The 57,367-nt window shown below is 54.4% G+C and carries 54 protein-coding genes and 1 tRNA gene (2 of these 55 cut by a window edge); 27 read left to right on the top strand and 28 right to left on the bottom strand.

Translation table 11 applies throughout. The annotated features are described in order from the left end of the window. Positions 1-348 carry the 5' portion of a DUF4363 family protein gene (locus B5F35_RS01090; protein WP_087237191.1) on the bottom strand. It extends 33 nt beyond the left edge of the window, so only the first 348 of its 381 coding nucleotides appear in the window; it begins with the start codon at positions 346-348; its stop codon lies off the left edge, out of view. 2 nt (positions 349-350) lie between these two features. Next, complete coding sequence (locus B5F35_RS01085) at positions 351-1,028, bottom strand: DUF421 domain-containing protein (protein ID WP_087237189.1); 678 nt, start codon at positions 1,026-1,028, stop codon at positions 351-353. A gap of 148 nt (positions 1,029-1,176) precedes the next feature. Between B5F35_RS01085 and B5F35_RS01080 the strand changes: the two genes are divergently transcribed. Both B5F35_RS01080 and B5F35_RS01075 read left to right on the top strand, forming a co-directional pair. After that, complete coding sequence (locus B5F35_RS01080) at positions 1,177-2,628, top strand: spore germination protein (RefSeq protein WP_087237187.1); 1,452 nt, start codon at positions 1,177-1,179, stop codon at positions 2,626-2,628. Positions 2,629-2,667: 39 nt separating this feature from the next. Beyond that, entirely contained in the window at positions 2,668-4,866 is a 2,199-nt protein-coding gene (locus B5F35_RS01075; protein ID WP_162611284.1) for a Ger(x)C family spore germination protein, read from the top strand. 23 nt (positions 4,867-4,889) lie between these two features. Here B5F35_RS01075 and B5F35_RS01070 read toward each other — a convergent pair whose 3' ends face one another. Then, positions 4,890-5,438, bottom strand: coding sequence for a DUF1836 domain-containing protein (locus tag B5F35_RS01070; RefSeq protein WP_087237184.1), 549 nt, complete (start codon positions 5,436-5,438; stop codon positions 4,890-4,892). 47 nt (positions 5,439-5,485) lie between these two features. Then, positions 5,486-6,346, bottom strand: coding sequence for an AraC family transcriptional regulator (locus B5F35_RS01065; RefSeq protein ID WP_087237264.1), 861 nt, complete (start codon positions 6,344-6,346; stop codon positions 5,486-5,488). Positions 6,347-6,650: 304 nt separating this feature from the next. Here B5F35_RS01065 and B5F35_RS01060 point away from each other — a divergent pair, with 304 nt between their 5' ends. The 4 genes from B5F35_RS01060 (at position 6,651) to mscL (ending at position 11,260) form a co-directional block, all read left to right on the top strand. After that, the gene (locus B5F35_RS01060) at positions 6,651-7,058 is read left to right on the top strand and encodes an OadG family transporter subunit (RefSeq protein ID WP_087237182.1); all 408 of its coding nucleotides are present in this window, start codon (positions 6,651-6,653) and stop codon (positions 7,056-7,058) included. Between the two features lie 54 nt (positions 7,059-7,112). Next, positions 7,113-8,357 carry a sodium ion-translocating decarboxylase subunit beta gene (locus B5F35_RS01055; protein WP_442856404.1) on the top strand — a complete coding sequence of 415 codons (1,245 nt, stop codon included), beginning with the start codon at positions 7,113-7,115 and terminating at the stop codon, positions 8,355-8,357. A 75-nt stretch (positions 8,358-8,432) separates the two neighbouring features. Then, complete coding sequence (locus B5F35_RS01050) at positions 8,433-10,799, top strand: ATP-dependent helicase (RefSeq protein WP_330396258.1); 2,367 nt, start codon at positions 8,433-8,435, stop codon at positions 10,797-10,799. 17 nt (positions 10,800-10,816) lie between these two features. Further along, complete coding sequence (gene mscL / locus B5F35_RS01045) at positions 10,817-11,260, top strand: large conductance mechanosensitive channel protein MscL (RefSeq protein ID WP_087237180.1); 444 nt, start codon at positions 10,817-10,819, stop codon at positions 11,258-11,260. A gap of 93 nt (positions 11,261-11,353) precedes the next feature. On the opposite strand, the gene B5F35_RS01040 is transcribed toward mscL, so the two are convergent. The 5 genes from B5F35_RS01040 to B5F35_RS01020 form a co-directional block, all read right to left on the bottom strand. Beyond that, entirely contained in the window at positions 11,354-12,130 is a 777-nt protein-coding gene (locus B5F35_RS01040; RefSeq protein WP_087237178.1) for an ABC transporter permease, read from the bottom strand. A gap of 3 nt (positions 12,131-12,133) precedes the next feature. Continuing rightward, positions 12,134-12,937, bottom strand: coding sequence for an ABC transporter permease (locus B5F35_RS01035; protein ID WP_087237176.1), 804 nt, complete (start codon positions 12,935-12,937; stop codon positions 12,134-12,136). Next, entirely contained in the window at positions 12,934-13,908 is a 975-nt protein-coding gene (locus B5F35_RS01030) for an ABC transporter ATP-binding protein (protein WP_087237174.1), read from the bottom strand. Before B5F35_RS01030 ends, B5F35_RS01035 begins: the two co-directional genes overlap by 4 nt. Before the next feature lie 102 nt (positions 13,909-14,010). Continuing rightward, positions 14,011-14,095, bottom strand: a tRNA-Leu gene (locus tag B5F35_RS01025). 125 nt (positions 14,096-14,220) lie between these two features. Continuing rightward, positions 14,221-14,925: an MgtC/SapB family protein gene (locus B5F35_RS01020; RefSeq protein ID WP_087237173.1), complete on the bottom strand. Its 705-nt coding sequence runs from the start codon at positions 14,923-14,925 to the stop codon at positions 14,221-14,223. A 184-nt stretch (positions 14,926-15,109) separates the two neighbouring features. Here B5F35_RS01020 and miaB point away from each other — a divergent pair, with 184 nt between their 5' ends. The 15 genes from miaB to B5F35_RS00945 all read left to right on the top strand — a co-directional run bounded on the left by miaB (position 15,110) and on the right by B5F35_RS00945 (position 32,495). Continuing rightward, positions 15,110-16,528: a tRNA (N6-isopentenyl adenosine(37)-C2)-methylthiotransferase MiaB gene (miaB, locus tag B5F35_RS01015; RefSeq protein WP_242969343.1), complete on the top strand. Its 1,419-nt coding sequence runs from the start codon at positions 15,110-15,112 to the stop codon at positions 16,526-16,528. An 81-nt stretch (positions 16,529-16,609) separates the two neighbouring features. Further along, the gene (locus tag B5F35_RS01010; protein WP_087237171.1) at positions 16,610-17,017 is read left to right on the top strand and encodes a YlbF/YmcA family competence regulator; all 408 of its coding nucleotides are present in this window, start codon (positions 16,610-16,612) and stop codon (positions 17,015-17,017) included. Between the two features lie 110 nt (positions 17,018-17,127). Beyond that, the gene (gene mutS, locus B5F35_RS01005; RefSeq protein WP_087237169.1) at positions 17,128-19,749 is read left to right on the top strand and encodes a DNA mismatch repair protein MutS; all 2,622 of its coding nucleotides are present in this window, start codon (positions 17,128-17,130) and stop codon (positions 19,747-19,749) included. 6 nt (positions 19,750-19,755) lie between these two features. Further along, a complete protein-coding gene (gene mutL, locus B5F35_RS01000) occupies positions 19,756-21,837 on the top strand; it encodes a DNA mismatch repair endonuclease MutL (RefSeq protein ID WP_242969342.1) in 2,082 nt (693 codons plus the stop codon). Between the two features lie 86 nt (positions 21,838-21,923). After that, on the top strand, positions 21,924-22,949 hold the full coding sequence (miaA, locus tag B5F35_RS00995; protein ID WP_087237167.1) for a tRNA (adenosine(37)-N6)-dimethylallyltransferase MiaA: 1,026 nt from the start codon (positions 21,924-21,926) through the stop codon (positions 22,947-22,949). Beyond that, a complete protein-coding gene (locus B5F35_RS00990; protein WP_087237166.1) occupies positions 22,946-24,244 on the top strand; it encodes a biotin/lipoyl attachment domain-containing protein in 1,299 nt (432 codons plus the stop codon). Before miaA ends, B5F35_RS00990 begins: the two co-directional genes overlap by 4 nt. Beyond that, a complete protein-coding gene (locus tag B5F35_RS00985; RefSeq protein WP_087237164.1) occupies positions 24,222-24,950 on the top strand; it encodes a YggS family pyridoxal phosphate-dependent enzyme in 729 nt (242 codons plus the stop codon). The genes B5F35_RS00990 and B5F35_RS00985 overlap by 23 nt, the downstream gene beginning before the upstream one ends. Positions 24,951-24,994: 44 nt before the next feature. Then, a complete protein-coding gene (locus tag B5F35_RS00980) occupies positions 24,995-25,465 on the top strand; it encodes a cell division protein SepF (RefSeq protein WP_087237162.1) in 471 nt (156 codons plus the stop codon). 1 nt (position 25,466) lies between these two features. Continuing rightward, on the top strand, positions 25,467-26,219 hold the full coding sequence (locus B5F35_RS00975) for a YlmH/Sll1252 family protein (protein ID WP_242969341.1): 753 nt from the start codon (positions 25,467-25,469) through the stop codon (positions 26,217-26,219). A gap of 45 nt (positions 26,220-26,264) precedes the next feature. After that, on the top strand, positions 26,265-26,939 hold the full coding sequence (locus B5F35_RS00970; RefSeq protein ID WP_087237160.1) for a DivIVA domain-containing protein: 675 nt from the start codon (positions 26,265-26,267) through the stop codon (positions 26,937-26,939). Positions 26,940-26,975: 36 nt separating this feature from the next. Further along, positions 26,976-29,768: an isoleucine--tRNA ligase gene (gene ileS / locus B5F35_RS00965; RefSeq protein ID WP_087237158.1), complete on the top strand. Its 2,793-nt coding sequence runs from the start codon at positions 26,976-26,978 to the stop codon at positions 29,766-29,768. A gap of 109 nt (positions 29,769-29,877) precedes the next feature. Next, positions 29,878-30,360: a signal peptidase II gene (lspA, locus tag B5F35_RS00960; RefSeq protein ID WP_087237156.1), complete on the top strand. Its 483-nt coding sequence runs from the start codon at positions 29,878-29,880 to the stop codon at positions 30,358-30,360. 1 nt (position 30,361) lies between these two features. After that, positions 30,362-31,309, top strand: a complete 948-nt coding sequence (locus B5F35_RS00955; protein WP_087237154.1) for an RluA family pseudouridine synthase — start codon at positions 30,362-30,364, stop codon at positions 31,307-31,309. Further along, positions 31,306-32,124, top strand: coding sequence for a Cof-type HAD-IIB family hydrolase (locus B5F35_RS00950; RefSeq protein WP_087237152.1), 819 nt, complete (start codon positions 31,306-31,308; stop codon positions 32,122-32,124). The genes B5F35_RS00955 and B5F35_RS00950 overlap by 4 nt, the downstream gene beginning before the upstream one ends. 23 nt (positions 32,125-32,147) lie before the next feature. Continuing rightward, on the top strand, positions 32,148-32,495 hold the full coding sequence (locus B5F35_RS00945; RefSeq protein ID WP_087237151.1) for a ComEA family DNA-binding protein: 348 nt from the start codon (positions 32,148-32,150) through the stop codon (positions 32,493-32,495). Between the two features lie 49 nt (positions 32,496-32,544). On the opposite strand, the gene B5F35_RS00940 is transcribed toward B5F35_RS00945, so the two are convergent. The 4 genes from B5F35_RS00940 to B5F35_RS00925 all read right to left on the bottom strand — a co-directional run bounded on the left by B5F35_RS00940 (position 32,545) and on the right by B5F35_RS00925 (position 35,628). Beyond that, positions 32,545-34,413 (bottom strand): heavy metal translocating P-type ATPase, encoded by a 1,869-nt coding sequence (locus B5F35_RS00940; RefSeq protein WP_087237149.1) that lies wholly within the window; start codon positions 34,411-34,413, stop codon positions 32,545-32,547. 58 nt (positions 34,414-34,471) lie between these two features. Then, positions 34,472-34,687, bottom strand: coding sequence for a cation transporter (locus B5F35_RS00935; protein WP_087237147.1), 216 nt, complete (start codon positions 34,685-34,687; stop codon positions 34,472-34,474). A 23-nt stretch (positions 34,688-34,710) separates the two neighbouring features. Continuing rightward, positions 34,711-35,082: an ArsR/SmtB family transcription factor gene (locus B5F35_RS00930; RefSeq protein WP_087237145.1), complete on the bottom strand. Its 372-nt coding sequence runs from the start codon at positions 35,080-35,082 to the stop codon at positions 34,711-34,713. A gap of 177 nt (positions 35,083-35,259) precedes the next feature. Then, positions 35,260-35,628: a metal-dependent transcriptional regulator gene (locus tag B5F35_RS00925; RefSeq protein WP_087237143.1), complete on the bottom strand. Its 369-nt coding sequence runs from the start codon at positions 35,626-35,628 to the stop codon at positions 35,260-35,262. Positions 35,629-35,822: 194 nt separating this feature from the next. Here B5F35_RS00925 and B5F35_RS00920 point away from each other — a divergent pair, with 194 nt between their 5' ends. Further along, entirely contained in the window at positions 35,823-36,929 is a 1,107-nt protein-coding gene (locus tag B5F35_RS00920) for an alpha/beta hydrolase (RefSeq protein ID WP_087237141.1), read from the top strand. Between the two features lie 171 nt (positions 36,930-37,100). Beyond that, on the top strand, positions 37,101-37,823 hold the full coding sequence (locus tag B5F35_RS00915) for a DUF554 domain-containing protein (RefSeq protein ID WP_087237139.1): 723 nt from the start codon (positions 37,101-37,103) through the stop codon (positions 37,821-37,823). Between the two features lie 97 nt (positions 37,824-37,920). Here B5F35_RS00915 and B5F35_RS00910 read toward each other — a convergent pair whose 3' ends face one another. From B5F35_RS00910 to B5F35_RS00870, 9 genes are all read right to left on the bottom strand, one after another. Then, positions 37,921-38,241 carry an SCP2 sterol-binding domain-containing protein gene (locus B5F35_RS00910; RefSeq protein ID WP_087237137.1) on the bottom strand — a complete coding sequence of 107 codons (321 nt, stop codon included), beginning with the start codon at positions 38,239-38,241 and terminating at the stop codon, positions 37,921-37,923. Beyond that, complete coding sequence (locus B5F35_RS00905) at positions 38,238-38,843, bottom strand: GNAT family N-acetyltransferase (protein WP_087237135.1); 606 nt, start codon at positions 38,841-38,843, stop codon at positions 38,238-38,240. Before B5F35_RS00905 ends, B5F35_RS00910 begins: the two co-directional genes overlap by 4 nt. Continuing rightward, complete coding sequence (locus tag B5F35_RS00900; RefSeq protein WP_087237133.1) at positions 38,840-39,640, bottom strand: ABC transporter ATP-binding protein; 801 nt, start codon at positions 39,638-39,640, stop codon at positions 38,840-38,842. Before B5F35_RS00900 ends, B5F35_RS00905 begins: the two co-directional genes overlap by 4 nt. Next, a complete protein-coding gene (locus tag B5F35_RS00895; RefSeq protein WP_087237131.1) occupies positions 39,637-40,593 on the bottom strand; it encodes an ABC transporter permease in 957 nt (318 codons plus the stop codon). Before B5F35_RS00895 ends, B5F35_RS00900 begins: the two co-directional genes overlap by 4 nt. Before the next feature lie 15 nt (positions 40,594-40,608). Further along, the gene (locus B5F35_RS00890; RefSeq protein WP_087237130.1) at positions 40,609-41,607 is read right to left on the bottom strand and encodes an ABC transporter substrate-binding protein; all 999 of its coding nucleotides are present in this window, start codon (positions 41,605-41,607) and stop codon (positions 40,609-40,611) included. A gap of 25 nt (positions 41,608-41,632) precedes the next feature. Further along, positions 41,633-42,571 (bottom strand): L-lactate dehydrogenase, encoded by a 939-nt coding sequence (locus tag B5F35_RS00885; RefSeq protein WP_087237128.1) that lies wholly within the window; start codon positions 42,569-42,571, stop codon positions 41,633-41,635. A gap of 367 nt (positions 42,572-42,938) precedes the next feature. After that, positions 42,939-44,018 (bottom strand): M24 family metallopeptidase, encoded by a 1,080-nt coding sequence (locus tag B5F35_RS00880; RefSeq protein ID WP_087237127.1) that lies wholly within the window; start codon positions 44,016-44,018, stop codon positions 42,939-42,941. Positions 44,019-44,040: 22 nt separating this feature from the next. Continuing rightward, on the bottom strand, positions 44,041-45,777 hold the full coding sequence (locus tag B5F35_RS00875; protein WP_087237125.1) for an ABC transporter ATP-binding protein: 1,737 nt from the start codon (positions 45,775-45,777) through the stop codon (positions 44,041-44,043). A 1-nt stretch (position 45,778) separates the two neighbouring features. Next, entirely contained in the window at positions 45,779-46,294 is a 516-nt protein-coding gene (locus B5F35_RS00870) for a peptidylprolyl isomerase (protein WP_087237124.1), read from the bottom strand. Positions 46,295-46,569: 275 nt separating this feature from the next. On the opposite strand from B5F35_RS00870, the gene B5F35_RS00865 reads away from it, so the two are divergent. After that, a complete protein-coding gene (locus B5F35_RS00865) occupies positions 46,570-47,895 on the top strand; it encodes a VanW family protein (RefSeq protein WP_162611283.1) in 1,326 nt (441 codons plus the stop codon). Further along, positions 47,892-48,650, top strand: coding sequence for an exodeoxyribonuclease III (locus tag B5F35_RS00860; protein WP_087237120.1), 759 nt, complete (start codon positions 47,892-47,894; stop codon positions 48,648-48,650). Before B5F35_RS00865 ends, B5F35_RS00860 begins: the two co-directional genes overlap by 4 nt. A 78-nt stretch (positions 48,651-48,728) precedes the next feature. On the opposite strand, the gene B5F35_RS00855 is transcribed toward B5F35_RS00860, so the two are convergent. Next, entirely contained in the window at positions 48,729-50,018 is a 1,290-nt protein-coding gene (locus B5F35_RS00855; protein ID WP_087237118.1) for a 2-hydroxyacyl-CoA dehydratase, read from the bottom strand. A 1-nt stretch (position 50,019) separates the two neighbouring features. Continuing rightward, positions 50,020-52,935: an acyl-CoA dehydratase activase gene (locus B5F35_RS00850; RefSeq protein ID WP_087237114.1), complete on the bottom strand. Its 2,916-nt coding sequence runs from the start codon at positions 52,933-52,935 to the stop codon at positions 50,020-50,022. A 370-nt stretch (positions 52,936-53,305) separates the two neighbouring features. Here B5F35_RS00850 and B5F35_RS00845 point away from each other — a divergent pair, with 370 nt between their 5' ends. Both B5F35_RS00845 and B5F35_RS00840 read left to right on the top strand, forming a co-directional pair. Further along, positions 53,306-54,052 (top strand): YebC/PmpR family DNA-binding transcriptional regulator, encoded by a 747-nt coding sequence (locus tag B5F35_RS00845; RefSeq protein ID WP_087237112.1) that lies wholly within the window; start codon positions 53,306-53,308, stop codon positions 54,050-54,052. Positions 54,053-54,145: 93 nt separating this feature from the next. After that, the gene (locus B5F35_RS00840; protein ID WP_087237110.1) at positions 54,146-55,903 is read left to right on the top strand and encodes a PASTA domain-containing protein; all 1,758 of its coding nucleotides are present in this window, start codon (positions 54,146-54,148) and stop codon (positions 55,901-55,903) included. Positions 55,904-56,025: 122 nt separating this feature from the next. On the opposite strand, the gene rpsR is transcribed toward B5F35_RS00840, so the two are convergent. The 4 genes from rpsR to B5F35_RS00820 all read right to left on the bottom strand — a co-directional run. Continuing rightward, positions 56,026-56,280: a 30S ribosomal protein S18 gene (rpsR, locus tag B5F35_RS00835; RefSeq protein WP_087237108.1), complete on the bottom strand. Its 255-nt coding sequence runs from the start codon at positions 56,278-56,280 to the stop codon at positions 56,026-56,028. Between the two features lie 40 nt (positions 56,281-56,320). Then, positions 56,321-56,806: a single-stranded DNA-binding protein gene (locus B5F35_RS00830; RefSeq protein WP_087237106.1), complete on the bottom strand. Its 486-nt coding sequence runs from the start codon at positions 56,804-56,806 to the stop codon at positions 56,321-56,323. Positions 56,807-56,828: 22 nt separating this feature from the next. Beyond that, a complete protein-coding gene (gene rpsF, locus B5F35_RS00825) occupies positions 56,829-57,125 on the bottom strand; it encodes a 30S ribosomal protein S6 (RefSeq protein WP_087237104.1) in 297 nt (98 codons plus the stop codon). 143 nt (positions 57,126-57,268) lie between these two features. After that, positions 57,269-57,367 carry the end of a UTP--glucose-1-phosphate uridylyltransferase gene (locus B5F35_RS00820; RefSeq protein WP_087237253.1) on the bottom strand. 777 nt of this gene lie beyond the right edge of the window, so only the last 99 of its 876 coding nucleotides appear in the window; its start codon lies off the right edge, out of view — the gene reads right to left on this strand; the stop codon is at positions 57,269-57,271.

Genomic DNA, 57,367 nt, shown 5'->3' with positions numbered 1-57,367 from the left:
CCAGCGAAGGGAATCGATTTGTGCCAGTGCGCGCTCACATTCGGAAGCCAGCTGGTCGAAGGTTCCGTACCGGGCCAGCGGGGGAAGGGCGCTGAGGGTGCGTCCCAGTTCCTCAACCCGCGTGTGCGCGGTATACACACAAAGCGGGCCGCGCGCAGACTCCCATTCCTGTATGGCGGCAAGTGTATGCGATTCCGCGAGAGAAGCATTCCCCTGTTCGCTTGCTTTGACGGCGGCCCGGACCTCCTGCTCCAAAAGATCCGTCGTGCGTCCGGTATGCCAGCCCTGCCAAAAGCAGAGTGCTGCGGCGCAGAAAAAAAGGATTGCTGCAGCCCAGAGACGTTTCATTCCTAATTCCTCCCTTCCTTTTTTACAATATGGAACTGACCGGCTGTGTTTGCTGTCATCAAAAAAATATCTTTTGCGGAAAGATTTTTACCGCGCAGAATGCCTTCCAGCCATCCGTGACTTTTGCGAATCAGCTGCAATGAAAAATCAGAGACAACCCCATCGCTGACCACAACGGCTTCTATTCCGTTATCAGGCGGGATCAATCCACAGAGTTCCGCGGAAGGAACATCCTTACCCGGCTTTTTGACAATGCTCATCCGTCCGTTGGTTTCCACGATTGCATAGGCGACATCCTCCAGGCAGAAAATATCCTTCTGCCGAAGCTCTTCGCAGAGATCCTCCGTTGTCATGCGCAGCCGGCGAAGCTCGCTCTGGACGATGGAGCCGTCGTTGATGACCACAATGGGCCGGCCGCAGATCAGACTGCGCAGGCGGGTGCTTTTCAGCATGATGACGGAAGTGACAATCTCGCAAAAAACCAGAATGGCAATGGGGAGCAAGCCGCTCAAAAGCGGTTGTCCCGTGTCCTGCATGGGAATTGCGGCGATATCGGAGATTAAAAGCGTTACCACCAGCTCGCTGGTTTGCAGTTCGCTGATCTGCCGTTTTCCCATCAGGCGCACCGCTCCCAGAATGACAGCGTAGAGCAGAAGCGTACGAATCAGGGAGATTGTCATGGCAAGTCCTCCTTTGCATAGTGCAGAGCCAATTTCTGAGGATATTCTTTCCCGCGAAATTGTGCTTATTCCGCATAAAACAGCGCTCCCCGGCGAACATTACCAAAAAGCTTCGTTCTCATGTCCGGGATAAGGAGGAGGTTGGAGGATGTTTGCCGTTTCCCTGAAAGAGAATCTGGAACGCTTTCAGTCTGATTTTGACGGAAGCATTGACTTTATTACGCGCCGTCTGCGAATCGCGGGGGTGGAGGCAGCCTTTCTGAGCATGGAAGGCATGGTAAACAAACAGATTGCGGCGCAGAGCGTGCTCACGCCGGTTATGAACGCAGAGTTTCCCAGCGGGGATCCTCCAGAGAAATTTGCTTATTTGCGGGATTGTGTGCTGTCCGCTGTGGATCAGAAGGAGGTGTTTGAGTATACAGAATCGCTGAACCTTCTCATGAGCGGGTTTGCGGTCCTGCTGATGGATGGCTGCCGCAGTGTGCTGGCCATCGGCCTTCAGGGATTTTCCTTCCGCAGTGTGGGCGAGCCGCAGAACGAAAGTATGCAGCATGGCGCGCGGGAAGGGTTTGTGGAGCCGGTGCAGATCAACATGACGCTGCTTCGCCGCCGTCTGAAAACACCGCAGCTGAAATTTGAAAAGCTGATGGCAGGCAGGGAGAGCAGCACATTTCTCTGTCTCTGCTACCTGCGCGATCGTGCATCGCCGGAGCTTGTGCGGGCTGTCCGCAGGCAGGTGGCGCAGATGGATCTGGACGCCGTGCTGGCAGCGGGATATGTCACGCCCTTTTTCCGCAGGCCGGGTGCATTTTCCCTGTTCAATACAGTCGGTGTATCGGAACGTCCTGATACGGTGTGCGGCAAAATAGAGGAAGGCCGCGTAGCTTTACTGATTGACGGCACACCAAATGTAGTTATCCTTCCGCATCTGTTTCTGGAAAATTTTCAGAGCTTTGACGATTACGCCAACCGTCCGTTTTACGCGGCTTTTACCCGGATTCTGAAACTGATTGCTTTTTTCCTTGCCATGTTTTTCCCCGGGTTTTATGTGGCGGCTTCCACGTTTCATCCGGAGCTGATCCCGGAGCCGCTTCTTTTGAAAATCGCCCAATCGGAGCTGAATACCCCATTTTCCATTATGCTGGAAGCCATCGTGATCCATATCATTTATGAAATCATGAGGGAAGCCGGTTTGCGCGCCCCAAAGGTGCTGGGGCACGCGGTCAGCATCGTCGGCGCGCTTGTCATTGGGGACGCGGCGGTCAATTCCGGTCTGGTGGGAGCCCCCACACTGATGGTGATCGCGGTGACAGCTATTTCCTCTTATCTGGTACCGTCCCTGTATGAGCCGGTGGCAATCTGCCGGCTGATCCTTATTTTGATCGGGGGAACCATCGGGTTTTGGGGATTGATGACGGCCATGTTTTTGATGACGGCGAATCTCTGTTCCGAGGCTTCGTTTGGGGTTCCGTTCGGCGCGCCGGTATCACCATTTGGAAAGGCGTCTATGCGCGACGCGGTCCTGCGGGCAGGATGGAAAAAGCTCGGAAAACGTGTGGAAAAAATACAGGATCTGCCGGGCTCGACGCTCGACCCGTAACGGATCCGGGAAAGGTCGGATACGATGCAGCAGGCTGGTGTGAATAAAATCGGAGCAGGACAGCTTTTTTTGACTCTGTTTGTGGAGCGTCTTGTCTTTTTGCTGTCCATGAATACGGTTTTGGCGGGAGGGGAATCCCTTCAGGAGCTGATCCCGTCTTGTCTGGCTTCCTATCTTCTTCAATTTCTTCTTTTTCTTCCGCTGTGGCTGCTGCACCGCCGCAGACCGGATCAGAATCTTTTGCAGGTGGCAAAATCGCTTCTGGGACGCTTTGGGTTTCTTTTTTTACCGCTTTATGCGCTGTACTTTTTATTCTTTGCCGCGTATTCGCTTTCTCTCCTTCAGCTTTTTATGGCAAATATTATGGAACCGCACGCTTCCCTTGCGCTGATTGCTATTGTCACGGCGCTTTCGGCTTCGTATGCGGCGTGGAAAGGAATAGAAACAATCGGCCGTACAGGGGCGATCGTTTCCGTCTTTGCAGCGTGCAGCCTTGCGGCAATTTTCCTTTTTCTGAGCATAAAAATAAACCCGCTGAATTTCGTGCCGTTTTTTGAGGATGGGGGAAAGCAGGCAGCGTCCGGCATCCTGCTTCTTTTGGCACGGAGCGATGGGCTGACCGCGATTGCTTTTCTGGGCGCGCAGACGCGGGGAAAACTGGGCCGCGGCTTTGTGATTTGGAATACGGTGGTGTACGCCGTCATTGCGGGACTGCTCGCCGTCATGACAGGGGCGATGGGAGCCTATCTGGGTGATCAGCTTTTCCCGTTTTACGCGGCCGCTTCCTTTACGGAAATGGGGGCAGTGCAGGGGATGGACGCCGTTTTGATCGGTATCTGGATTTTCTGTATGCTGGTCAAGCTTTCGACCGATCTGTATCTGCTGCGCCTGTGTGTGGAGAGTGCAGCGTCTCGCGCGGGAAAATGGTCCGTGATCGCGGGCGCGGTTTTGACGGCGGGGCTGTCTCTTGCCATTTGTTCGATGCGGGGGTTACAGAAGCTGTTTTATGGATCCGGCCTGTTTCTGCCGTTTACGCTGGTTTGTGCTGTTGCAATTCCGCTCCTTCTCCTGATCTGTGACCTGGTTCGCCGAAGGAAAGCGGAGAACAAGGGGAAAAAGGGAAAAGCAAAGAAGGCAGCAGCGCTTTTGCTTTCGATGCTCTTTGTACTTTCGGTATCCGGATGCCGGGAACAGATCCGTCTGAACCGCCGTCTTTTGATTGAAGGAATCGGAATCGACCGCCAGGGGGAAACCTTTCTTCTCACGGTGCAGTCCACTAAAATTACAGAAGGAGAGACAAGGGAGGTTTCCGTATATACAGCGGAAGGAGAATCCATTCTGGAGGCGCTTGGTTCGCTGACACTGCAAACCGGACAGGATCCGCTCTACAGCCATGCGCTTGTGGTGGTGTTTGGGCGTTCCTGTGCGGAATCCGGGATTTCCGGGATGCTGGATTTCTTTGTGCGTAATGCGGAGACAAGGCCCAATGCCCAAATTATGATGGCGGAGGGGGAAGCTTCTGAGGTGCTGACGGCGAAGCGGGAGGAAAAAACCGTCTCCGCCAAGGTGCTGGGAGAAATTCTGGAGACGCAAAATATGAACGGAAACATCGCGCGGATTACGCTGACAGACTTTGTCAACCATTTTGGAAACGACGGAGCCAGCCCTTATCTGCCGGTTGTACGATCAACCGATGAGGGAGTGGAAGCAGCAGGGACGGCGCTTCTGGATCAACAGGGGCAACTTCTTGCAGTTCTGGACGAAAAAACAACACGGGGAGCCTTGTATCTTCTGGGAGATTTTGATCGCGGCCTGGAAACGGTAATTCTGCCGGATGATGCCCGCCTGACAGCGGAACTCCATGACCTCAAAACAGACATTGCAGCTTCGGTGCAGGGGGGAGCGCCCACATTTTCCATTTCCATCCGCTGTGCCGCGGATATTGGAGCACTGGATACCGGTATGGATACTCGCTATGGGGAGGCTGCATACGCTGTGATGGAGCAGACACTGGCTCAGGAGATCCAAAAAGAGGCACAGACCGCGCTGGATCTGTGCCTCGGAGAATATGGAGCGGATATTTTTCTGTTAGGCCGCCGCCTGCATCAGGCGAACCCAAAGGAATGGGAGCAGTATGCCGCGCAATGGCCGCAGGCTGTCTCACAAGCGGAAATTTCCGTGCAGGCGAAGGTGGAGATTGCACGTGTCGGACAGGAAGATACGCCTGCAATCGAATAAAGTGTCAGATTTTCTCTGATGTCTCAGGACTCCTCCACTGTCTCATGCGGTTCGCAGGAAAGCTCGCTGAGAATGCGTTCCGCTGCGGCGCGGCGCATAGCGGCTTCAATGGAAAGCTCGGCCGCGAGACGGATCAGCTCGCGGCGGCCGCCGGAGGTGCCGCTGTCAAGCCGGGAACAAACCTCTTCCATGGCGAGCCTTTGCGCCTCACAGAAATTGCCGTACATTTCTTTTTCGCTGCTGTCCTCCAAAAGCAGGTTGATAAGAGAGGAGATGTCCGGGATAGAGAGCGAGGACTTGAGCATGCAAATCATCGTCAGCATAGCCAAGTGCTCACGCGCGTATTTTTTGCGATCAGGCCGGGGAAGGACTCCGGCCTTTACATAATTATTGATCATACTGGAGGTCAGCAGTCCTTCTCCGTTTCGATCAAAGAGCTGCAGCTGCTTTTCCATATAGCTGAGCACCTGATCCATATAAAGGTAGATCTCCGGCATCCTGTCCCAGGGCTGGGGTTCAAAAGCTTCCAGCTCGTGTGACCATTTTTGAATTGCTTCGGCAGAGATGTCCATCTGGTAAAACTCCTTTTTTATCTGTTTGCCGCTGGACTGCGGCAGATTCAGGCGTTATCCTGCTGCTTCTGAGATTCCCGCGCGGAACGCAGCGCGTATTGGCTGGGGGGGATTCCCATGTATTTTTTAAAGACGCGGGAAAAATACAGCTGATCGGAAAAGCCGGTGGAGGAGGCAACCTCTCCGACGGAAAGACGGCCTTCTTCCAGCAGAGCGGCAGCTTTGTTCATCCGGCAGCGCATCAGATATTCGTTCGGGGGAACGGAAATGTTTTCCATAAACAGCCGATAAAGATGGCTGCGGCTGATGCCTACGCTGGCCGCGATATCCTCCACGTCGATGCTGCGTGAATAATTGTATTCGATGAAGCGGGCGGCCTTTTGAACATACTCATATCCGCTGGCGTGGTGCGCGGCGGAGGAGGAACCGAAGGCATCCATCAAATCGGCCAGAAAAAGCAGCAGCCCGGCCTCCACACGCGCTTCGTTGCTGTGTGTGGCGCAGGAAAGATGGCAGATTTGTTCGAGCCGATCCGGCAGTGCCGTCCCGGAAAAATGAAAGACAGGGTTTTCATAGGAAAGGCCGGTTTGTTCCACGAGACGCTTAGCATCCGTACCGTTGAAACCGATCCAGCAGTATTGCCAGGGGGATTCACTGTCCGCCGCATAGGAGGCGACGACACCAGGCGTCAGCAAAAAGCCATCCCCGCCGGAAAGCAGATAATCCTTTCCTCCGAAGGAAAAGACGCCTTTTCCCGAGGTAACGCAGTGAATCAGGTAATGATCACGCACGGCAGGGCCCCAGGCGTGTCCGGCGGAGCATTTCTGGATCCCGCAGCTGTATACGGCAAGCCCGAGACTGCTGTGAAAGGCTTGTTTGAAAGAATGCCGGAATTCGTCGTTTGTCAAAGAAGCTCTCCGCCTTTCTTTTTCTGTGTGAGAGACTGCCGCAGTACGCTTTCCGGCCGTCTGGGAATACTTCTTCATTATATAAAACCTTTTCTTTCTTTTCAATGGTCTTCGGAGAATATGGAAAAAGAAAAAACATTTTATGAAAAATAATTGAAATTGAATTTGCTATCGGTTATAATAATAACAATCTTGTTTTTTTAACCTTTCAAAGCCCGATCCATAACGGCAAACTTTGTCGCTAAAGAGCAAAGGGCCTTGGAAGATCACATAATGAATACTGAGTTAAAGGAGAGTCCGAATTATGCCCATGCTTTTGGCGCTGCAGACCGACGATAAGGTTACGCTTTCGCTGACCATTCTTTTGACCGGTCTTGTGGTTGTATTTCTGGTGTTGATTGTCCTGACGGAGATCATCAAGCTGTATGGTACGCTCGTTTATAACGCGACCAACAAAAACACGAAGCCGAAGCCGGTGGAAAAAGCGCAGGAGCCTGCTCCTGCTCCCGTTTCTGCTCCCGTCCCTGCCGCTCCCGCTGCTCCTGCGGTGGAAGATGGAATTCCCGGGGAAATTGTAGCTGCGATTGCCGCTGCCGTGTACTGCACGGAGGGCGCTTCCGTATCCGCGATCAAATCCATCCGTCGTTCCCGTTCCGCATCGCGTTCGGCCTGGGGAATGGCCGGTGTGATGGAGAACACTCGTCCTTTTTAAGAGACGTGTCAGCGATCCGGTATGGAATCATAGTTAGAAAGGATGATATTTTCCGTGGAGGTTTTGCAAGGCTTTATGGATGCGTTGCAGGGAATCTGGGCAACTTCCGGTTTTCTGGGCAACGATCCCCGTAACTATATCATGATTCTCATTTCCCTTGTTCTCCTGTATCTGGCGATCAAGAAGGAATTTGAACCGTTGCTTCTTCTGCCGATTGCATTCGGCATGCTGCTGGTCAATGTGTTCCCGGGCATTACCGCGACCCCTTCGACCGAGATGCAGCTTGTTACCGATTACATGGCCGCCCATAACGGAGCGGCAGGCAATTATCCCACCGTGATTCTTGAGGGCCTGGAGTATTATCAGATCCCGACCAACGGCGGACTGCTGTACTACCTCTATCAGGGCGTTAAGCTGGGTATTTACCCGCCGCTGATCTTCCTCGGCATCGGTGCAATGACGGACTTCGGTCCTCTGATTGCCAACCCGAAGAGCTTCCTGCTGGGTGCTGCGGCACAGCTTGGCATCTTTATTACTTTCATCGGCGCGATGGCGCTCGGTATTTTTACAGCTCAGGAAGCCGGTTCCATTGCTATCATCGGCGGTGCTGACGGACCGACGGCGATTTATGTCACCTCGATTCTGGCGCCCCATCTGCTTGGCCCCATCGCTGTGGCGGCATATTCGTACATGGCGCTGGTGCCGATTATCCAGCCTCCGATTATGAAGGCTCTGACCACCAAGAAGGAGCGTATGATCGTCATGGAGCAGCTTCGTCCTGTCTCCAAGCTGGAAAAGATTCTGTTCCCGATCATTGTTACCATTCTGATTTCCCTGCTGCTGCCCGATGCAGCTCCGCTGGTGGGTATGCTCATGCTGGGCAACCTGATGCGTGAGAGCGGCGTGGTATCCCGTATTTCCAACACCGCTCAGAACGAGCTGATGAACATCATCACCATCTTCCTCGGTGTTACGGTCGGCGCGACCGCTACGGGTGAAGTCTTCCTGACTCCCCAGACGATCGGTATCATTGTCCTCGGTCTGATTGCGTTTGGCTTCGGTACGGTGGGCGGCGTCCTGTTCGGCAAGCTGATGTGCAAGTTCTCCGGCGGCAAGATCAACCCGTTGATTGGTTCCGCTGGTGTGTCCGCTGTTCCGATGGCGGCTCGTGTTGTACAGAAGGTTGGTCAGAAGGAGAATCCGAGCAACTTCCTGCTGATGCATGCTATGGGCCCGAACGTGGCCGGTGTTATTGGTTCCGCTGTTGCAGCTGGTGTTCTGATCAGCATCCTGAGATGATCACAGTTTCATGAATTGGCTTTTACCCGCACACAAAGAAATGCGTGTGCGGGTAAATTTTTAGGAGGAAATTTTTTGAGCTATTTGACTGATCTGCGGAAAAAGGTTCTGGAAAAAGAATTCAGCCGAATGAATGACCGTCAAAAGGAAGCGGTCTTTCACACGGAGGGCCCTCTTCTGATTCTGGCCGGTGCGGGGAGCGGAAAGACGACGGTGCTGGTAAATCGGATTGCCAATCTAATTCGCTACGGAAAAGCCTATCACAGTGAGGATGAAAGATATCTCACGGAGCAGGACGCTGCCGCGATGCAGGCCTATCTCGACGGCACGTCGCCGCTTCCGGAGGAAACCCGCTCGCATATGGCTTGTTCTCCCTGCCGCCCCTGGCAGGTGCTGGCCATTACCTTCACCAATAAGGCAGCCGGAGAGCTGAAAAACCGCCTGATTTCCATGCTGGGGGAGGAGGGAGGCGAGATCTGGGCCTCCACGTTCCATTCTGCCTGTGCGCGTTTTCTTCGCCAGTTTGGGGATCGTCTGGGCTATACAAGCCACTTTACGATCTATGACACGGACGATTCCAAACGCTTGATGAAGGATTGTCAGCGGGCGCTCAAGATAGAGGATAAGGTGCTCTCCCACAAGGCAATTCTGGGAGAAATTTCCCGTGCCAAGGATAATCTGGTTACTCCTGAGGAATATTTGACTGCCGCCGGGCGGGACAACAGGCTTGTGCTGATTGGACAGGCTTATCAGCTATACCAGCAGGGACTAAAAAAAGCCGACGCCATGGATTTCGATGACTTGATCGCCAATACGGTGCGGCTGTTTCAGGATTGCCCAGATGTTCTGGAACATTTTCAGGATAAATTCCGCTATATCATGGTGGACGAGTATCAGGACACGAACCATGCGCAGTATCTGTTGGTGAAGCTTCTGGCTCAGCGCAACGGAAATCTCTGCGTCGTGGGTGACGATGACCAGAGCATTTATAAATTTCGCGGCGCTACGATTGAGAATATCCTCAGTTTTGAGAAAAGCTTCCCGCAGGCACACACCATCCGGCTGGAACAAAACTACCGCTCAACCCAAACCATTCTTGACGCGGCAAACGCTGTTATCTCAAATAATGTGGAGCGGAAAGGCAAAACCCTGTGGACGGAGAATCCCAAAGGAAAGCCAATTTCGGTCTACACCGCGATCAACGAAATGGGTGAAGCGGAGTATATCACCAAGCAGATTCTCGATGGAGCATCCACACGCAAATTTTCCGATTATGCGGTTCTCTACCGCATGAATTCCCAGTCGAGCACATTGGAGCGCTGCTTTGTCAAATCGGGCGTGCCGTATCGGATGCTCGGCGGACTGCGCTTTTACGAGCGCAAGGAAATCCGGGACATGCTCGCGTATCTGTGTGTGATCAACAATCCGGGAGATGAGATCCGCCTGCGCCGGATTATCAACCAGCCGAAGCGCCAGATCGGCGACAAGACCATTGCGCAGGCGTCGGAGATTGCCGCTGGTCTTGGCGTAAGCCTGTTTGAAGTGATTGCTCATGCGGATGAATATGAACCCCTCAAACGCTCCGCTGCCAAGCTGCTGCAATTTGCTTCCCTGATCCAGGAGCTGATCCAGGCGTCGGATACGCTGGAACTGGGAGATTTGTATGAGCTTCTTCTGGAAAAAACCGCGTACCGGGAATATCTGAGGGAGACGGAGGAGGAAACAGCTCAGGACCGCATTGAAAACATTGGAGAGCTTTTGTCCAACCTGCGCCAGTATGAGCAGGACAACGGGGAGGAAGCTTCGCTGGCCGGGTTCCTTGAGGAAATTTCCCTGATGACAGATGTGGACAACCTCGATGAGAGCGTGGACGCGGTTGTCATGATGACGATGCATTCCGCGAAGGGCTTGGAATTTCCGTGTGTGTTCCTTCCCGGATTTGAGGAAGGGCTTTTCCCGGGCATGCAGGCGATTTATAATCCCCCGGAGATCGAGGAGGAGCGCCGCCTGGCTTATGTGGCGATTACCCGTGCGCGGGAAGAGCTGACCATTGTGAACGCGGAAAGCCGCATGCTCTTTGGCAGCACGAACCGCAACAAGCCTTCCCGTTTCTGTCTGGAGATTCCGGAGGAGCTGACCGATCGTCACCGTGCCAGAGAATGGAAAAAACCGGAACCCGGCATGGCGCTTCCGGTGTCCTACCGCGAAACGCGCGCGGCTTCCGTACAGGCCGCCCGCAATTTCGGCCCCGCCGCTGTAGCCCGGGCGGAAAAGCCTTCCGCTTCCTTCAAGCCAGGGGATGCGGTCTCTCACAAAACCTTTGGAGAGGGTATGATTATTTCTGCATCCCCCATGGGGAATGACGTTTTGCTGGAAATTGCGTTTGAGCGGGTGGGGACCAAAAAGCTGATGGCAAATTTTGCCCGCCTGCAAAAGCTGTGAGAGAAGGAGAAAGAGAAATGAAAAAATTCTGGAAGGAATTCAAAAGCTTTGCGCTCAAAGGAAGTATGATCGATCTGGCAGTCGGTATGATCATTGGCAGCGCGTTCACAGGAATCGTCAATTCGCTTGTCAACGACATTGTGATGCCTGTCCTGAGCCTGATCACCGGCCGCGTGGATTTCAACGATCTCAAGCTGGTGCTGTCCTCAGGGGAAAACGCTTCGAGCATCAACTATGGAAGCTTCCTGACGCAGGTGGTCAATTTCCTGTTGGTGGCCCTTGTGGTTTATATTGTGGTCAAGCAGATCAACCGTGTACGCGATCTGGTGAGCCGCAAAAAAGAGGAAAAACCGGCTGCTCCCACGGAAAAGGAGTGCCCATATTGCCTCTCTAAAATTCCCGTGCTTGCCACGCGCTGCCCGCACTGTACGTCGCGTCTGGATACGCCGGAGAATACATAAGTATCAGACACAAACAAAAGCATCCCTCGGATACGGCGAAGTGTACCGTATCCGAGGGATGCTTTTTGTTTTGAAGGGTGATTGTCAAAGTATTTAGGAACCAGTGGACTGATAATGGCGCAGACCAAAACGGAAAAAGGCGTAACAGGGAATCACAAAGAGAAAACCAAGCAGAGGAAGCAGGCTGAGACGGAAATCATCGGAGCGCCCGATCAGATACAGGAAGGGATAATATTGAAAAAGTGCGATTGGGATGATGTAGGTGTAAAATTTAAGGATGCCCTCACCGTAGACAGAGAGCGGATATCTTCCGAATTCCCGGCTTCCGTCTGTGAAAATGTTCATGAATTCCAGGCCTTCAATCGTGAAAAAGCTTAGTGCCGCATAAAGGATGAAAAGTCCGGAAAAAACAGCGATCCCTCCGATCAGCATCAACAGCAGAGTGAAAATTTTATCCGGAGTCCATGCAATGCCGCTTGCCGGAATAGCGTAAATCAGCATGGCAGCAGCCTGTAAAAAGCGGCCTACCCGGGAGAATTCAATGGTGGAGGTCAGCACCTGGAAAATTTCTCCGCGGGGACGCACCAGAATGCGATCCAGATTGCCGCTTTGAATGAGCCGGGGAAAGACGTCAAAGCCCCGGACAAAACATTCAGTCAGGGAAAAGGAGGTAAGAATCACGGAAAAACAGATCAAGATTTCCGAAAAAGAATAGTCCTGCACCGTGTGAAAACGGGTGAACAGAAAGAAGATGCTGAGGAAGGCGGTGAAGGAGACGAGAAACTGTCCCAGCGCCATCATGAAAAAGGATGCCTTGTACTGCATCTGACATTTCAGCTGCATGGCGACAAATTTAAAATAAAGCTTCATTTGTTATCCCCCCTGTACCACAACTTTTTTAAGGGCGCGGCGCATGAGAAGACGTCCCACAAGCACGAGGCCGGCAAGCCACGCGCATTGCACAGCCATACTCCACAGCGCCTGATCCCCCTGCATATAACCGGTGTAGATCAAAAAGGGTGTGTTCTGCATGGAGGCAAAGGGCAGGGCATAGAAAAACGGCTGGATGCTTTCCGGCAGAAAGGGGAGGGGAATAATCCCGCCCGCGAAAAATTCCACCACCGAGGTAGCGAGAAGCCGGATTCCCAGAGAGGAGATTGTGTAGAACGCGGAAAGATAGATGAGCATGGAAAAAGCAATCAGTACCAGAAAGCCCAGCAGCAAAGAGACAACAAACAGCAGGCCTGCCGTCCAACCGGCGGGAAGGGTAACGGAATACGGGGCGGGCAGGAAAGCCGCCACCAGGAGGATAGGAACGCAGCGGAGCACGGTTCGGGAGAGACGAATTGCCATATTTTTTACAAACCACATGCTGTAAAGATCGCAGGGACGGCACAGTTCATAGGCGATCCCGCCGTTGGAGATACTGTCAAAAATGTCGTTGTCAAAGAACCACGCCATAAACATGGCGAGAAGCGCCTGCTGAAGCCACAGGTAAGTGGAGAGGGAAGAAAAAGGCATGGGAAAGCTGGATGCGTCACTCTCATAGAAGGCACGAAACAGCAGAATAGTCATCCCTCCCCAGGCAAACTGGGTGGAGATTCCCGCCCAGGCAGCCGTGCGGTATTGAAGCCCCGCCAGAAAGCGGATGCGGAAAAAGGAACTATACTGTTTCATATCGCAAACTCCTGGTACAGAGAAACCACGAGCTCGTCGATGCTTTCCCCTGTTACCGAAATATCTTTCACGCCGACCGCAGCGGAAATTCGGGAGATGGCTTCGGAAATGGAGAGGGTGCGGGTGTCCACCGAGAGAACGGCGCGCCCTTCCTTGTTCTCCTTCACCGTTATCTCTTCCCAAGAGGGGAGAACCCCTCCTTCATAGGCAACCGTCAAGGTTTTGTGGGAAGAATTTCGGGCTTTGAGATCCGAGAGAGAGCCGTCAAGCAGAATCCGCCCTTTCCCAATCAGGAGAATCCGTTCCGTTAAAGCCTCAATGTCCTGCATATCGTGCGTTGTAAGAATCACGGTGGTGCCGTTTTCCCGGTTAATGGCCCGGATAAAATCCCGCACGGCAAGCTTGGATACAGCGTCAAGGCCGATGGTTGGCTCGTCCAGAAAGAGAATTTTCGGATTGTGCAGGAGAGATGCCGCGATCTCGCACCGCATCCGCTGTCCAAGCGAGAGCTGGCGGGCAGGTGTTTTCACAATTTCTCCGATTTGCAGAAGCTCTGTCAGGCGGGACAATGTTTTGTGATAAGCTTGGCTGTCTACGCGGTAGATATCTCGGATCAGCTCAAAGCTGTCGATGACCGGTACATCCCACCAGAGCTGGGAGCGCTGCCCAAATACGACGCCGATTTCCCGGACGTGGGCAGTTCGCTCCTTCCAGGGAACACGCCCGTTGATCGTACACTCTCCACCGTCCGGCGTCAGAACACCGCTCATGATTTTGATTGTGCTGCTTTTTCCTGCCCCGTTTGGACCGATATAGCCGACCATTTCCCCATCACGGATGGTGAAGGAAACGTCCTGCAGGGCGTTGACGGTTTCATACTCCCTGCGGAACAGGGATTTCACAGCCTGAGAAAGCCCGGCACTGCGCCGGGAGACCCGAAAGGTTTTTTGAATGTGACGAAGTTCGATCATACGCCCTCCTTTTGGCTCGTTTCAAACGGAAAAGACCGTTCAGGAGCCGTCAAATCATAAAAATGGGGACAAAAAAACCCGAATGCAAAAGCATTCGGGTTTTGGTGCGCGAGACGGGACTTGAACCCGTACGTCATGCAACACACGCCCCTCAAACGTGCCTGTCTGCCAGTTCCAGCACTCGCGCATCTATTCGGTTTTTGCCGCGTCTCTCTCAGCGACGTTTACGATTATAGCATCCCCGGATCCGGTTGTCAAGAGAAAATTAAAAAATATTCTCTCTTTTTCGTCCTGTTTTTTCCAAACTCTCATTTACAGAATTTCCTCCACAAATTTAATCCCATCAAAACCTGAAAACATTTCCAGAAGCTTTGCGTGCGGAATCGGCTTTTCCAGCTTGATGGTAAACATAACGCCGATCAGATCGTTTTGCGTACGGTCCTTGCGGTTCATCTGTAAATCGCTCACCGTGATTCCATGTTCCCGAAGCATTTGAATAAAGCGCCCGATATCCTTCATAGAAGAAAATTCTGCAAAAAAATCCATCACTTTGGCTTTGGCAAGGAGAGACCATTCGATGCGGTGCATCACAGTCATTCCAATATAGATCAGAATCGTGCAGAGAATTCCCCCCAGATAAAATCCAATGCCGACAGCAAGGCCAATGCAGGCGGAAGCCCACAAGCAGGCGGCGGTGGTCAGGCCCTTGACTTGGCTGCGCCCTGTGACAATGATGGTTCCAGCGCCAAGGAAGCCAATTCCGCTGATCACCTGCGCCCCCAGACGGGCCGGATCTCCTGTGCCAAATACCTGAACCATATATTGACTGGTGCACATGACCAGAGCAGAGCCAACACAGACCGTCATATAGGTACGAAAACCGGCCGGACGTTTTTTTCGGCCGCGTTCCATGCCGAGAATACCGCCAAGTACCATGGAGAGGATAAGACGGAAAGCAATGGAAAGCAGGTGGTATTCGTGCAAATATTGGTCAACACTTCTTAGGATATCCAGCATGAAAAGTTCCCTTCTTGCGATAAAGTTTTCTATTCATTATACACCAAAACCGGAAAAAGAAAAGTGTCATCGTAAAATTTCTATGTAATTTCTTGAAGAAAAAACGCGAATATGATATACTAACTTAAAATTGTCCGGAAAAACCGGAGACGGAAAAATGTGATGAAGCATGGAGGAAGCTTTTTTGCAGGAAATCAATCATTCTGTCCGCGGCAGTGAAGCTGTCATGGACGATGTGGCGCAGATTATGAAAATACGGGCCAGAGGGGAGCGCCCCATGGCCTATGTCCATTCCTACGGCTGTCAGCAGAATGTGGCGGACGGGGAAAAAATCAAAGGGTTTCTCGAAGAAATGGGATTCGGCTTCACCGAGGATCCGGAGGAGGCCGATTTCATTCTGTTCAATACCTGCGCCGTGCGGGAGCACGCGGAGGATCGCGTGTTCGGAAATGTCGGCGCGCTGAAAAACACGAAGCGGCGTCATCCGTCTGTTATCATCGCGCTGTGCGGATGCATGATGGAGCAGGAGCATGTCGCGGAGCGTATCCGGCGCAGTTATCCCTATGTCAGCCTGGTGTTCGGGACACATGTGATTCACCGTTTCCCGGAACTCCTGCTGGAAACGCTGACAAGCGGAAAGCGCGTGTTTTCGCGCGGCGATGAGAGCGAAGATCGTGTCATTCATGAGGGACTCCCCATCCACCGCGACGGTTCCGTGAAGGCTTGGGTGACGGTCATGTATGGCTGCAATAATTTTTGCTCCTATTGTATTGTTCCGTATGTGCGCGGGCGGGAGAGAAGCCGCACGCCGGAAGCGGTGGAGGAAGAGTTTGCCGCACTGGTGCGCGCGGGATATAAGGATATCACGCTTTTGGGTCAAAACGTCAACTCCTACGGCAAGACGCTGGAGCACCCGGTTTCCTTCGCGGAGCTTCTGCGCCGCCTTGATCGCATCCCCGGCGACTACCGCATTCGTTTCATGACGTCCCATCCGAAGGACGCGACACATGAGCTGATTGATACCATTGCGCAGGGAACGCATATCAGCCATCATCTGCATTTGCCGTTCCAGTCCGGAAATGACCGGATTCTGCGGGAGATGAACCGTCATTACGACAGGGCGAAATATCTGGATCTGATTCGCTATGCAAAGGAAAAGATCCCGGATCTTTCTTTGACGTCGGATGTGATTGTAGGCTTCCCCGGCGAGACGTACGAGGAATTTCTCGATACGGTTTCCCTTGTGCGGGAAGTGGAGTTTACCTCCCTGTTTACCTTTATTTACTCCCCAAGACGCGGCACCAGAGCCGCGGAAATGGACGATCCTGTTCCGGCTCAGGAGAAATCCCGCTGGTTCCAGGAGCTGTGCGCCGCGCAGGAGGAGATTGCCGCCAAAAGATGCCAGGCAGCGGTCGGTACCGTGCAGCGTGTGCTGGTGGAGGAGGAGGGAAAGCAGGAGGGCATGCTTTCCGGCCGTACAGACGGAAATGTGGTTGTGGATTTCCCCGGTCCGCGGGAGCTGGCCGGAAGCTTTGCCGATGTCAAGATTACAGCTGCCCGCAACTGGATTCTGACAGGAGAGCTTGTTTCCCGGCAGCAGTGAAGCCAGGCTGTCTGGTCAACGCAATGTTCTGATATCATCTGTTCTAATCTAATTATATTTATAAAATTTGGAGGTATTCCCATGGATATGATCGAACTGGCCCGTGAAATCGGACGCGAACTGCAAAAGGACGAGCGGTATCTTGCCATGCGCAAGGCCAGCGAAGCCTGCGACGGCGACGCCGTGCTGCAAAACATGATCGGCGATTTCAATCTCAAGAGAATGGCGATCAACAACGAAGCCAACAAGGATGAGCGTGACGACAAGAAGCTTGAAGAGCTGAACAATGAGATCCGCCTGCTGTACGGCCAGATTATGCAGAACGACAGCATGCAGGCATACAATGCCGCGAAGCAGGATCTTGACGCTGTGCTTAACCGGATCAGCGCCATCATCAGCCAGTGTGCGGACGGAGCGGATCCGGATACCGCGGACTATGAGGAGCATAGCTGCGGCGGAAACTGCGGCTCCTGCGGCGGCTGCCACTAAGCGCCGCCCCCGCACGGCGGGAAAACAGCGAATTACGGCAACGGCATGCGGAGGGGAGACGTGGGCGGATCCCTTCCGCATGTTTTCCATTTTGGGTTGGAGGCAGAAGTATGGCAAATCTTTCGCCGATGATGCAGCAGTATGTGGAGATGAAGGAGAAGAATCCTGGGACGATCCTTTTCTTCCGGCTGGGCGATTTTTATGAAATGTTTTTTGACGACGCGAAGCTGGTTTCGCAGGAGTTGGATCTGACGCTTACCGGGCGGGACTGCGGACAGGAGGAGCGCGCGCCGATGTGCGGTGTGCCGTTTCACAGCGCTGAAAGCTACATTGCACGCCTGGTGCAGAAGGGTTACAAGGTCGCCATTTGTGAACAAATGGAGGATCCTGCGGTGGCGAAAGGCCTTGTCAAGCGTGACATCATCCGCGTCATCACGCCCGGCACCGTTCTGGAAAGCAGCATGCTGGACGAGGCGAAGAACAATTACATCTGCTCTATCTGTACAGGAGGCGGGCAGGCGGGCTGCTGCTTTGCCGATATCTCCACAGGGGAACTGAATGCCTGTGTCCTTTCCGGCGGCGATCTGAGTGAGCAGCTGATCAATGAGCTGTCCCGCTTTTCTCCCCGGGAAATTCTTCTGAACCCTGGAGCGCTTGATTTTAAGGAGCTGCCCGCGTTTATTCGGGAGCGGCTCTCCGCGAGCCTGGAACTTCTTTCCGAAGAAGAGTTTGATTTGGGGGAAGCGCAGGAGGTTGTGGGCGATCAGTTTTCGGGAAAAACGCTGGATGATCTGGGGATCGCGCATCAACCGCTGATCACAGCGGCGCTTGGCGCGCTGCTTGGGTACTTGAAACGGACACAGCGCACAGGTTTGGAGCGCATGACGGAGCTCAGGCTGTACAGCGAAGCGCAGTACATGCGTCTGGATCTGAATGCCCGCCGCAATCTCGAGCTTTGTGAGACCATGCGTTCCAAAGAAAAGCGCGGTTCTCTTCTTTGGGTGCTGGACTGCACGCGCACCGCGATGGGGAAACGCCTGATCCGCAACTGGATTGAAAAGCCGCTGATCAGCCCGGGACAGATCACGCGCCGCCAGAACGCGGTGGAGGAGCTGGTGCGTTCCGCTGCTCTGCGTGACGATGTGCTGGAAGGCCTTTCCGGGATTCATGATCTGGAACGGCTGATGAGCCGGATTGTGTATGGCTCGTCGAACGCGCGGGAGCTTCGTTCACTTTCCGCGGCCCTGGCTCGTCTGCCGGTGCTCCGGGGAGCATTGGCAGGCGCACAATCGGCTTTGCTCTGTTCCCTGCGGGATGAAATTGACCCGCTTGAGGATGTCTGTGACCTGATTGAGCGTGCCATCGATGATGATCCGCCTTTTTCCGTGCGTGAGGGCGGTTTGATCCGTCCCGGCTACAGCGAAGAGCTGGATCTGCTCAAGGGGGATATGACGAACGGACGCGGCATTATCGCGCAAATTGAAGCTAAGGAACGTGAGAGAACCGGGATTCCCAAACTGAAAGTTGGCTATAACCGCGTCTTTGGTTACTATATTGAGATCAGCAATTCTTATAAAGACCAGGCACCGCCGGAATACATCCGCAAGCAGACCCTTACCAACTGCGAGCGTTTTATCACCCCGGAGCTCAAGGAGCTGGAGGGGCGGATCCTTGGTGCACAGGAACGTTCCGTGCAGATGGAATACAATCTTTTCGATCAGGTGCGCAAGCGGACAGCCGGGGAACTGGCCCGGATCCAGAAAACGGCGGCTGCTGTAGCGCAGATTGACGTTTTGCGTTCGTTCGCGCAGGTTTCCGCCGCGCAGAATTATGTGCGTCCTTCGATCAATCTGGATGGACGCATCCAAATCCGGGAAGGACGCCACCCGGTTGTGGAGAAGCTGCTGGACGTGCCGTTTGTGCCGAATGATGTGACGCTGGATCGCGGGGAAAACCGTGTGGCGATCATCACTGGCCCGAATATGGCCGGAAAATCGACATATATGCGGCAGATCGCCCTGATTGTTCTGATGGCGCAGATTGGCTGTTTTGTTCCGGCATCCTCTGCGGATATCAGTATTACGGACAGCATTTTCACCCGTGTGGGTGCGTCGGACGATCTGGCTTCCGGGCAGTCTACGTTTATGGTGGAGATGAGCGAGGTTGCGGAGATCATTCGCAGCGCCACGCAGGATAGTCTCCTGATTCTGGATGAGATTGGGCGCGGAACCTCCACGTTTGACGGAATGAGCATTGCGCGCGCCGTGCTGGAATATGTGGCGGACAAAAAGCAGCTGGGAGCAAAAGCGCTCTTTGCCACACACTATCATGAGCTGACGGTGCTGGAGGACTTGGTGGACGGTGTGAAGAATTTCAACATCGCTGTCAAGAAGCGGGGCGACGATATTACCTTCCTGCGGCGGATTGTGCGCGGCGGAGCGGACGACAGCTTCGGCATTGAGGTGGCTAAGCTGGCGGGTGTCCCCAACAAGGTGATCACCCGTGCCCGGCAGATCCTGTCCGAGCTGGAGAATGGGCAAGCTGTGTCGCTGCCGAAAGGAAAAAAACGCAGGCAGGAGCAGGAAGTGCCGGATGCCATGCAGCTTGCCATGCTGCCGGGTGGGGAGCGCGAAATTATGGATCGCCTGCGCAGCCTTGATGTGAACACGCTCACACCAATCGAATGTATGACGCAGCTGTTCGAGCTGACCACGCTGGCGCAGAAGGAGTAACGGCATTTGGCGAAAGCAAAGGAGGAGCCCATGGGACGGATTCATGTGTTGGAAAAGCAGGTGGCGGAGCTCATCGCGGCGGGCGAAGTGGTGGATCGCCCCGCCTCCGTGGTGAAGGAGCTTCTGGAAAACGCGGTGGACGCTGGTTCCACCACCGTCACTGTGGAGATTCAGCATGGAGGCGTTTCTTATCTGCGGATTACTGATAACGGCTGCGGTATGGCGCCGGAGGACGTCCCGACCGCCTTTCTCCGCCATGCCACCAGTAAGGTAAACAGCCAGGAGGATCTGGAGGGGATCGGTACGCTCGGCTTTCGCGGGGAGGCGCTTGCCTCCATCGCGGCGGTGGCCCGTGTGGAACTGCTCACCCGTGTTGGGGAAGCGCTGGAAGGAACGCGCTATGTCATTGCCGGGGGTGAGGAGGAGGAATACACAGAGGCCGGATGTCCGGCGGGCACTACCATTGTGGTGCGGGACCTTTTTTTCAACACGCCCGCACGTATGAAGTTTCTGAAAAAGGATGTTGTGGAAGGCAATGCCGTTGCGTCCGTAATGGATAAAATCGCGCTTTCGCATCCCGAAATTTCCTTCCGCTTTGTGCGTGAAGGAAAGGAAACGCTCCACACGCCCGGTGATGGGGATCTCAAGTCCGCAATCTATGCCGTCTATGGCCGGGAATTTACACAAGGGCTGATTCCGGTGGATTATACCTATGGCGGCACATCCGTCAAAGGCTATGTGAGCCGTCCCGCGGCGGCGCGCCCCAATCGGAGTATGCAGAATTTTTTCCTTAACGGCCGTTACGTCAAGAGCCGCACCGCCATGGTTGCTCTGGAGGAAGCCTTCAAGGGCTCCCTGATGGTGGGGAAGATGCCTGCGTGTGTCCTGCATTTGACGGTATCGTGCCGCGCGGTGGATGTCAATGTTCACCCGGCAAAGATCGAGGTGCGCTTTGTCAACGAAAAGCCGCTGTTTGACTGTGTGTATCACGGCGTTAAAACAGCGCTGAATGAGGGTGATACCCCGCGTGTGGCGCAAATTCCCATCACGCGGCCTCCTGTTTTTGCCGGAGTCCGGCCGGAGGTTCGCCAGCTTTCCCTCTCCGAGCATCCAGAAGGCCCGGCAAGAGATGTGAGGGAGCAAACGTCCCGGCGGGAGGATAGTCCGGAGCCGGAAATCTCGGTGCCAAAACTGTCCCGCCCCTTTTCGTCCAGCGGGCATGGAACCGTTCGGGAAAAGTTTTCTCTTTCCTCCGCCGCCCTGCACAGAGAGGAGGACTTTGCTGTAGCCCGCCCGGTTCATCCGAAAGAGAGTGAGCCGTCGGAGACACCTGCAAAGGAGGGCGCTCCTCATGCTGTTTTGGAACCGTCCGTAGAGCAAATGCCGTTCCCGAAGGCTCCAGCGCTCTCCATTCTTTCCAATTCGCAGCCCGGGGACACGGTGCGGTTTTCGAAAACACCCAGACCCGATAGCATGATACAGCCGGAGCAAACGCCGGAGCCAGAGACACAGCCGGAGCCCTCGTTTCGCTTGGTAGGGGAGGCTTTCGGTACCTATGTGATTCTCGAAAGCGGGGATGATCTGATCTGGATTGACAAGCATGCGGCGCACGAGCGGATGATCTATGAGAAGCTGAAAGCTGAGCGCGGCGACGCGGATTGCCAGCTTTTGCTCGAGCCCGTTTCCGTGACACTTGAAAAAAATGAGTACGCCGCCGTTTTGGAGGCTAGGGAGCTGTGCCGGAAAGCCGGGTTTGAAATTGACGATTTCGGTGCGGGTACGGTGCTGGTGCGCACCGCCCCGCTGATTCTGGAGGGCGAGGGGATCGCGGATGCCGTGATGGAGATAGCGGGCTATCTCATACGATCTAAAACCGATCTGACAACGGAAAAGCTGGACTGGCTTTACCACAATGTCGCTTGCCGGGCGGCGATCAAGGCGGGAGACGAGCTGTCACAGGAAGAGTTGACGGCGCTGGCTGCCCAGCTTGCCGCCCATCCGGAAATCCGCTATTGTCCGCACGGCCGTCCTGTTTCGATTGTTATGAGGCGGCGGGATCTGGAAAAGCAGTTTGGAAGGCTGCAATAAAATGTCCGTCAGATTTCGATTTTTTTCGCGGGCCTCTCGTTCTATGATAGAGGTAAGGCCCGCACGGTTCAGAAGGGAGGGAACCCATGCAAAAGGAAATGATACCGGTGATCGCGGTGGTCGGGCCGACAGCTTCCGGCAAAACAGAGCTGGCTATTCGGCTGGCCCAGCGTTTTGACGGCGAGGTGGTGTCTGCCGATTCCATGCAGATTTACCGAGGGCTTCCCATCAGCACGGCGCAGCCCTCTCAGGAGGAAATGTGTGGTGTGCCGCATCATCTGCTGGCGTTTCTTGACTGGGACAAGCCGTTCAGTGTGGCGGATTATGTGACGCTGGCCGGTCAGGTTATCCGGGAGATCCGGGCGAGAGGGCACCTGCCCATCGTTGTGGGTGGGACAGGCTTGTATGTATCCTCCCTTCTGCATAATATTTCCTTTTCAGAGGAACCGCGGGACAATGCACTGCGCGCAGAGCTGGAGCAGCGTGCACAGCAGGAAGGGGCGCTCATTCTTTTGGAAGAGCTGCGCAGTCTGGATCCGGAGACAGCGGCACGCCTTTCCCGCCGGGATGTAAAGCGGATTGTGCGTGCTCTTGAACTGTGCCGGCTGACGGGAAAAACCATGGCCAGCCTGCGGGAAGAGTCAAGACGCGAGCCTTCTCCATACCAAGCGTGCTGGATTGGTCTGACCTATGCGGATCGTTCCCTGCTGTACGATCGGATCAACCGCCGCGTCGGTGTGATGCTCGAAAACGGTTTGCTGGACGAAGCGCGCCGCTTGATGGAATTTCCCGGTGCAGCCACAGTCAAACAGGCGATCGGCTGCAAGGAATTTTTTCCCTGCTTCAGGGGAGAATGTTCACTGGAAGAAGCCGCGGACAGACTGCGGCAGGGCACAAGGCGCTATGCAAAGCGCCAGCTTACCTGGTTCCGCCGGGAGGAGGCGATCCATTGGATCGAGCGGGATCGAGTATCGGACGATCTGCTTTTGCAGGAAACTTCTTCCATAGTTGCAAAAGAACTGTCGATTCGTTATAATGAAGAGGAACCGGATTCCGGTGTGCCAGAAAAAAGCTTTGGAAATCAGGCGGCGGAAAGGGAGCGTGAGGTTTGAACAGTCCGTTGATCCGCAGGCTGGCAGCGTTCTGCGTCGCCTTTCTGCTTCTTTTTTACATCGGGTATCAGGTGTATAACGCCAACTATACCTCTGTGAAAACCGAGGTGGCCGTTTATGTGCAGGCGGACGATCCGGGAACTGCCGAAATCGTGCAGGCAACCGGAACAGCGGTGCGCAAGGAGAGCGTTATCCAGCAGCAGACAAACGGCGTGATCACCTATGTGGTGGAGGATGGCGGTAAGGTTTCCAAGGGCGGCACGGTTGCGGAGCTCTATGCAACGGAGCAGGACGCAGCCGCCCAGAAGCAGATTGAAACGCTGAATCTTCAGATTTCCCAGCTGCAAAAGCTTTCCTCTCCGGGCAGTACATACGCAGTGGATCAAGATTCTCTCACCAAGCAGATCAGTCAGAAGCTGATTGCGCTCCTGCAGACATCTGCATCCGGGGAATATGATTCTCTGGATGAGCCGAGGGAGGATCTTCTGTATGTCCTCAATGAACGTCAAATTGTAACCAACAAGGTAGCCAACTTCAACGATCGGATTGCGTCCCTGACGCAGCAGCGGGACGCGCTTACCGCAAACCGTCAGGTGCTGGGTACCATAACGGCTCCATCCGCAGGGACGTTTATCAGTGAAGTGGACGGCTATGAGTCCGTCTTTGACTACAGCTCCATACTCACCATCACACCGGAGCAGTATCAGGAAAAGCTGCAAACGCAGGTTTCTCCCCCGGCAGATGCGGTGGGGAAAATCTGCAGGGAATTCAAATGGTACTTTGTCTGTGTCGTTTCCGCCGAGGATGCAATGAAATTTATAGAGGGGAACGCTGTTTCTCTAAGCTTCCCCTTTGCCACCTCCGGCTCCGTAACGGCTGTTGTCCGCGCAGTCAATCAGGAAAGCATTGAGTCGCAGGCGGCGGTGGTACTGGAGTGCAGTACGATGAACGAAGAGCTTGCACGGCTGCGCACGGAAACCTGCGCTGTTTCCGTGACAGAGTACAGCGGCATCCGCGTCAGCCAGAAGGCGGTGCATTTCGCGGAGGTGACCCGAACGGTGGAAAATGAGGACGGGGAGGAAACCACGGAGACGCGGGAGGTCAAGGGTGTGTATGTGATGCACGGAAGCGAGATAGTCTTCCGGCAGATCGTCCCGCTTTACAGCACCTCAACGTATGTAATCTGCGATCCGAACCCGGATCCGGAGGAACTGATGACGTCCGAGACGGTACAGCTTTATGATGAAATTGTGGTGGAAGGGACCGATTTGTATGACGGAAAGGTTGTCAAGTGAGCTGGAACAGAGATTCCGCGATGTGGAAGAAAACTATAAAAGGATTTGCGCCGAGCTGGAAAAGGCCGCCCTGGATTCCGGACGCTCTCCGCAGGAGGTGACGCTGCTGGCGGCCACAAAGACGGTCCCGGTGGAGGTCATCAATCACGGGATTGCGCTGGGAATCCGGCACATCGGGGAAAACCGGGTGCAGGAGCTGTGTGAAAAATACGACGGCTATGCGCCGGTGGACGTACAGTTTATCGGCCATTTGCAGACAAACAAGGTGCGCCAGCTGATCGGCCGTGTCAGCATGATTCAGTCTGTGGACAGCGTACGTCTGGCCCAGGAAATCTCGCGGCAGGCGGAAAAGGCGGGTACACAGATGGATATTCTGCTGGAGGTCAACATCGGGCGCGAGGAAAACAAATCGGGTGTTCTGCCCGAGGCGCTGCCGGAACTGCTTGAACAGGCCGCCGTTCTGCCGTGTGTCCATGTGCGCGGTTTGATGGCGATTCCGCCCGCGGAAGCTTCCAGAGAGGAGACGATCCGCTTTTTTTCCAGAATGACACAATATTTTATTGACATAAAGCAGAAAAGAATAGATAATATTACTATGGATTATCTGTCAATGGGCATGTCGGCGGACTTTGCGGATGCGGTACGGGCAGGCGCCAATCTGGTGCGGGTCGGTTCTGCTCTGTTTGGTCCCAGAAATTACCATTAATTCCCTTTGGAGGGATGAAATTAGACAGCCGGGAGGTTTGGATCATGGCAGGGTTTGTACAGAAAATTAAAAATATGTGGAGTCCTCCGGACGACGAGTACGATGAGTATTATGAAGAGGACGATCGCGAGGAAGACGAGGACATTACCCCGATCGAAACCCGGGACAGAGAAACCTCAAGACATTCCTCTTCCGCTTCCTCCGGGAATAAGGTCGTCAATATTCACGCAACGGCTCAGCTTCAGGTTGTGCTCTTCAAGCCTCAGAATTTTGCCGAGGAGACGCGCGCCATTGCGGACGAGCTTTTGAAAATGCACACGGTAGTGCTGAATCTGGAAAATACGGAAAAGGATGTTTCCCGCCGCATTATCGATTTCCTGTCCGGTGTGGCCTATGCCAACGGTGGTAAGATTAAGCGGGTGGCAACCAATACCTATATTATTATTCCCTACAATGTGGATCTGACAGGCGACGATCTGATGGACGAGCTTGAGAACAACGGAGCTTACTATTAAGATGGAAGCCGGCCAGGATGCTGTGCTGACGGCTCGCCTTTCCGACGCCGTCAGGATGGCGGAACAGAAAAACAGATGTCATTTCGTAGGCTTTCTGGATGAAAGAGAAGCGGAGATTGCGCGTGGTGTGATGCGCCGTCTGCGCTTTGACCGTTTCCTGCTGTGGGGCGGTCACGAGGAGGCGGAGCGCGTCCTGTTCGGCGCGTTTCCGTCCTATTTGGATCCGGAGCCGTCCGCTTTTCCGCTGGCAGCGATCACCGCGCGCTTTCGCCGTGAGGACGCCCTCTCGCATCGCGATTTTCTGGGCGGCCTGCTCTCCCGGGGGATCCAGAGGGAGGCGCTGGGAGACATCCTGCTGGAAGAGGGCAGGGCGGTCTTTTTTGTGCGCGAGGAGGTTGCGTCTTTTCTTGTCGGGCAGACGGAGAAAATCGGGCGTACCGGCGTAAAGCTGATGGAGGGAGCGGAAGAACCATTTCCGCAGGCGCACCGTTTTGAGGAGCTTTCCGCTGTGGTGGCTTCTCCCCGTTTGGACTGTGTGACAGCGGCGCTCGCAGGTCTGAGCCGCGAAAAGGCTGCGGCAGCCATTGCCGCGGGATTGGTGACGCTCAATTACCGTGAGGAAACCTCTGTCTCCTGCCCGGTGGAGGAAGGAGCAAAACTTTCTGTCAGGGGAAAAGGAAAATTTGTGATTGACCGCCTGGGACCCTATACAAAAAAGGGACGGCTTTGCCTGACAGGCAGAAAATATGTCTGAGCAGCGGCTTGGACGGATCAAAGCAGGGAAAGGGGACGCAGGGGCATGCTTTCGTTGAACGATATTACAAACGTCAGCTTCCGTAAGGCCGGTTTCTCCGGTTACCGGCCGGAAGATGTTGACGCCTTTATCGATCAGGTGCGGGACACAGTGGAAGAGCTGACGCAGAAGAGTCTGGCGCAGCGGGAAGAGATGGAACGCATCGAGGAAGAAAAACGCCAGATGCAGAAGAAAATAGAGCTTCTGGCCGGAAAGATTGAGGACTACCGCAGCGAAGAGGACGAGATCAAGAACGCGCTCGTCAGCGCGCAGAAGCTTGGAGACGCTTCCATTCGGGAAGCGCGCCACAAGGCTGAAATCATCCTCAAGGATGCGAACCTCAAAGCGGAACACATTGTCGCCGGAGCAGAGGAGCAAATCCAGCAGAAAAAGCAGCAGATGGCCGATTTGAAAAAGCAGGTAGCGGAATTCCGCGCGCAGCTTTTGGAAATGTATCGCCGCCATTTGACGCTGATAGACGCTCTTCCGGGGGAGAAGAAGGAAGAGCCCGCGCCTCAGTCCGCGCCCTCCATCCCGGAACCCGCGGTGGATGCGCCCGAGGAGGAGCAGGTGGAGCTTGAGCCTGCCTTCTTTGAACAGCGCCCCACGCCTGTCCCTGAGGAGGTTCAGGAGCCGACGCTGGAGTTTCAGGCTAATGTGTCGAATTTTGATGAATTCTAACGCAATCAATATTACAAATACAGGAGAGAAAAAGACATGGCCCAGGATTACAAAAAGACGCTGAACCTCCCCGAGACGGATTTTGCCATGCAGGCGGGACTTCCCAAACGGGAGCCCGGCATGCTGGAGCAGTGGGAGAAGGATGGAATCTATGAGAAACTGATGGAGAAGAACGAAGGCAAGCCGCTTTTCGTTCTGCATGACGGCCCTCCGTATGCCAACGGCGACATTCATCTCGGCACGGCGCTGAATAAGACGCTCAAGGATTTCATCGTGCGCTACCGCAACATGGCCGGCTTCAAGGCCCCCTATGTGCCGGGCTGGGATACGCACGGCCTTCCCACGGAGCTGAAGGCCCGCAAGAAAGCGGGTGTGGGGAATTCCACCACCATTTCGGACGTGGAACTCAGAAAGATTTGCCGCGAGTTCGCCATGATGTATCTGGACGGGCAGCGCAACCAGTTCAAGCGTTTGGGCGGCATTGGTGATTGGGATCATCCCTATATCACGCTGACCCATGATTTTGAGGCCAAGCAGATTGAAATTTTCTCTGAGATGGCAACCAAGGGTTACATCTATAAAGGGCTCAAGCCGGTTTACTGGTGCCCCGACTGCAAGACGGCGCTGGCTGAAGCAGAAATCGAATATGCCGAGGATCCTTGCGTGTCCGTGTATGTCAAATTCCGCACAGTGGACGACAAGGGCCGTTTTTCCGCTCTTGGCATTGATCCGTCCAAAGTGTTCTTTGTGATCTGGACGACGACAACCTGGACGCTGCCGGGCAACTTGGCAATCTGCCTTGGCCCCGATTTTGAATATTCCCTTCTGCGCTGCGGTGACGAATATTATGTGATGGCGGCGGCTCTCGCGGAGAATGCAATGAAGGCAGCGGGCATTGAGGAATATGAGACAGTCGCCTCCTTCCGTGGAAGCGATCTGGAATATATGAAGGCGCAGCATCCCTTCCTCGATCGTACCAGCCTGGTGATCGTGGGCGACCATGTTACCCTGGAAAGCGGTACGGGCTGTGTTCACACAGCTCCGGGCTTCGGTGTAGAGGACTTCGATATCTGCAAGAAGTATCCGGAAATCGAGATTGTGGTGCCGGTGGACGCCGATGGCCGCCTGACGGCGGAGGCCGGACAGTTTGCCGGTCTGACCACCTCGGAGGCCAATAAGGTGATCGGCGCGCATCTGGAGGAGACGGGCGCCATGCTGGCAACCCAGCGGATCGTTCACCAGTATCCGCACTGCTGGCGCTGCAAGAACCCGATTCTGTTCCGTGCGACAGAGCAGTGGTTCTGCTCTGTGGACGCGATCAAGGAAAAAGCTGTCGAAGAGATCAATAAGGTACAGTGGATTCCCGGATGGGGCCGCGATCGTATCACCGCGATGGTGGAGGATCGCAAGGATTGGTGTATTTCCCGTCAGCGCCGCTGGGGTGTCCCGATCCCGATTTTCTACTGCAAGGACTGCGGTGAGCCGCTGATCGACAAGGATGTGATGATGCACATTTCCGCCATCTTTGCGCAGGAAGGCTCCGACGCCTGGTATGCAAAGCCGGAGTCTGAGCTTCTGCCCGCCGGGACGGCCTGCAAAAAGTGCGGCTGCACATCGTTTGAAAAAGAGCGCGATATTATGGACGTCTGGTTCGACTCCGGCGTTACGCATGCGGCTGTGGCCGATCAGCGGCCGGAGCTGCACTGGCCGGCGGACCTCTATCTGGAAGGTGCGGATCAGTACCGCGGCTGGTTCCAGTCCTCTCTGCTGACGTCTGTTGCATGGCGCGGCCAGGCGCCGTACCGCAGTGTCGTCACGCACGGCTGGGTTGTGGACGGCGAGGGACGACAGATGCATAAATCCGCCGGCAACGGAATCGATCCCCAGGAAGTGATCGATCAGTATGGCGCGGATATCCTGCGTCTGTGGGTGGCTTCCTCTGATTACCATGCGGATATTCGTATTTCCAAGGAAATCCTCAAGCAGCTTTCCGACGCATATCGCAAGATCCGCAATACCGCGCGTTTTATTCTCGGCAACCTCAAGGATTTCGATCCGAATACCGATATGGTTCCCGATGAGAAGCTGTTCCCGATCGATCTCTGGGTGCTGAAAAAGCTGGAAGGCGTCATGCAGCGCTGCCATGAGGGATATGAGGGGTACGAATTCCATCAGGTCTATCATACGGTTCATAATTTCTGCGTTGTGGATCTGTCGAACTTCTATCTGGATGTTGCAAAGGATCGTCTCTATACGGAAAAGGCGGACAGCCTGACGCGCCGCGCGGCACAGACGGCCATGTATCGCGTTCTGGACGCTCTCACCCGTCTGATTTCCCCGATCCTCGCGTTCACCTCCGACGAAATCTGGCATGCCATGCCGCATGATGCTTCAGCGGATCCGGCCTGCGTGCTCTTTAATGAGATGCCCCGCACGAGCGGAATTACCGTGGATGAGAGCTTTATCGCGCGCTGGGATCGCATCCATCAGATTCGTGACGACGTAAAGAAGGCTCTGGAAGCAGCCCGTAAGGAGAAGGTCATCGGTTCGTCGCTTGACGCAAAGGTATGCCTTTTCTGCGACGGTGAGCTGTATGAGTTCATTTCTTCCATGAAGGAGGAGCTGATCCCAGTCTTTATCGTCTCGCAGCTTGAAGTGGAGCAGGGAGGAACGGGTGAGCACGCCGGTGAGGCGGTTCCCGGACTTTCCATGACCGTATCCCATGCAGAGGGTGAGAAGTGCGCCCGCTGCTGGTGCTACAGCAATACAGTCGGCACATCTGCGGAGCATCCGGATCTTTGCAGCCGCTGCGCATCTGTAATGGAATAAAATAGTTTGCTGTGGCATGAAGATGTGCGGCGTATGAGAAAGAACAAAGGCGGGCAGGATATCCGAAAAAGGGCTGCCCGCCTTTTGCACACCAAGGAGGAAGATAACCGTGCCGATTCTGATGATAGGACTTGCCGTTGTGCTGGCTGTCGTGGATCAGATCCTGAAATATGTTGTGGTTCAAAATCTCAAGCCGGTTGGAACGCATGTCCTGATTGAGGGACTGCTGGATTTTACTTATGTGGAAAACCGGGGAGCCGCATTCGGAATTTTAAGCAATCAGCGTTGGTTTTTCATCATCATGACTGGGATTCTGATGGTGGTCATTTTGATCCTGCTGTTCCGCTACCATCATCACACAACGCTGACTTATCTGGCAAGCGCGCTGATTTTGGGCGGAGGCCTTGGCAATATGGTGGATCGCGTGTGGCTGGGCTATGTAGTGGATTATATCCATGTCTCGTTTTTTCCGCCCGTATTTAATTTTGCGGATTGTGCCGTTGTCATCGGAACGGCTTTGTTTGTGATCCATGTTCTCTTTTTTGCGGAGAAAAAGCCGGCGGGTGAGCCGGTTCTGCGGAGAAAACGCTGAGATGGCGCGCACCGAGGAATTGGCTGTTCTTCCGGAGGAGGAAGGCCAGAGGTTGGATCGTTTCCTTGCGGGAAAAATGGAGGATTTGACACGAACGGCGGTAGAAAAACTGACGGAGGCAGAAGCGGTGCAGAAGGACGGAAAACCGCTGGCGAAATCCTACCGTGTAAAGGCGGGAGACCGCATCCTTGTGACCATTCCGGATCCTGTTTCGGCAGATGTGCTTCCCGAGGAGATCCCTCTTGCCATCGTGTATGAGGATGAGGATCTTCTGGTGGTGAACAAGCCTAAGGGGATGGTAGTACATCCCGCGGCGGGAAATCCTTCCGGAACACTGGTGAATGCCCTTTTGGCGCATTGCAGGGGCTCGCTTTCCGGGATCGGCGGGGTGATCCGCCCCGGAATTGTCCACCGGATCGACAAGAATACAAGCGGGCTTCTGATAGTCGCAAAGAATGATTTTGCACACCTGCGCCTTGCGGAGCAGATCAAAGCCCATACATTCACGCGTACTTATGAAGCAGTGGTCTATGGTTCGCTGCGGGAGGACAGCGGCACAGTGGATGCGCCGATTGGACGGCATCCGGTGGAGCGAAAAAAAATGGCGGTTACACAGCAGCATTCCCGTTCTGCTGTCACGCATTATGAAGTTCTGGCACGCTATCCGGGTTTTACCCATGTGCGGCTTCGGCTGGAAACAGGCCGCACGCACCAGATCCGGGTGCACATGGCCTATCTGGGGCATCCGGTCGCGGGAGATGAAGTCTATGGGCCAAAGAAAGTGCTGACTGAGCTGCATGGCCAGTGTCTGCACGCCAAATCCATTGGATTTGCTCATCCGCGGGATGGGCGCTGGATGGAATTTGACAGCGAGCTGCCCTCCTATTTTACCGCGTTTCTGGAGAAACTGCGCCGTAAGGCGGGTGGGGAGAGAGGCGAAGAAGCATGAAATGGGATCAAATCCTGATTGCAAGCGACATTGATGGAACCCTGTTGCCGGGTGGGCGTGAAATTCCGGAACGCAACCTTTCTGCTCTGCGCCGCTTTGCGGAGAAGGGCGGGCGTTTCACATTGGCGACGGGCCGTTCCATTGGATCCGCCGGGCAGTTTCTGGACCGTCTGCCCGTGAATGCGCCGGCGATCTGTCTCAATGGCGCTTTGCTCTACGACTACAAACAGCAAAAGGTATTGGAGTCCTGCCCTCTTGCCAAGGAGGAGGCCGCTCCTTTGCTCAAGCAAATGTATGATCGCTTTCCCACACTTGGGATGGAGTGTTTTTACCAGGATAGCATAGGAATTGTCCGGCGTACCTCGTACATCAAAAACACAAAGACTCCGGAATTATATTCCTTTACGGATGGTGTGGAGACGGCCTGTTTTGCCCCCTGGATGAAGCTGTTTTTCGGGGGAGATCCTGCTCTTGTTCAGGAGGCGATGGCCTTTGCGGAGACTCTGCCGCACGACGGCCTGCGGTTTGTGTTTTCCTCGGAAAACTATCTGGAAATCCTCCCGTCCGAGGCCAACAAGGGGAAGCTGCTCCGCAAACTTGCCGCATATCTGGGAATCCCGCTGGAGCAGGTGTATGCCATTGGGGATTTCTATAACGATGAGGAACTGCTGCAAGCCGCTGGACACGCGGTGGTTCCCGCAAACGCTCCGGAACAGCTGCAAAAACAGGCGGAGCTGGTGGTGTGCTCCTGTACGGACGGCGCGCTCGCGGATTTGGTGGAGTATCTGGAACAGCTCTGCTCCGATTGTCCGTGAAAGCGGGCAAGGAGGAGAGAGATATGGACAAGGAATCGGTGCAAACGCGCATCCTAATCGGTACGGCGCTCCTCTTGGCGGCTGTACTGGTAGCTTATCAGGCTTTCTTTGTCCCGGAGGTGACACGTCCTGTGGTGGTGAGTGTTGTTTCCGAGGAAGCTTCCTCCTCTCCGGAATGGCCCGTGAATCTTAACACGGCTACCTTGGAGCAGCTGGATACGCTTCCTGGCATAGGGCCTGTGACTGCGCAGGCAATTCTGGACTATCGGGAAGAGAACGGACCGTTTACTTCCGTGGAGGAACTGGAACAGGTCTACGGAATCGGAGAAAAGACACTGGAAAAGCTTCGCGATTCTGTTACGGTGGAATAAAGAGGAACGCCCCTTCTCTCTGCGTCAAAGACAGGGAGAGGGGGCGTTTTTATGCTTGCGAGGAGTTTTTCGACATGTGATCAACGCGGAGCGTGCGCACCGCATTGAGTACAGCCAGCACCATCACGCCTACATCCGCGAAAATCGCCGCCTGCATGCCGGCTTTTCCAAGGGCACCGAGAAGCAGGCAGATGATTTTCACACTGAGCGCAAAGATGATATTTTCCTTTACGATCCGCAGGCACTTGCGTGCGATCCGCATGGCAAGAGAAATCTTGCGGGGATCGTCGTCCATCAGCACCACGTCCGCCGCTTCAATAGCCGCATCGCTTCCCATGGCGCCCATAGCAATGCCGACGTCAGCGCGGGTAAGGACAGGCGCATCGTTGATGCCGTCTCCCACGAAAGCGAGGGTGCTTTTCTGGGGCTTGGCGGCCAGGAGGCGTTCCACATGCTCTACTTTGCCATCGGGAAGAAGGCCGCTGTGGATTTCATCTATTTTCAGTGCGCTGCCCACAGCCTGCGCCGCTTTTTCCGAGTCTCCGGTCAGCAGGACCGTACGAATTCCCTGCGCTTGGAGCTCTTTCATAGCCTGCATCGAGGAGGCCTTGAGCTGATCGCTGATCACAATAGAGCCCGCAAAGCTGCCGTTTACCGCGAGATAGACGATGGTGCCTGGGTGGGTGTTTTCTGTAAAGGCAACGTGGATGTGGTTCATCAGGCGGGCATTTCCGGCGGCAACCTGTTTTCCGTCCACCCAGGTAATCACGCCGCTGCCTGCCAGCTCCTCGCTCTCTCCAACGCGCTCCAAATCCAGCGGGTGCGCACAGGCGTCGCGCAGGCTGCGGCTGATTGGATGGTTGGAATAGACTTCCGCCAGCGCGGCCAGTTCCAGAAGATCGCCCGCATCCCATCCCGGAGCGGGCGTCATTTCGGTGACGGTAAATACGCCCTGGGTGAGCGTCCCGGTTTTGTCAAATACAATGGTTTTGGTGCGCGCCAGCGATTCCAGATCCGTGCCGCCCTTAACAAGGATTCCCGCCCGGCTTGCCCCGCCAATCCCGCCGAAGAAGGAAAGTGGAATGCTGATGACCAGCGCGCAGGGACAGCTGATCACAAGGAAGGTCAATGCACGGCTGATCCATTCCGGCCAGTTTCCCAGAAATAGCGGCGGAAGAACAGCAAGCAGCACTGCTCCAATGCAAACAATAGGCGTATAGTAATGGGCAAAGCGTGTGATAAAATTTTCCGTTTTGGACTTTTTCAAACTGGAATTCTCCACTAACTCCAGGATCCGGTTGACGGTGGATTCCTCAAACGGCTTTGTCACACGAATGCGCAGAAGGCCGGAAAGGTTCACGCATCCGCTGATGACATCGCTGCCCGGAACCACATCACGCGGGAGGCTTTCCCCCGTGAGAGCGCTTGTATTGAGAGCGGACACACCTTCCAGGACCGTTCCATCCAGCGGAATCCGCTCTCCCGGCCGGACAACAATGCAGTCGCCCGGCTGTACCTCCTCGGGATCCACCTGAACGATCTGCCCGTCACGCTCCACGTTGGCGAAATCAGGGCGGATATCCATCAGGGAAGCAATGCTGCGGCGGCTTTTTCCGACGGCATAGCTCTGAAACAGCTCGCCGATTTGATAGAAGAGCATCACCTCAACGCTTTCCTCGTATTGCCCCAGAACCAAAGCGCCGATGGTGGCAATGGACATCAGGAAATTTTCATCAAACAGTTCCCGGTGAAAAATCCCAAGAACAGCTTTTCGCAGGATATCCCAGCCAATCAGCAGGTAGGGAATCAGGGTGAGGAGGAGACGCGCCCAGCCTTCAACGGGAAGCGGATGCAGTGCGAGCGTAAGCACTGCTGTGAGTAGAATGCGAATCAGAATAGTCTTTTGTTTCCTGTTCATTTCAGCGATGCCTCCTCAAAGGGGCGGGAGAGCATGGACTCAGCTCTCCCGCCGTTTTTTACAGATAAATCTCACAGTCAGGCTCCACCCGCTTGCATGTCCGGATGACTTCTTTCAGGACGCTGTCAAAGCGGTCCTCATCAGCCTCCAGAATCAGCCGCTGGCTCATAAAGCTGATAGCCGCATCCGTTACACCGTCCAGCTTTTTCACGGCACTTTCCATCTTGGCGGCGCAGTTTGCGCAGTCCACATCAATCTTCAGCTTCTTTTTCATCGTGAGCACTCCTTTTCTGCAAATTATTCCGCAATGTGGTCCAGCCCCAGGGCGATCATGCTCCGCACATGATCATCATCCAGAGCGTAAAAAACGGTTTTGCCTTCCCGCCGAAAACGCACCAGCTTACTGCTTTTTAAAATCCGAAGCTGGTGGCTGACAGCAGAGGGGGTGGTATTGAGGCATTGAGCAATGTCATTGACGCACAGTTCGTTTTCAAACAGCGCATATAGAATTTTCACCCGCGTTGTGTCGCCGAATACCTTGAACAGCTCTGCCAGATCATACAGCACTTCATCATCCGGAAGGCTTTCCCGTGTCTGTGCCAAAGCTTCGCTTTCCGGCGGGGCGGATTTATCGGAAACGTCCGAAAACTGGTTGGAGAGGGAAGTCATGTATTTGCCTCCTTTAAATATTTGAATATCTGTTCAAATGTTATTATATGCATTCGCCTGTATTCTGTCAATAGTCTTTCCCAAAACTTTTTGCACGTTTGCGTAAAATAGCAAAAGGGCGGCGCTTCGATGGTTTCGAAGCGCCGCCCCAATATTCTGCCGGGAAAATGAAAGGATTCAGGTTTCCTGCACCGCATGGGCTTTCATAGCCGCAAAAGATTCCTCACTGATAACATGTTCAATCCGGCAGGCGTCCTCCGCCGCGATTTTGGGATCGACTCCAAGGTGAATCAGCCAGTTGGAAATCAAGGTATGGCGTTCATAAATTTTTTCCGCAATTTCCTGGCCCTTTTCCAGCAAGGAAATGAAACCATCCTCGTCGACGGAGATATAGCCGTTTGTGCGAAGATTCTTCATAGCCACGCTTACACTGGGTTTGGAGAAGGAAAGTTCATTGGCAATATCAATCGAGCGAACCTGGCCATTCCGTTTCTTTAAAATCAAAATGGCTTCCAGATAGTTTTCGGCAGATTCATGGATCTGCATAGTGATCAACTCCCATTTGAGGATTACTGTTTTTATTGTATCATGCATCCCGTTTCGATTCAAGAATTTGTCCTGGTTTTGCCACTGATTGGGGAGCGTAATCTTTACTTTTTTGTATCAATGTGCTACTCTGAAAGCAATCAATAGAAAAAATAGGATGTTTTATCCAATTTTAGAATGGGGAGGAGTCAAGTATGAGAGAATATGAGCAGCAGGAGGTTTCTTTTCTGCAAAGTCAGGATACGGTGGTAACCTATGAGGGAATGCCGGTGCTGATCAAGAAAAGCCCAACGGCCAAGGCTTCGGGCTGGCTTGACGAGCATGAAAGAGAACTGATGGAGCGTCAGCGGGCAGGACAAGAGAACACGCCATCTGAGCCAAGGGAGCCCAGCGTGCAGGAAATCCGGGATTCCATGGGCTTTCCCAATCGAAATCTTTGTACCGAGGAACTGTATACCAAATTTGAAACCATCCACGCGGGCGACAATGAGGTGGGCCTCTGGCGGTATTACAGACGTTTTTCCGAGCGCAAGCCAGGAAAACCCTGTCTGATTTTTTTCCATGGCGGCGGCTGGATGGGCGGTACGCCCTACACGGTGGAGAACCCCTGCCGTCTGATTGCGCAGCTTGCCGATGCTGTTGTGTTTAATGTGGACTATTCACTCGCACCGGAAAAGAAATTTCCCAATGGGTTTCAGGACTGCTGCGCGGCGGTGCGCCATGTCTGGGAGCATGCAGACGAATATGGTGTGGACCGCACCAAAATCGCGGTAGGCGGCGACAGCGCAGGAGGAAATCTTGCGGCGGCAGTTTCTCTCTGGGATCGCGATATGGGGACGCATTTTATTGCGCTTCAGGTCCTGATTTATCCCTGTGTGACCATGCTGTATACAGGGAATCCCGGTTATCATTTCGATTTAGGAGAATTTGAAATCAGTGAGGAACAAAGGGAACTGATTGATTCCTTGATCTGCATTGCCCGTCCACAGTCGAAGGAAGATAATCGGATCGAAATGGAGCATGTTTATCTTCCCAATCGGGAGGCGGCCTACCATCCCTATGTCAGTCCTTTGCTGGCTTTGAGCCACCGCGGATTGCCGAAAGCGCTCTGCATATCCGCGGAATTTGACGGTCTGCGTCTGCAAACAGAGTATTACGCGGGACTTTTGCGCAAAAATGGCTGTGAGGCGCGGGCTGTCCGCTACAATGGCGTTTCCCATGCTTTCCTGGACAAGCTGGGCTTCCTTCCGCAGACCGAGGATCTCTGTATGGAAATTGCGCAGGAATTAAAGGGGCTGTAAAGGAAAGTTTTTTGTTAATTTTGATTTTCAGTATGCGGATTGCTTGTGCAAAATGCTGCATGCTCTTGCGAAATGTGGTTTTGATTTTGGCTTGATGAAACTTTCGATTTCCTGTACAATAGAAAGGCAGGAATTTCCTGTAAAATTCACGTACGGAAAGAGAGAGAGTCTATGCCAATCGGAGTCATTGTCAATGTGTTGTCCGTCGTCATCGGCGGTTTGCTGGGAGCGCTGGCCGGTCATAAGCTTCCGGATTCTTTAAAGAAGGAATTGAATGTTGCGTTCGGCGTCTGCGCCATGGGGATCGGGATTCCCTCCATCGTCCTGATGAAAAATATGCCTGCCGTCATCTTTGCCGTGGTGGCGGGGACGGCCATTGGACTTGCGTGCCATCTCGGCCTTCTGATCCGCCGTGGGGCGGAGCTTCTGCAAAAGCCAATCGCACGTCTTTTTCCTGCAAAAGGGGAGAACGAGGAATTTTCCTCCTCATTGGTAACACTCCTGGTCCTGTTTTGTGCCAGCGGAACAGGAATTTACGGTACACTCAGCTCCGGCATGACGGGTGATCATACCCTGCTGATTGCAAAATCGGTGCTGGATCTGTTCACCGCCGCTGTGTTTGCCTGCAATCTGGGAATTGCGGTGTCGGCAGTTGCGGTGCCGCAGCTGATTATTTTCCTGCTGCTGTTCTTCGGCGCCAGACTGATTTTTCCGCTGACCACGCCGGATATGATTGACGATTTCAAGGCGTGCGGCGGGATTTTGATGCTGACCACAGGTTTCCGCATGGCAAAAATCAAGGAATTCCCCGTTGCGGATATGATTCCGGCTATGGTGCTGGCTATGCCCGTGAGCTGGGCATGGAGCCAATGGGTTTTGCCGCTGCTTTCCTGAATCGAAATCCGCTCACAAAAAAAGAGACGGAACACTTGCTAAAATGCAGTGTTCTGTCTCTTTTTATAATCGGGAGATCTGCCGGAAGTTTTCGCAATTACTTCATCAGCTGCTTCAAAAGAAGGGCTTTTTCAATTTTACCGTCCACCTTGATTTTGCGCAGGGTGAAGGCTGCCACAGGGTCAAGCTTTCCGGTGGCAATTTTCATCAGCGTGTCGGCGGAGCAGGTGATGCGGGCATCCCGGTCATGATAGTCGTAGGGCTCGACAGACAGCTTTCCGCCCTTGAGCTCAACATAGAACGTGCCGGCTTCCTGTCCAGTGATGTCAAACTGGAACGCAACGTCCTCATGGATGGCGCTCACATCCGCCTGAGACAGCTTTTCCTTGACCAGTGCGAAGAATTCTGAGAATGTCATAAAAATTCCTCCATTCTGAATGTAGAAATATAGGCGTCCGTTTTCTGTGCGGTTTCCTCTTGCCATTCTTCTTTGAGAATTCCATACAGAATCATGTCCGCCCAGTTTCCTTTGTTGTCCCGGATATGCTTTCGCAGTACACCTTCCGGTTTCATGGCAAGCCGCCGCATCAAGCGGACGCATCGATCGCCGTCTATGGTTTCGGCGAAAACACGGTGCGCACGGCATGCGGTGAACGCATAGCGGAGAAGGGCCTGGCAGGCCTCCTGCGCATATCCCTTTCCCCAATATTGCCGGTTGAAGAACCATCCCATTTCATAGACCTCCGCTGCATCCTCACGGAACAGGAGATAACCAATTACTTTTTCCGTCTCTTTTTGCACGGCGGCGATTGCTCCGTGCTTTGCTATGCAGAAATCTGTCAGAAAACGCCGGGTTTGTTCTGGGTGAAAGGCAGGTTCAGAAAAACGCATGGTTTCCTCGTCGCCCAGAATTTGGTGCAGGTCGTTCTCATCCTCCAGTTGGAAAAAGCGCAGAGTCAACCGCTTTGTTTCCGTCAAAGACTCGTTTTTCTGCTTGGGATGAAGCGTGGTCGAGATCATACGGAAAGCCTCGTGCGATCGGAAAGACCTTGCTTGGCGGAGCGGACAAAGAGATCCACCAGTTTTTCCGGGGTCATAGCAGCGCGCTCCTCACCGGAGATATCGAGCAGGAGTTTGCCGCTGTCCATCATAATAGTGCGGTTTCCGAAGCGCAGCGCCTGATCCATATCGTGTGTAATCATCAAAGCGGTCAGGCCGCGATCGGAAATAATGTCTTTGGTAATTTGCAGTACCTTGCGCGCGGTGCCGGGATCGAGGGCGGCGGTGTGCTCGTCAAGCAGCAGAAGCTTTGGGCGGGCGATGGTGGACATCAGCAAAGCGGCAGCCTGCCGCTGTCCGCCGGAGAGAAGCCCCATTTTTGTTTTCATGCGGTCTTCCAGTCCTAAATCGAGAGAGGCCAGCAGTTCACGGAAATACGCGGAATCCTTCTTATTGACGGCAAACAGACGGTGTGTGGATTTGCGTGTATAGGCCAGTGCAAGATTTTCCTCGATGGTCATGTTCGGGGCCGTCCCGCGCAGAGGATTTTGATACAGGCAGCCGATGTTGAGCGCGCGCTTATAATCCTTCTCATAGGTGATATCCTCGCCGTCGAGCAGGATGCTGCCCTCGTCCGGGAGGAACTTCCCCAGGATCGCGTTGAAGAGAGTTGATTTTCCCGCTCCGTTGGAGCCGAGGATGGTGATGAAATCCCCCTTCGCGACCTCAAGGGAGAAATCACGCAAAGCATGCTTTTCGTTCGGTGTTCCGGCTTCAAACTTTTTGGTCAGATGGGTGATGGTCAGCTGAGCGTTCATACAGGATCCCCCTTTCTGGCTTCCTTGCGCGCTTTGCGGATAGCGAGCTTCTGTTTTGCCAGAGGGAGCGTCAGGGCCAGCGCCACAATGACGGCCGAGAGCAGCTTGACGGCATAGCTGGGCATGTTGATTTTATAAGCGAATTGCAGAATCAGACGGTATGCAGCAGAGCCCGCCACGGCGGAGATCACGCCGAGCGTCACGCTGCGGCGGCCAAACAGCACCTGCCCGATGATGACGGAAGCCAGCCCCACGACCAGCATACCGCTGCCGTTGTTCAAATCAGCGTAGCGCTGCTGCTGGCACAGCAGGCTGCCGGAAAGGGCAACAAGACCGTTGGCAAGGACAATGCCGAGAATGCGGGAAGCATCCGCGTTGATGGAGGAGGAGCGCACCATTTCCTCATTGTCGCCGGTTGCACGGATCGCCATGCCGGGGCGCGTCTTAAAAAAGACGCAGAGCAGGGCGGCAACGGCGGCGACGATCAGAGCGGTGAGCAGCAGAACATTCGCGTTGGTGTCCAGACCCGGAAACAGGGAGGAGAACATTTTATAGATGGTGTTGCTGGAGACGAAAACCTCGCTGCCGCTCTCGTTGGTTTCAGCGGTTTGCAGATATAGGTTGGACTGTCCGCCAAGAACCATATAGTTGACGGTATACAGGCCTGTCATGGTCAGGATGCCCGCGAGAATTGCGTTAATGCGCAGCTTGGTCTGCAAAAATCCTGTCACAAAGCCCGCCAATGCCCCGGCCAGCGTCCCGGCCACAAGCGCCAGAATGGGATGTGAGGCAATGGTGACAACAGCGCATACGGTCATGCCGAACACCAGGCTGCCGTCAATGGTCAAATCCGGCGTATTCAGGATTTTGAAGGCAATGAAAACTCCCATCGCCATGGGAGCATAGAGCATCCCCTGGCTGAGAGCGGACAGGATGAGGTTAACGTACTCCATGGATATATTCCTCCGTTATTCTCCGAAATGGCTTGTGCCGTCAGCCTCCACCAGCACGGTGTAGCCGTCCAGCATGTCATCGGTCAGAGTCAGGCCAAGCGTACCGGCAGCCTGTAAGTTCACGAATTTCGCATAGTCGGCCAGCGTTTCATAGGGGATCTCGGAAGGCTTTGTGCCGCCAGCCACCTGGAGAATGATATCGGCAGTTTGTTCCCCAAGCTGGACATAGTTGACGCCTGTGGTGGCAAAGCCGCCGTCGGCAACCATAGAGTCCGCGCCGCAGTAGACAGGCACACCCTTGGAGTAAGCGGCGTCCGTGTAGGTCGGCATAGCGGAAGCGATGGAGTTATCATTGCCGGTGTAAAGTGTATCAACACCTTTGGAGAGCAGAGTTTCCACCGCAGTAGGCAGCTCGGACAGGTTAGCGATGGAGGCTTCTTCATAGGCGATGTTGTTCTCATCGCAGTAAGCCTTGGCCGCATTGATTGTGGAGACGGAATTTGTCTCGCTGGAGGTGTACAGGAAGCCGATTTTCTGGAAATCCGGCTGGAAGTGCTGAATCAGCTTCACAATTTCATCGGCAGGGATATTGTTGGAAACCCCGGTGATGTTCTGACAATCGGAGCCGGTCAGACCGGCGGCGTCCGGGTCAGAGACAGCGGAAAAGATGATCGGGGTATCCTCGCCCTCAAAAACAGCCTTGGCGCTCTGCGCGGTGCTCGTCGCAATCGGAACCACAATGTCAACGCCCTCGGAGCGCAGATTTTGCAGGATGGTTGAAAGGGCGCTGGTGTCGTTGTTGGCGTTTTCCGTCACAATCTCAATGTTGTCATTTCCGGACGCTTCCAGCTTCGAGATGATGGTATCCCGGATCTGGTCAAGAGAAGTGTGGCTCATGGGCTGAACAATCGCGACCTTCACTTTTCCGCCGGAGGAATCGCAGCCGGTGGCAAACAGGGAGAAGGCGAGAACGGCAGCGGTCAGAAGAGAAAACAGTCTGGAACGCTTTTTCATAGGAAAAACATCCTTTCTTATTCATTCAATCCAGCGGGGCAATCTGCTCCGCCAGGGCAATATGCTTTCGGATGACGTCGCAGGAGGCTTGCAGCTGTTCCTGCTCATCGGGGGTCAGCGGCAGTTCGATAATTTTTTCCACTCCACTTTTTCCAATTACACACGGGACGCCGCAGGAAACATCCTTCTGCCCATATTCGCCGCACAGCTGAACGGAGACAGGCAGAACGGCTTTGCGATCCCGCAGGATCGCATCCGCCAGAAAGGCAGCCGACTGGCCAATGCCAAATTCTGTGGACCCTTTCCCATTGATAATATCCATTCCGATGCCGTGGGTGCGTTCCAGCAGCTCGGCACGGTTCACCATCGGATAGGATTCCAGCGGCAGTCCGCCAATACGGATGGCAGAGAAGGGGATCATCGAGGAATCCCCATGTTCTCCAAGGGAAAACGCGGTGACAGCCTGACGGCTCATTCCGGTTTTCTCCGCGATGGTGCGTATCAGCCGGGCGGTGTCGAGCAGCGTGCCGGTGCTGAAAACCTGGTTTCGGGGAAGATGGAGTCCCTTTCGCAGATAATCCGCGATGATATCCGCCGGATTGGTGATGGAGACGACAATCCCGCGCAGGGAATACGGTGAAAGCTGACCAATCAGCTCTTTTGCCATTTTTACGGAATCCCCCAACAGATCCAAACGTGTCTGGCCGGGAAGCCTTGCCTTGCCGATGGCGACAAAAATGAGATCCGCGTCGGCGCAGTCGGCGTAATCACCTGCTCGCACTGTTATGTCGGCGGCGGGGAAAGAGAGGGAGTCAGCGATATCCATGGCCTGTGCTATGGCTTTTTCCTTCTCCTTGTCGATCAGGACGATCTCCTGTGCACACCATCGCCAGCAAAGGGCTTGCGCACAGTGGGAGCCCACATGGCCTGCGCCGATGACAGCAATTTTACGGTGTTCTGACATAGCAATCATCCTTTCCAAAATGGGTAACAAAAAGCCCTTGACTGCAAAGCGCATGCTTTCCAGTCAAGGGCGAAACAGCCATTTCGCGGTGCCACCTTGATTCCGTCCTTATGGACGCTCAGCGAGATACCAGCATATCTCCGGCCACTGACGCGGGCCTTCACGTCGGCGCATTTGACGCCGCCCTCCGCAGACCATATTATTCAGCATTTCATACGAAGCTTGCACCGTCCTTCGCTCGCTGGAAAGAAACCCTCTGATTTTTCTCTGCATCATCGGTGTTATGAATTTCTTATACTATAGTCCATTTTTGGGTATTTGTCAAGATTTTTCCGCTTCCTGGGGAGTTCCAGAGCGTTCTCCTTGTTTATCCAACGATCTGAAGTTCCTTCGTGTATGCGTTCAGCACCTCACAGCCTGTTTCCGTGACCAGCACCAGATCCTCGATCCGCACGCCAAGCTTGCCAGGCAGATAGATGCCTGGCTCAACGGAAAAGACCATGCCGGGCTCCGCGATCACCGTGGAGGATGCGCTGTTGTCCGGCGGCTCATGGCATTCCAAGCCAATGCCATGGCCAAGCCGGTGCGTGAAATACGGGCCGTAGCCCGCCTTTTCGATGACCTCACGGGCCGCGCGGTCAAATTCACACAGCGGAACGCCCGGACGAATCACAGCCTCCGCCGCGAGATTTGCCTCCCGCACCGTCTCATACACTCGTTTGGCTTCATCGGTCGCGGAGCGGAAAAAGACGGTGCGCGTCATGTCGCACCAGTAGTAGGGGATCGGAATGAAGATATCAAATACAACGGAATCTCCATCCCGAATGACGGTGGAATTCGGTTCATGGTGCGGATCCGCGCCGTTTGGGCCAAAGCAGACGAGCTGTCCGTGGCCGCGTCCCGCGCCTGCTTCACGGAATTTTTCTTCTACCAACGCGGCAAGCTGAGACTCCACCGCGCCTTCCCGTACCGCATGGATAGCGGCGGCCACAACGGAATCATTTACACGGGAAGCGTGCCGCAGCGCCTCAATCTCCTCCGCGTCCTTGCGCATTCTTGCCTCGTCCACCGGCGCGCTGCCAAGCACGGGGGTGAGATCGCTCCGCTTTTGGAGGAGCGAGATCAGAAAACGGCTCGGCCAGGCTTTGTCGATGCCAAGCGTTCCCGGCTTCACCAGGCGGGCCAAATCGCGCAGCGGATCGTCGCTGTCGTTATGGACGTAAAGTTCACGCCCAGGGACAGGTTGGAGGCCGAACAGATCATTCCCGAACAGAATCTGTCTCCCGTCCGTATCGAGATAGAACGCAAAAAGGCGCTCCATCGGCTCCACCCATACGCCCGTCAGATAGTAAACGGATGCGGTGGAGGTGACCAGAATCTGCGAAAGCCCCTCGCGCTCCATATTTTGAATCACCCGCTGGATGCGGGCTTCATAACAGGCATTCATGCTGATTTCTCCTTTCTCCGCTTTACGCCAGCCCTTCAAACTGCATGTTGTAATAGCGGGCATACAGGCCCTTTCGGCTCAGAAGCTCTTCATGGCAGCCGCGCTCCACAATACCATCGTCGCTGATGACGATGATTTCATCGGCATTGCGGATGGTGGAAAGGCGGTGCGCAATCACAATGGTTGTGCGATCCTTCGCGAGCTCCTCCAGACTCTGCTGGATGTGCCGCTCGCTCTCATTGTCAAGTGCGCTCGTCGCCTCATCGAGAATCAGAATCGGAGGATCCTTCAGAAAGACACGCGCAATGGAAATGCGCTGCTTCTGTCCGCCGGAGAGCCGCGCACCGCGTTCTCCTACAAAGGTATCGTAGCCGTCCTCCAGGCCCATCACAAACTCATGAATGTTGGCGCGCTTGGCTGCCGAGATGATCTCCTCCTCTGTGGCGTCCGGTTTGCCGTAGGCAATATTTTCCCGAATGGTTCCGGAGAAGAGGTATACATCCTGCTGAACAATGCCGATGGAGGAGCGCAGGCTTTCCAGCGTCAAATCCCGCACGTCCTGTCCGTCCACCTGCACACAGCCGCCTGTTACATCGTAAAAGCGGGGGAGAAGGCTGCACAGCGTGGTTTTGCCGCCGCCCGAAGGACCGACCAGCGCTACCGTTTTGCCCGCGTCGATATGGATATCAATATGCGAGAGGACGGAATCGCCCTTTTCATAATGGAAAGATACGTCACGATAGTCGATCACGCCGTGGATGTCCCGGAGCGGACGCGCGTTCGGACGGTTCACAATCTCCGGCTGTGTCTCCATGACCTCGAGAAACCGTTTGAAGCCGGAAAAGCCCTTCTGGAACATTTCCGTAAACTCCACCAGCACCTCAATCGGGTTGATGAAAATGTTGATGTACAGTGCGTAGGTCGCCAAATCCACCGCGTCAATCTGACCGGCTGCAATGAAGTAGCCGCCCGAAACGAGAACCGTCAGAAAGAGCATGCCCTGAAAGAAGTTGTTGCCCGCATGGAAAATGCCCATGCGCTTGTAGTTTTTTTCCTTGGAACGCAGAAATTCCAGATTGCTTTCGCTGAATTTTTTGTGTTCCACGCTCTCATTGGCGAAGGATTTGACCACACGGATTCCGGCCAGGCTGTCCTGCAAGCTTGCGTTGACTCCGGCGATCTTCCGGCGGTTGTCCATGAAAACAGCGCGCATTTTCTTATTCTGCCATACGCTGAATGTCAGCATGATCAGCGTGACGGCGAGCAGAATGAGCGTCATCGGGACGTTGATCCACAGGAGCAGAGCGAAAGAGCCGAAAATCTTGAGCAGGGAGATGAAGATATTTTCCGGTCCGTGGTGAGCCAGCTCGCTGATATCGAAGAGATCGGAGACCAGCTTGCTCATCATTTCGCCGGTGTTGTTCCGATCGTAGTAGGAAAACGAAAGGCGCTGGAACTGATCAAACAGATCCTGGCGCATATCGCTCTCCATCCGGGCGCCCATGATGTGTCCCTGGCAGGTGATGTAATACCGGCCGCCGAAGCGGGCCAGATACATCACAAGCAGCCCGAAGGCAAGCAGGGGGAGGATCCGCAGAACCTCCTCCGCGCTGCGGGTGAATACGCTGCGCGTGCAGTAGTTGAGCAGCTGGGGAAACGCGAGATCGATCGCGCTTACCAGCAGGGCACAGGCCATATCGATCCAAAAAACGGCCTGATAGGGCTTGTAGTAATGGATAAATTTTCTGAGAACACGCATCTTACAGCTTCTCCGGCTCCAGATATTCCTCTCCAAAGGTTTCCACCGTAACTTTCACCATCTGCTCATCCTCCAGCGGGCGGTCGCGGCGGTCACGGGAGACGGAAACGATCCGGTCACATTCTTCGATTCCGGAAATTACCTTGCCGAAGGCGGCATATTCGCCGTCGAGGTGCGGAGCATCCTCCACCATCAGGAAGAACTGGCTTCCGGCGCTGTCCGGGAACATGGAGCGGGCCATGGAGAGAACGCCGCGCGTGTGGCGCAGATTGTTTTCAAAGCCGTTGTGGGAGAATTCGCCGCGGATCGCGTAGCCGGGGCCGCCCATGCCGGTGCCGTCGGGATCGCCGCCCTGAATCATAAAGCCGGGAATCACGCGGTGGAAGATGGTTCCATCATAAAAGCCCTTCTGCACGAGGGAAATAAAATTATTGACAGTATTCGGGGCGATCTCCGGATACAGTTCCACCTCGATTTTACCGTGAGTGGTTTCAATTGTGGCAATGGGATTTTTCATGAAAAGCGCTCCTTTCGTTAACTGCGAAAAATGAAAGAAAAATAGAACAGACAATACACATCATTATAGCAGATTTTCAAAAAAAGGCCAGCAAATCCGGGAAGAAATTTCGATTTTTGTCTGCTCTTGCGGGTCTTTCCACAATATGCTACAATGAAGCTGGAAAGGGAAAACCTTTGCTCCTGATGCGACAGAAACGGACGCAAAGCGGGCAAAGAACATGCTATGATGAGAAAAGGCCGCCGGCAGGCGGAAAAGAGAAAAGGGGGATTTTTGTGAGACGAGGGAAACGACGCTTTTTGATGCTGATGCTGATCTGCGCGCTGTTGGCGCCGCTGGCAGTTCCTGCACAGGCGGAAACGAATGGCTGGGAGCTTCCGTTGGCTTCCGAGGCTGCGCCGGAGGAATACAATCTGTTGGAACAGACGCCTGTGCAGGAACAAGAGTCCGAACAGGAAACGCCAGTGTTATCGGAAACCTCCGAAACGGCCGAAGAGGAGGAGCCTGCGCCTTCACCGGATGAGGAATCCACCCCGCCGCCGGAAACGCCGCAGGAACCTGTGGAACCGGAACCGCCCGCCGAGGAGGTTTTTCCTGTTGTGACGGTTCCGGCGGAGAATTACTCCATCGTGAACATTGGCTTCAACAACAAAAGCCTGTTTTTGCGCAGTGCGCCGAGCACGTCGGCCAGCCGCCTGCTGCTTCCCTTTGCGACGGAGCGCGCCTTCGTGCGGGAAACGCTGGCCAATGGATGGTCGCGCGTCATTGTCCGGGGAACAGAAGGGTATCTTCCCACACAGTATGTTAAGGACAACTGTTTTCCGCTCTATCTGAAAAAAGATTATACCATTGACGGGGTGGAGTTCAAGGAGGATCAGTGGGTGTATGCCCGTTCGCGGGATGGACAGAATGTCTATGATTGCTATACGGACGCGGATATCTTCCAGCATCTGCTGTTAAACGGCGCGCTGCTCATGTCCCCGCAGGAATATTATGAGAAAAACGCGGACAAGCTGGTTCCTGTCTTAATCGGCAGGGAGGAGAGCTATTATTCTCTCAATGCCGCTAATTGGGGACGCAACGTGAATCTGGAGCTCGGCTGCCAGTCTGTGGATGGCCGCGTGATTCTTCCCGCGGAATACTTTTCCTGGTGTCAGCACGGCGGCTCCGGCAGCAAAGCGGACGGCTACCAGCTGGCCACCGTGTTTTCCTCCACTGGTTACGATTATGGCGGCGGCCTGTGCCAGGTGACAACGACGCTGGCCAGCGCGGCGGATTACGCGAAAATGTATTTGGCGGAGGTTTATGCGCATTCACAGCCTGTCACTTATCTGCGCCCCGGTATGCGCGAAGCCTCCATCTGGCGCAACGGAAACATTCTTTATCAGCATGATTTCGCCTTCTTCAACAACCGAATGAATCCCATTCAGATCCGGATGAAGGCGGAAAACGGCGTGGTAACAGCGGAGCTCTATGAGCTGGTGCTTCCTCCCAGCCAAGAGGAACCCACAAAGGAGGAATCCGCCCTTGCTGAGGAGGAGACTGTCGGGGAAACCACACAGACAGAAACAACACAAGCAAAGGATGAAGCATCGCAATGAAATTGGTATCGTGGAACGTCAACGGCCTGCGGGCCTGCCTGGGGAAAGGGTTTCTTGACTATTTCCGTGAAACAGACGCGGATGTGTTTTGCCTTCAGGAGACCAAGATGCAGCCGGGGCAGGCCGAGCTGGATTTGCCCGGTTATGCGCAGTACTGGAATTCCGCCGAGAAGAAGGGCTATTCCGGCACGGCGGTGTTCAGCCGCCGGGAACCGCTTTCCGTGCGCAATGACATCGGAGATCCTGTCCATGTGGGAGAGGGGCGTGCAATCACGCTGGAATTCCCGGAGTTTTTCCTGGTGACGGTCTACACCCCGAACGCGCAGGACGGCCTGGCCCGAATCGATTACCGCATGGAGTGGGAGGATGCGTTCCGCGCCTATCTGCTTTCGCTTGACGCGGAAAAGCCGGTCGTTGTCTGCGGTGATATGAATGTCGCACATGAGGAGATCGACCTTAAAAACCCGAAAACGAACCGCGGCAATGCCGGATTCAGCGATCAGGAGCGCGGCAAGATGACAGAGCTTCTCGCGTCCGGGTTTACTGATACCTTCCGGTATTTTCATCCCGATTTGACGGGGGCCTACAGTTGGTGGAGCTACCGCTTCCGTGCCCGGGAAAAGAATGCGGGCTGGCGGATCGATTATTTCCTCACCTCAGATCGCCTGCGGGATCGGCTGGTGTCCTCCACTATTCGATCGGATATTTTCGGCAGCGATCACTGTCCGGTGGAATTGGTGCTGCGTGAGGACTGATGGCAGCAGACAAAGAGAAGAAAAAGAGCGGCATTCCAGGGAAGCTTCCCGGGAATGCCGCTCTTTTGTTTCGGCCTTTTATGCTTTTTTCTCCGTCTGCTTTTTCTCCAGATTCTCTCTGGCAACGGCAAGCATCAGCTTGATGCGGTTTTCCTGATTGACCTTTGTAGCGCTGGGATCGTAGTCGATGGGAACAATGTTTGCTCGCTCATTTTCCGCTTTGATCCGGTGAATCATTCCTTTGCCGACAATATGGTTCGGCAGGCAGCCGAACGGCTGGGCGCAGACGATATTTTCATAACCTGCTTCCGCCAGCTCCAGCATTTCAGCGGTGAGCAGCCAGCCTTCGCCCATCTTGTTGCCGTAGCCGATCACACCCTTGACCAGCTTTTTGACATGCTCGTAGGTTGCGGGGACTTCAAAGCACGGCTGGGAGGCAATGGCTTCCGTAAAGATGTTCTGCATCTTGGTCAGATAGTCAAACAGCATACGGACCACGGCAAATTTGGCGTGGCTTCCTCCGTAAAGCTTGATATCCTCCATACGGTTGTCGACCTTGAAAAGCACAAAGTTCATCAGGCCCGGCACGTTGACCTCGCAATCCTGGCTGGCAAGGAATTCCTCCAAGTGGTTGTTGGCAAAGGGAGCGTATTTGACGTAAATTTCTCCGACGATTCCCACCTTGATTTTCGGCTTTTTCTCCACGGGGATCGCGGCGAAGTCGCGCGCAATGGCTAAGAGGTTTTCCTTTTCCTCCTTCAGGCCAAGGCCCTTGCCGCGCCGGAACTGTGCGCTCAGATCGTCGGTCCACCGCTTCACCAGGCGATCAGCGGCTCCTTCTTCCTTCTCATAGGGGCGCACCTGGTTGCTGAGCGCCATCAGCGCGTCGCCGTAAGCGATAGCCGCCACCATCTTGCGGATGATGGACAGGTTGATCGAAAAGCCTGGGTTGCTTTCCAGGCCGGACAGGTTCAGCGAGATCACCGGCACCTGATCCATCCCGGCCTTGTGGAGAGCCTTGCGGAGCAGATGAATGTAGTTGCTCGCGCGGCAGCCGCCGCCCGTCTGGGTGATGATCAGAGCGGTGCGGTCAAGGTCGTATTTGCCGCTGTGCAGCGCGTCAATGAACTGGCCGATAACCAGCAGGGCAGGGTAGCAGGTGTCGTTATGGACATATTTCAAGCCTTCCTGTACGATGGAAGGGCCGTCATTTGTCAGAAGCTCCACCTTATAGCCGCAGTTGCGGAACACGTCCACAAACAGGGAGAAATGGATCGGCAGCATCATGGGGCAGAGGATGGTATATTCCTTTTTCATCTCCTTGGTAAAAAGGAGACGTCCCTTTTTATTGAATTTCAGCTCGGCCATCTCAGCTCCTCCTCTCGTTTTCCTGTTCCAGAGCGGCAAACAGACTGCGCAGACGGATCTTGACTGCTCCCAGATTAGTGATTTCGTCGATCTTGATCTGCGTGTAAATCTTTTCCTTTTCCTCGAGAATGCTCCGCACCTCGTCCGTTGTGATCGCGTCCACACCGCAGCCGAAGGAAACCAGCTGCACCAAATTCATATCAGGCTGTGTGCCGACATACCGGGCGGCGGCATACAGGCGCGCGTGATACGTCCACTGGTTGAGCACATGCGTGGGGAATTTATGTACCTCATCGCTTACCACATCCTCGGAAATGACCGCTGCGCCGAGGCTGGTGAGCAGCTTGTCAATGCCGTGATTGATTTCGGGATCCAGATGATACGGACGGCCGCTCAGGATGATGATCGGTTTTTTCTCTGCGCGGGCTTCCTCAATCATCTCCTTGCCCTTTCGGCGGATGCGGTCCAGATACCCGTAATATTCGGCATAGGCAGCTTCGGCAGCCTCTTTCACCTCGCGCTGGGAAATCCCCTTGAAATAGTGGGAAAGGATCTCGTGGAATTTCCCGGGGAAATCATGGCGGCGGTGAATGCCAACGTAATCATGGATAAAGTTCAGACCCTCGAGCGCCGTTGTATTCGCGGCAATGACCTCCGGGTAATACGCGACGACAGGGCAGTTGTAGTGGTTGTCGCCCATCTTTTCGTCAAAGTTATAGGACATGCAGGGATAGAAGATGGAACGGATCCCCTGATCGATCAGGGAGAGCACGTGACCATGCATCAGCTTGGCAGGGAAACAGACGGTATCACTGGGGATGGTGCTTTGCCCTTCCAAATACAGCTCGCGGCTCGACAGAGGAGAGGTGACAACCTCAAAGCCCAGTTTCGTGAACAGGGTGTACCAGAAGGGAAGCAGCTCATACATATTCAGCCCCATCGGAATGCCGATTTTGCCGCGCGGCCCCTCCACCGGACGGTAGGAGAGAAGCTGAGCCAGCTTGTAGGCATACATGTTCAGCTCCTTATTCTGTTCAGCACGGCGAGTGACCGGTTTTTCGCAGCGGTTTCCGCCGATAAAACGGCGGTTGCCGGGAAACACGTTGATGGTCAGGCGGCAGTGGTTGTTGCACAGGCCACAGGTTGTCACTTTAACCTCATGCTTGAAGTTTTCCAGATCCTCCAGCGAGAGCAGTGTTGAAGAGGATTTCGCGCGGGACTGCGCGTAAACCGCCGCACCGTAAGCGCCCATCAGGCCGGAAATGTCAGGGCGTACGACATTGACGCCCATTTCCTTTTCAAAGACGCGCAGCACAGCGTCATTGAGGAAAGTACCGCCCTGTACCACAATGCGGCGGCCCAGTTCCTCCGCGCTTGCTACACGGATAACCTTGTAAATGGCATTTTTGACCACGCTGACGGACAATCCCGCGGAAATGTCCTCCGTGGTGGCTCCGTCCTTCTGTGCCTGCTTGACGGAGGAGTTCATGAACACGGTGCAGCGGCTGCCAAGGTCAACGGGATGCTTCGCAAACAGGCCGAGCTTGGCAAAATCCTCGATGCTGTAGCCGAGCGTGTTGGCAAAGGTCTGCAAAAACGAACCGCAGCCGGAGGAGCACGCTTCGTTCAGGAAGATGTTGTCAATGGCCCCCTTGCGGATCTTGAAGCATTTCATATCCTGTCCGCCGATGTCGATGACGAAATCAACGTCCGGCAGGAAGGTTTTGGCGGCGGTGAAGTGCGCCACCGTCTCCACGATGCCGAAATCCATCCCAAACGCGTTTTTCAGCAGCTCTTCGCCGTAGCCGGTCACAGCGGAGGAGGCGAAGGTCAGATTCGGGTATTTGCGACGCAGTTCCAACAGGTATTCAAGCACAATTGGCACGGGGTTGCCGGAGTTGCTCCGGTAAATCGAGTCGAGGACCTCCTTGTTTTCGCCCATGACCACGGCCTTGACCGTCGTAGAGCCCGCGTCCACACCGAGATACGCTTTTCCGCGATAGGAAGCGATATCTCCGCGGGGAGCGCGGCAGGAAGCGTGCCGCTCACGAAAAGCTTCGTACTCCGCTTCGTTTTCAAAGAGCGGAGGGATGAAACGGAACGCAGCGTTTGCGTCGTAGCCCGCAATGTTTTTGAGAGCTGCATCAATATCAATGGATTCCACACTGCTGAAAGCCGCGCCGAGCGCTACAAAATAAAGGGAATTTTCGGGGCAGATGCCAGTGGTTTTCAGCGCAATGTCAAATGCGTGGCGCAGCTCGGAGAGGAAGGTCAGCGGCCCGCCCAGATACAGCACTTTTCCGTTGATTTTCCGGCCCTGGGCCAGTCCCGCAATGGTCTGATTGGCCACAGCCGCAAAGATACTGGCGCAGATGTCGCTTTTGCGTGCGCCCTGGTTGAGCAGGGGCTGAATATCACTTTTGGCAAATACGCCGCAGCGGGAAGCGATGGTATAGATTTTCTCATATTCCGCCGCCAGCTGGTTCATCTCGTCAAGCGGCAGGTTCAGCAGTGTTGCCATCTGATCAATGAAAGCGCCCGTGCCGCCCGCACAGGAGCCGTTCATGCGGACCTCCATCCCGCCGGAGAGGAAGAGGATTTTCGCGTCCTCACCGCCAAGCTCAATGATGACGTCGGTGTCCGGAATCAGCTCGTTGGTTGCCACACGGGTGGCGTAAACCTCCTGCACAAACGGCAGGCTGCACGCTTCCGCGATGCCCATACCGGCGGAGCCGGAAACAGTCAGCTGGGCCGGTTCCCCATGTAACACGCTGGTTTTGATTTTTTCCAAAAGCTCCGTCATCTTCTGTGTGATTTGCGAAAAATGACGTTCGTAGGACTGATAGACGATCTGCTGGTTGTCATCGAGAACCACACATTTGATCGTAGTGGAACCTACATCAAGGCCAATTCTCATCTGCTTTTCCTGCCTTTCCGGTTCGCTTCCTGGGAAATCCCTTTCGGCATTCCAAAATAATCTTATCCATTTTGAATATTTCATACTATTAAAATATGGGCAGAGCCCATTGTATACTCTAATAATCTATTATAAGAAGCTTTCTTTCCGAAAGTCAAGACGTGGGTTTGGAATCCGCTGCTTAATTTCCGCCCGCAGGGAGAAGCAAAAACTGTTGAAAATTCACGTTTTTCGTCCATTTTTTTCTAAAAAGGGCGAAGATCCGCACTGCTTTCCCTGAAAGTCTTGCCAGAAATCGTTGTTTATGGTATGATAAACGATAGCGTTTTTTCGGATGCTTCGATTCTAATTGTATGTTGGAGGTTTGATTATGTCAGGACATTCCAAGTGGAACAATATTAAGCGGAAAAAGGAAAAGACCGACGGTGCAAAGGCCAAGATTTTCACCAAAATTGGCCGTGAGCTTGCGGTGGCGGTGAAGGAAGGCGGCGGTCCTGATCCGGCTTCCAACTCGAAGCTTAAGGACTGCATTGCCAAGGCCAAAGCCAACAATGTGCCGAACGACAACATCGAGCGTATCATCAAAAAGGCCGCAGGAGACGGCGATGCCGACAAGTACGAGAGCATTGTGTACGAAGGCTACGGTCCGAGCGGCGTGGCGGTAATTGTGGAAACCCTGACGGATAACCGCAACCGGACCGCCGGCGACGTCCGCCACTATTTTGATAAGTTTGGCGGCAACCTCGGAACAAGCGGCTGCGTTTCCTTCCTCTTCTCCGAGAAGGGTCTGATCGTGATGGAGCGCGAAGGCCTGGATGAGGATAAGGTCATGGAGGATGCTTTGGAGGCCGGCGCTTCCGACTTCAAGGCTGACGAGGATGTTTTTGAAATCTATACCGAGCCCGGTGATTTCAGCGGTGTGCGTGAGGATTTGGAAAACAAGGGGTATGAATTTGTCAGCGCCGAGGTGGAGATGATCCCCAGCACCTACACCACTTTGACCGACGAGGACGCGGCAAACAACATGCAGCGCCTGCTCGATGCCCTTGAGGACAACGATGATGTGCAGAATGTCTGGCACAACTGGGATAATCCGGAGGAAGACGAAGAAGAATAAGCATGTCCGGATTTTGCCGGTTTTCCCGCGCTGCGGTTGGCACGCCTTGCCGCAGCGCGTCTTTATCCTAAGGAACAGTGGGAGGTCACCTGTATGGCAGGCTTGGAAAACCTTTGCATGAACTGTATGGCGGACACGGGAGGGCGTTCTGAGTGCCCGAACTGCGGCTTTTCCGCGTCCAGCGGGCAGCAGCCCAACGCGCTGCCTTTCCGCACCTGGCTGCAAAAGCGTTATGTGGTTGGAGTCGCACGGAAAAGCAATGGCGAAGGTTTTGTCTACATTGGCTATGATACCGTTCTCAATATTCCGGTGGAGCTACATGAATTTTTTCCGCAGTCTCTGTGTGAACGTGCGGAGGACAGGAAGAGCGCACGCGTGATGGGCGGAAGTGAGATTGCGTTTGATGAAAATCTTGCTTCCTTCCTGAATCATTCCCGTGAGGTTGCCAGAATCCGTGAGCTTTCGGCCATTGTCCAGATTTACGATATCTTTGAAGAAAACCATACAGCCTACACGGTTTCAGAATGGGATGACAGCATTACCCTGCGCTATTTTGTGGAGCGCAGCGGAGGGAGCCTGAGCTGGAACGAAGCAAGGCCGCTCTTTATGCCCGTTCTTTCCGCTCTGAGTACCATGCATTCCGCGGGAGTGCGCCATCTGGGGATCTCTCCGGAAACCCTGCGCATCATGAAGGACGGTAAAATGAAGCTGGGTGGCTTCTGTATTCCCGCCGTGCGCACAGCGGATACCGACCTGCCGCCGGATCTTGTTCCCGGCTGTGCTGCGATTGAGCAGTATGTGATGGGCTATCAGCCGGAAGAATGTACGGATGTATATGGCTTTGCTGCTTCGCTGTTTTTTGCGCTCACCGGAACACTTCCGCAGGATGCCCTCAAGCGCCGGACCGATTCCCGCCTGCTGATCCCCACAACATTGGTGCGCAGCATCCCGCCGCATGTGATCACGGCTCTGGCCAACGCGCTGCAAGTGACACCGGATAAGCGCACAGCCACCTTTGAACGTCTGCGGGCGGAATTGTCTGCCTCTCCAACTGTCACCATGACGTTGGAAACTCCGGTGGTTGCGGTTCCCAGCCAGGATCCGCCTCCCTCGTATTACCCGGCGGAGCAGCTTCCGCCGAAGGATCGCCGCCGCGGCGTACCAGCTTTTGTCTGGGTTCTGGTTTCCTGCGTGGCATGCCTGATTATCTTTACAGTCATCGGTGTGCTGTGGATTTCTTCGGGCGGCGAGACAGGCTTTGTCAACGGGGAACCGGATTCCAGTCTTTCGGTTTCTTCTCAGGCTCCTGCTTCCTCGCAGGCCGCATCCAGCGCTGCGGTGAGTTCCCAGGACCCAAATCAGATCCCGGTCCCGAATCTGGTGGGGCAGGAGTATGATACGCTTGTATCCCAGGCAGAACAATCGGACTATCAGATCCTTCCCGCTGCCCAGCGCCAGTTCAGCGATACTGTGGCGGAAGGCTGCATCATCTCACAGACACCGGAATACGGAGAAGGAAAGATGATGACGAAAGGAACGGCCATTGTGGTGGTCATCAGTCAAGGGCCTTCTGTCCGGGAATTGCCCGAGATTGCCAATCTGCCGTTGGCGGAGGCGTCTACCGCTGTGGCCAACGAAGGCTTTGTTCCTTCCAAGGTGGAGGAATACAGTGACACTGTTCCAATGGGATATGCCATCGGCTATCAAAATGCTAATCCGGGCGACAAGATGCCCTATGGGTCTCCTGTGGTTCTTGTGATCAGCAAAGGGCCGGAACCGTCCACTGGTGTTCAGGTGATTGACGGAAACAGTTCTTCAGCGGAGAATGCCGGCACACAGACAACTGAATAAAGCTTAAAGGGCTGCCGTTTCGAGAAAGGAAACAGGCAGCCCTTATTTTTTTCCTCTCCAAGAAAGAAAAAATTCCCGGCTTTCTTTCAAGAAGGCCGGGAATTTTGATGCTTGTCTGGAAATCAGTCGCTGCTGAAGGGCAGCAGAGCAAGATGACGCGCACGCTTGATAGCAACGGTCAGCTCACGCTGATGACGGGCGCAGGTGCCGGTCACACGGCGGGGCAGAATCTTAGCCCGCTCGGAAATGAAGCGGCGAAGCTTCGCAACGTCCTTGTAATCGATCGTCTCGATCTTATCAACGCAGAAACTGCAAACCTTTTTGCGGCCTTTACGTCCGCCGGAGCGGCGCTCGGGTCTGTCATTTCTCTCAGCCATGACAAAAGCCTCCTTTTCACAATAATAGGGGAGACGCGGATCAGAACGGCAGATCGTCGTCCGTAGGGACTTCCTCGAAATCACCAGTGTCACCGCTCACATAAGCGGGAGCAGCCTGCTCCATTGCGGGAGCCGGACGCTGCTGGTAGCCGCCCGGTGCAGGCGGGGGAGGAGTGCCGTAGCTGGCGCCGCCGCCGTAGTTGTCACGCTTTGGTTCCGCAAAGTGAACATTATCCGCAACAATCTCGACAGCCTTGCGCTTGTTGCCGTCCTTGTCGGTGTAGGAGCGGGTCTGAATGGAACCCTGTACGGCGATTTGCTGGCCTTTGTGGAAGTACTTGCAGACAAACTCCGCAGTACTGCGCCATGCGACCACGTCGATAAAATCAGCCTGCCGATCGGTGCCGGCCTTTACATAGGAACGATCCACCGCGACGGTAAAGCTGGTGACGGCAATATCACCGGAGGTGTGCCGAAGCTCGGGATCGGCCACCAGACGGCCCATAATAACTGCAACGTTGAGCATTCAAACCACTCTCTTTCCGCCCTTACGCGTCTTTCTTCACAATGAGGGAACGAAGGACACCGTCGGTGATCTTGTAAATTCTGTCCAGCTCAGCCGTGAAAGAAGCCGCGCTGGTGAAGTTGATCAGGGCATAGTAACCCTCGGTCTCCTTGTTGATCTCGTAAGCAAGACGGCGCTTGCCCCACTCGTCAACGCTGTCGACCGTACCGTTTGCCGCGATGAGGTTCTTGAACTTCTCAACGAGAGCGGCAATGCCGTCGTCACCCAGCTTTGTGGAAAGGATAAACACAGTTTCATAGGAATGTTTCACATCAGGCATTGTTTGCACCTCCTTTTGGACTTTTGGCCCCGGATCCTTGTCCGGAGCAAGGATATCATCGCGTTTGCGCGATGAACAGAACAATTATATCAGCCCCTGGCGGGAAAGTCAAGAACGAAAATGCGAGGCGGAAAGGGAGAAAATCACAGCGTTTTCGCCAATTCCTTGATATATTTGCGGAAGTCCGCGCCGATCTCCGGATGGCTGAGAGCAACCTCGCACGAGGCCTGCATGATGCCAAG

It is taken from the genome of Anaeromassilibacillus sp. An200, from assembly GCF_002160025.1.
Lineage (GTDB): Bacteria > Bacillota > Clostridia > Oscillospirales > Acutalibacteraceae > Caccousia > Caccousia stercoris.
This window is presented reverse-complemented; position numbering and strand designations above follow the sequence as displayed.

Excerpts from the sequence above, each read along its gene's own strand:
- B5F35_RS00910 (WP_087237137.1), bottom strand. The coding sequence starts at position 38,241 with ATGACATTCTCAGAATTCTTCGCACTGGTCAAGGAAAAGCTGTCTCAG.
- B5F35_RS01085 (WP_087237189.1), bottom strand. The coding sequence starts at position 1,028 with ATGACAATCTCCCTGATTCGTACGCTTCTGCTCTACGCTGTCATTCTG.
- B5F35_RS00845 (WP_087237112.1), top strand. The coding sequence starts at position 53,306 with ATGTCAGGACATTCCAAGTGGAACAATATTAAGCGGAAAAAGGAAAAG.
- B5F35_RS01070 (WP_087237184.1), bottom strand. The coding sequence starts at position 5,438 with ATGGACATCTCTGCCGAAGCAATTCAAAAATGGTCACACGAGCTGGAA.
- B5F35_RS01010 (WP_087237171.1), top strand. The coding sequence starts at position 16,610 with ATGGATATGATCGAACTGGCCCGTGAAATCGGACGCGAACTGCAAAAG.
- B5F35_RS00935 (WP_087237147.1), bottom strand. The coding sequence starts at position 34,687 with ATGAAAAAGAAGCTGAAGATTGATGTGGACTGCGCAAACTGCGCCGCC.
- B5F35_RS00940 (WP_087237149.1), bottom strand. The coding sequence starts at position 34,413 with ATGAACAGGAAACAAAAGACTATTCTGATTCGCATTCTACTCACAGCA.
- B5F35_RS00870 (WP_087237124.1), bottom strand. The coding sequence starts at position 46,294 with ATGAAAAATCCCATTGCCACAATTGAAACCACTCACGGTAAAATCGAG.
- B5F35_RS00920 (WP_087237141.1), top strand. The coding sequence starts at position 35,823 with ATGAGAGAATATGAGCAGCAGGAGGTTTCTTTTCTGCAAAGTCAGGAT.
- B5F35_RS00895 (WP_087237131.1), bottom strand. The coding sequence starts at position 40,593 with ATGGAGTACGTTAACCTCATCCTGTCCGCTCTCAGCCAGGGGATGCTC.
- rpsR (WP_087237108.1), bottom strand. The coding sequence starts at position 56,280 with ATGGCTGAGAGAAATGACAGACCCGAGCGCCGCTCCGGCGGACGTAAA.
- B5F35_RS01040 (WP_087237178.1), bottom strand. The coding sequence starts at position 12,130 with ATGAAGCTTTATTTTAAATTTGTCGCCATGCAGCTGAAATGTCAGATG.
- B5F35_RS00890 (WP_087237130.1), bottom strand. The coding sequence starts at position 41,607 with ATGAAAAAGCGTTCCAGACTGTTTTCTCTTCTGACCGCTGCCGTTCTC.
- ileS (WP_087237158.1), top strand. The coding sequence starts at position 26,976 with ATGGCCCAGGATTACAAAAAGACGCTGAACCTCCCCGAGACGGATTTT.
- B5F35_RS00955 (WP_087237154.1), top strand. The coding sequence starts at position 30,362 with ATGGCGCGCACCGAGGAATTGGCTGTTCTTCCGGAGGAGGAAGGCCAG.
- miaA (WP_087237167.1), top strand. The coding sequence starts at position 21,924 with ATGCAAAAGGAAATGATACCGGTGATCGCGGTGGTCGGGCCGACAGCT.
- B5F35_RS00945 (WP_087237151.1), top strand. The coding sequence starts at position 32,148 with ATGGACAAGGAATCGGTGCAAACGCGCATCCTAATCGGTACGGCGCTC.
- B5F35_RS01035 (WP_087237176.1), bottom strand. The coding sequence starts at position 12,937 with ATGAAACAGTATAGTTCCTTTTTCCGCATCCGCTTTCTGGCGGGGCTT.
- B5F35_RS00850 (WP_087237114.1), bottom strand. The coding sequence starts at position 52,935 with ATGAGAATTGGCCTTGATGTAGGTTCCACTACGATCAAATGTGTGGTT.
- B5F35_RS00900 (WP_087237133.1), bottom strand. The coding sequence starts at position 39,640 with ATGAACGCTCAGCTGACCATCACCCATCTGACCAAAAAGTTTGAAGCC.
- B5F35_RS00970 (WP_087237160.1), top strand. The coding sequence starts at position 26,265 with ATGCTTTCGTTGAACGATATTACAAACGTCAGCTTCCGTAAGGCCGGT.
- B5F35_RS00855 (WP_087237118.1), bottom strand. The coding sequence starts at position 50,018 with ATGGCCGAGCTGAAATTCAATAAAAAGGGACGTCTCCTTTTTACCAAG.
- B5F35_RS00875 (WP_087237125.1), bottom strand. The coding sequence starts at position 45,777 with ATGCGTGTTCTCAGAAAATTTATCCATTACTACAAGCCCTATCAGGCC.
- B5F35_RS00830 (WP_087237106.1), bottom strand. The coding sequence starts at position 56,806 with ATGCTCAACGTTGCAGTTATTATGGGCCGTCTGGTGGCCGATCCCGAG.
- B5F35_RS00915 (WP_087237139.1), top strand. The coding sequence starts at position 37,101 with ATGCCAATCGGAGTCATTGTCAATGTGTTGTCCGTCGTCATCGGCGGT.
- B5F35_RS00930 (WP_087237145.1), bottom strand. The coding sequence starts at position 35,082 with ATGACTTCCCTCTCCAACCAGTTTTCGGACGTTTCCGATAAATCCGCC.
- B5F35_RS01020 (WP_087237173.1), bottom strand. The coding sequence starts at position 14,925 with ATGCTGGATATCCTAAGAAGTGTTGACCAATATTTGCACGAATACCAC.
- B5F35_RS00880 (WP_087237127.1), bottom strand. The coding sequence starts at position 44,018 with ATGAATGCCTGTTATGAAGCCCGCATCCAGCGGGTGATTCAAAATATG.
- B5F35_RS00975 (WP_242969341.1), top strand. The coding sequence starts at position 25,467 with ATGGAAGCCGGCCAGGATGCTGTGCTGACGGCTCGCCTTTCCGACGCC.
- B5F35_RS00885 (WP_087237128.1), bottom strand. The coding sequence starts at position 42,571 with ATGTCAGAACACCGTAAAATTGCTGTCATCGGCGCAGGCCATGTGGGC.
- B5F35_RS00985 (WP_087237164.1), top strand. The coding sequence starts at position 24,222 with ATGACGGAAAGGTTGTCAAGTGAGCTGGAACAGAGATTCCGCGATGTG.
- B5F35_RS01030 (WP_087237174.1), bottom strand. The coding sequence starts at position 13,908 with ATGATCGAACTTCGTCACATTCAAAAAACCTTTCGGGTCTCCCGGCGC.
- mutS (WP_087237169.1), top strand. The coding sequence starts at position 17,128 with ATGGCAAATCTTTCGCCGATGATGCAGCAGTATGTGGAGATGAAGGAG.
- mscL (WP_087237180.1), top strand. The coding sequence starts at position 10,817 with ATGAAAAAATTCTGGAAGGAATTCAAAAGCTTTGCGCTCAAAGGAAGT.
- B5F35_RS01080 (WP_087237187.1), top strand. The coding sequence starts at position 1,177 with ATGTTTGCCGTTTCCCTGAAAGAGAATCTGGAACGCTTTCAGTCTGAT.
- B5F35_RS00925 (WP_087237143.1), bottom strand. The coding sequence starts at position 35,628 with ATGCAGATCCATGAATCTGCCGAAAACTATCTGGAAGCCATTTTGATT.
- B5F35_RS01060 (WP_087237182.1), top strand. The coding sequence starts at position 6,651 with ATGCCCATGCTTTTGGCGCTGCAGACCGACGATAAGGTTACGCTTTCG.
- B5F35_RS00980 (WP_087237162.1), top strand. The coding sequence starts at position 24,995 with ATGGCAGGGTTTGTACAGAAAATTAAAAATATGTGGAGTCCTCCGGAC.
- rpsF (WP_087237104.1), bottom strand. The coding sequence starts at position 57,125 with ATGCCTGATGTGAAACATTCCTATGAAACTGTGTTTATCCTTTCCACA.
- B5F35_RS00950 (WP_087237152.1), top strand. The coding sequence starts at position 31,306 with ATGAAATGGGATCAAATCCTGATTGCAAGCGACATTGATGGAACCCTG.
- B5F35_RS00905 (WP_087237135.1), bottom strand. The coding sequence starts at position 38,843 with ATGATCTCGACCACGCTTCATCCCAAGCAGAAAAACGAGTCTTTGACG.
- B5F35_RS00860 (WP_087237120.1), top strand. The coding sequence starts at position 47,892 with ATGAAATTGGTATCGTGGAACGTCAACGGCCTGCGGGCCTGCCTGGGG.
- B5F35_RS00840 (WP_087237110.1), top strand. The coding sequence starts at position 54,146 with ATGGCAGGCTTGGAAAACCTTTGCATGAACTGTATGGCGGACACGGGA.